Source organism: Streptomyces sp. NPDC107575, from assembly GCF_055657265.1.
Genome location: NZ_JBVKBG010000005.1, coordinates 395,058 through 452,728, shown reverse-complemented (window position 1 = coordinate 452,728; position 57,671 = coordinate 395,058). Strand labels below are relative to the sequence as shown.

General features: G+C 71.6%; 48 protein-coding genes (2 of these 48 cut by a window edge). 27 read left to right on the top strand and 21 right to left on the bottom strand.

Translation table 11 applies throughout. The features are described 5' to 3' along the window. Both ACZ7L4_RS26825 and ACZ7L4_RS26820 read right to left on the bottom strand, forming a co-directional pair. A protein-coding gene (locus ACZ7L4_RS26825) for a LacI family DNA-binding transcriptional regulator (RefSeq protein ID WP_472106386.1) crosses the window boundary here: on the bottom strand, positions 1-466 show its start. The gene continues 662 nt to the left of window position 1, outside the view; only the first 466 of its 1,128 coding nucleotides appear in the window; the start codon lies at positions 464-466; its stop codon lies beyond the left edge, outside the window. Between the two features lie 92 nt (positions 467-558). Next, positions 559-1,545, bottom strand: a complete 987-nt coding sequence (locus ACZ7L4_RS26820; protein ID WP_472107362.1) for a hydroxyacid dehydrogenase — start codon at positions 1,543-1,545, stop codon at positions 559-561. A 347-nt stretch (positions 1,546-1,892) separates the two neighbouring features. Here ACZ7L4_RS26820 and ACZ7L4_RS26815 point away from each other — a divergent pair, with 347 nt between their 5' ends. From ACZ7L4_RS26815 to ACZ7L4_RS26795, 5 genes are all read left to right on the top strand, one after another. Further along, complete coding sequence (locus tag ACZ7L4_RS26815; RefSeq protein WP_422471095.1) at positions 1,893-2,849, top strand: ABC transporter permease; 957 nt, start codon at positions 1,893-1,895, stop codon at positions 2,847-2,849. 94 nt (positions 2,850-2,943) lie between these two features. Further along, complete coding sequence (locus tag ACZ7L4_RS26810; RefSeq protein ID WP_472107360.1) at positions 2,944-3,804, top strand: carbohydrate ABC transporter permease; 861 nt, start codon at positions 2,944-2,946, stop codon at positions 3,802-3,804. 75 nt (positions 3,805-3,879) lie between these two features. Then, the gene (locus ACZ7L4_RS26805) at positions 3,880-5,565 is read left to right on the top strand and encodes a type 2 periplasmic-binding domain-containing protein (RefSeq protein WP_472106384.1); all 1,686 of its coding nucleotides are present in this window, start codon (positions 3,880-3,882) and stop codon (positions 5,563-5,565) included. Then, positions 5,562-7,001 carry a M1 family metallopeptidase gene (locus tag ACZ7L4_RS26800; RefSeq protein ID WP_472106382.1) on the top strand — a complete coding sequence of 480 codons (1,440 nt, stop codon included), beginning with the start codon at positions 5,562-5,564 and terminating at the stop codon, positions 6,999-7,001. The genes ACZ7L4_RS26805 and ACZ7L4_RS26800 overlap by 4 nt, the downstream gene beginning before the upstream one ends. Before the next feature lie 56 nt (positions 7,002-7,057). After that, positions 7,058-9,280 (top strand): galactose-binding domain-containing protein, encoded by a 2,223-nt coding sequence (locus ACZ7L4_RS26795; protein ID WP_472106380.1) that lies wholly within the window; start codon positions 7,058-7,060, stop codon positions 9,278-9,280. Here ACZ7L4_RS26795 and ACZ7L4_RS26790 read toward each other — a convergent pair. Then, positions 9,277-11,370 carry an ATP-binding protein gene (locus ACZ7L4_RS26790; RefSeq protein ID WP_472106378.1) on the bottom strand — a complete coding sequence of 698 codons (2,094 nt, stop codon included), beginning with the start codon at positions 11,368-11,370 and terminating at the stop codon, positions 9,277-9,279. The genes ACZ7L4_RS26795 and ACZ7L4_RS26790 overlap by 4 nt on opposite strands. A 345-nt stretch (positions 11,371-11,715) precedes the next feature. Between ACZ7L4_RS26790 and ACZ7L4_RS26785 the strand changes: the two genes are divergently transcribed. Next, entirely contained in the window at positions 11,716-11,940 is a 225-nt protein-coding gene (locus tag ACZ7L4_RS26785) for a hypothetical protein (RefSeq protein ID WP_450811216.1), read from the top strand. A 5-nt stretch (positions 11,941-11,945) separates the two neighbouring features. Here the strand turns inward: ACZ7L4_RS26785 and thpR are convergent, their stop codons facing one another. The 3 genes from thpR to ACZ7L4_RS26770 all read right to left on the bottom strand — a co-directional run bounded on the left by thpR (position 11,946) and on the right by ACZ7L4_RS26770 (position 16,276). Beyond that, positions 11,946-12,551, bottom strand: coding sequence for an RNA 2',3'-cyclic phosphodiesterase (gene thpR / locus ACZ7L4_RS26780; RefSeq protein ID WP_472106376.1), 606 nt, complete (start codon positions 12,549-12,551; stop codon positions 11,946-11,948). 67 nt (positions 12,552-12,618) lie between these two features. Further along, a complete protein-coding gene (gene rph, locus ACZ7L4_RS26775; protein ID WP_472106374.1) occupies positions 12,619-15,291 on the bottom strand; it encodes a rifamycin-inactivating phosphotransferase in 2,673 nt (890 codons plus the stop codon). A 91-nt stretch (positions 15,292-15,382) separates the two neighbouring features. Further along, positions 15,383-16,276 carry a LysR family transcriptional regulator gene (locus tag ACZ7L4_RS26770; RefSeq protein ID WP_472106372.1) on the bottom strand — a complete coding sequence of 298 codons (894 nt, stop codon included), beginning with the start codon at positions 16,274-16,276 and terminating at the stop codon, positions 15,383-15,385. Positions 16,277-16,374: 98 nt separating this feature from the next. Here ACZ7L4_RS26770 and ACZ7L4_RS26765 point away from each other — a divergent pair, with 98 nt between their 5' ends. Further along, complete coding sequence (locus tag ACZ7L4_RS26765; RefSeq protein WP_472106370.1) at positions 16,375-17,133, top strand: sulfite exporter TauE/SafE family protein; 759 nt, start codon at positions 16,375-16,377, stop codon at positions 17,131-17,133. Between the two features lie 77 nt (positions 17,134-17,210). Beyond that, a complete protein-coding gene (locus tag ACZ7L4_RS26760; RefSeq protein ID WP_472106369.1) occupies positions 17,211-18,107 on the top strand; it encodes an MBL fold metallo-hydrolase in 897 nt (298 codons plus the stop codon). Positions 18,108-18,148: 41 nt separating this feature from the next. On the opposite strand, the gene ACZ7L4_RS26755 is transcribed toward ACZ7L4_RS26760, so the two are convergent. Next, positions 18,149-18,595 carry an anthrone oxygenase family protein gene (locus ACZ7L4_RS26755; protein ID WP_472106368.1) on the bottom strand — a complete coding sequence of 149 codons (447 nt, stop codon included), beginning with the start codon at positions 18,593-18,595 and terminating at the stop codon, positions 18,149-18,151. Between the two features lie 95 nt (positions 18,596-18,690). Between ACZ7L4_RS26755 and ACZ7L4_RS26750 the strand changes: the two genes are divergently transcribed. Then, positions 18,691-19,269, top strand: coding sequence for a TetR/AcrR family transcriptional regulator (locus ACZ7L4_RS26750; RefSeq protein WP_472106367.1), 579 nt, complete (start codon positions 18,691-18,693; stop codon positions 19,267-19,269). Between the two features lie 24 nt (positions 19,270-19,293). Here ACZ7L4_RS26750 and ACZ7L4_RS26745 read toward each other — a convergent pair whose 3' ends face one another. Together ACZ7L4_RS26745 and ACZ7L4_RS26740 are read right to left on the bottom strand one after the other, a co-directional pair. Next, positions 19,294-20,403 (bottom strand): DmpA family aminopeptidase, encoded by a 1,110-nt coding sequence (locus ACZ7L4_RS26745; protein WP_472106365.1) that lies wholly within the window; start codon positions 20,401-20,403, stop codon positions 19,294-19,296. Continuing rightward, entirely contained in the window at positions 20,400-21,047 is a 648-nt protein-coding gene (locus ACZ7L4_RS26740) for a TetR/AcrR family transcriptional regulator (RefSeq protein WP_472106364.1), read from the bottom strand. The genes ACZ7L4_RS26745 and ACZ7L4_RS26740 overlap by 4 nt, the downstream gene beginning before the upstream one ends. A 130-nt stretch (positions 21,048-21,177) precedes the next feature. Between ACZ7L4_RS26740 and ACZ7L4_RS26735 the strand changes: the two genes are divergently transcribed. The 3 genes from ACZ7L4_RS26735 to ACZ7L4_RS26725 all read left to right on the top strand — a co-directional run bounded on the left by ACZ7L4_RS26735 (position 21,178) and on the right by ACZ7L4_RS26725 (position 24,327). Beyond that, the gene (locus ACZ7L4_RS26735; RefSeq protein ID WP_472106363.1) at positions 21,178-22,644 is read left to right on the top strand and encodes an APC family permease; all 1,467 of its coding nucleotides are present in this window, start codon (positions 21,178-21,180) and stop codon (positions 22,642-22,644) included. A 118-nt stretch (positions 22,645-22,762) separates the two neighbouring features. Continuing rightward, a complete protein-coding gene (locus ACZ7L4_RS26730) occupies positions 22,763-23,170 on the top strand; it encodes a YciI family protein (RefSeq protein WP_472106362.1) in 408 nt (135 codons plus the stop codon). Positions 23,171-23,187: 17 nt separating this feature from the next. Next, on the top strand, positions 23,188-24,327 hold the full coding sequence (locus ACZ7L4_RS26725; RefSeq protein WP_472107358.1) for an RNA polymerase sigma factor: 1,140 nt from the start codon (positions 23,188-23,190) through the stop codon (positions 24,325-24,327). 276 nt (positions 24,328-24,603) lie between these two features. On the opposite strand, the gene ACZ7L4_RS26720 is transcribed toward ACZ7L4_RS26725, so the two are convergent. After that, positions 24,604-25,047 (bottom strand): hypothetical protein, encoded by a 444-nt coding sequence (locus ACZ7L4_RS26720; protein WP_472107356.1) that lies wholly within the window; start codon positions 25,045-25,047, stop codon positions 24,604-24,606. Positions 25,048-25,367: 320 nt separating this feature from the next. On the opposite strand from ACZ7L4_RS26720, the gene gdhA reads away from it, so the two are divergent. Beyond that, positions 25,368-26,726, top strand: coding sequence for an NADP-specific glutamate dehydrogenase (gene gdhA / locus ACZ7L4_RS26715; protein WP_472106361.1), 1,359 nt, complete (start codon positions 25,368-25,370; stop codon positions 26,724-26,726). Positions 26,727-26,795: 69 nt separating this feature from the next. Here gdhA and ACZ7L4_RS26710 read toward each other — a convergent pair whose 3' ends face one another. Further along, entirely contained in the window at positions 26,796-28,049 is a 1,254-nt protein-coding gene (locus ACZ7L4_RS26710) for a PucR family transcriptional regulator (protein ID WP_472106360.1), read from the bottom strand. Between the two features lie 240 nt (positions 28,050-28,289). Between ACZ7L4_RS26710 and ACZ7L4_RS26705 the strand changes: the two genes are divergently transcribed. The 4 genes from ACZ7L4_RS26705 to ACZ7L4_RS26690 all read left to right on the top strand — a co-directional run bounded on the left by ACZ7L4_RS26705 (position 28,290) and on the right by ACZ7L4_RS26690 (position 33,612). Further along, positions 28,290-29,261, top strand: a complete 972-nt coding sequence (locus ACZ7L4_RS26705; RefSeq protein WP_472106359.1) for an alpha/beta hydrolase — start codon at positions 28,290-28,292, stop codon at positions 29,259-29,261. Between the two features lie 70 nt (positions 29,262-29,331). Continuing rightward, entirely contained in the window at positions 29,332-29,790 is a 459-nt protein-coding gene (locus ACZ7L4_RS26700; RefSeq protein ID WP_472106358.1) for a spore germination protein GerW family protein, read from the top strand. Beyond that, positions 29,787-31,130, top strand: a complete 1,344-nt coding sequence (locus ACZ7L4_RS26695) for a cytochrome P450 (RefSeq protein WP_472106357.1) — start codon at positions 29,787-29,789, stop codon at positions 31,128-31,130. Before ACZ7L4_RS26700 ends, ACZ7L4_RS26695 begins: the two co-directional genes overlap by 4 nt. 142 nt (positions 31,131-31,272) lie before the next feature. Then, entirely contained in the window at positions 31,273-33,612 is a 2,340-nt protein-coding gene (locus ACZ7L4_RS26690; protein ID WP_472106356.1) for an MFS transporter, read from the top strand. Here the strand turns inward: ACZ7L4_RS26690 and ACZ7L4_RS26685 are convergent. The 3 genes from ACZ7L4_RS26685 to ACZ7L4_RS26675 form a co-directional block, all read right to left on the bottom strand. Further along, complete coding sequence (locus ACZ7L4_RS26685) at positions 33,572-33,973, bottom strand: hypothetical protein (RefSeq protein ID WP_472106355.1); 402 nt, start codon at positions 33,971-33,973, stop codon at positions 33,572-33,574. The two genes, ACZ7L4_RS26690 and ACZ7L4_RS26685, sit on opposite strands and share 41 nt — an antisense overlap. Before the next feature lie 65 nt (positions 33,974-34,038). After that, positions 34,039-35,940, bottom strand: a complete 1,902-nt coding sequence (locus ACZ7L4_RS26680) for an ATP-binding protein (protein ID WP_472106354.1) — start codon at positions 35,938-35,940, stop codon at positions 34,039-34,041. Between the two features lie 217 nt (positions 35,941-36,157). After that, entirely contained in the window at positions 36,158-36,553 is a 396-nt protein-coding gene (locus ACZ7L4_RS26675) for a DoxX family protein (RefSeq protein WP_472106353.1), read from the bottom strand. A gap of 3 nt (positions 36,554-36,556) precedes the next feature. Here ACZ7L4_RS26675 and ACZ7L4_RS26670 point away from each other — a divergent pair, with 3 nt between their 5' ends. The 10 genes from ACZ7L4_RS26670 to ACZ7L4_RS26625 all read left to right on the top strand — a co-directional run bounded on the left by ACZ7L4_RS26670 (position 36,557) and on the right by ACZ7L4_RS26625 (position 49,070). Then, on the top strand, positions 36,557-37,336 hold the full coding sequence (locus ACZ7L4_RS26670; protein ID WP_472106352.1) for a helix-turn-helix domain-containing protein: 780 nt from the start codon (positions 36,557-36,559) through the stop codon (positions 37,334-37,336). 341 nt (positions 37,337-37,677) lie between these two features. Beyond that, positions 37,678-38,757, top strand: coding sequence for a LacI family DNA-binding transcriptional regulator (locus ACZ7L4_RS26665; protein WP_472106351.1), 1,080 nt, complete (start codon positions 37,678-37,680; stop codon positions 38,755-38,757). A 112-nt stretch (positions 38,758-38,869) separates the two neighbouring features. Beyond that, positions 38,870-40,534: an ABC transporter substrate-binding protein gene (locus ACZ7L4_RS26660; RefSeq protein ID WP_472106350.1), complete on the top strand. Its 1,665-nt coding sequence runs from the start codon at positions 38,870-38,872 to the stop codon at positions 40,532-40,534. Positions 40,535-40,539: 5 nt separating this feature from the next. Continuing rightward, the gene (locus ACZ7L4_RS26655; protein WP_472106349.1) at positions 40,540-41,613 is read left to right on the top strand and encodes an ABC transporter permease; all 1,074 of its coding nucleotides are present in this window, start codon (positions 40,540-40,542) and stop codon (positions 41,611-41,613) included. Continuing rightward, positions 41,610-42,581 carry an ABC transporter permease gene (locus ACZ7L4_RS26650; protein ID WP_472106348.1) on the top strand — a complete coding sequence of 324 codons (972 nt, stop codon included), beginning with the start codon at positions 41,610-41,612 and terminating at the stop codon, positions 42,579-42,581. Before ACZ7L4_RS26655 ends, ACZ7L4_RS26650 begins: the two co-directional genes overlap by 4 nt. After that, complete coding sequence (locus ACZ7L4_RS26645) at positions 42,578-43,606, top strand: ABC transporter ATP-binding protein (protein WP_472106346.1); 1,029 nt, start codon at positions 42,578-42,580, stop codon at positions 43,604-43,606. The genes ACZ7L4_RS26650 and ACZ7L4_RS26645 overlap by 4 nt, the downstream gene beginning before the upstream one ends. Continuing rightward, positions 43,593-44,636: an ABC transporter ATP-binding protein gene (locus ACZ7L4_RS26640; protein WP_472106344.1), complete on the top strand. Its 1,044-nt coding sequence runs from the start codon at positions 43,593-43,595 to the stop codon at positions 44,634-44,636. The genes ACZ7L4_RS26645 and ACZ7L4_RS26640 overlap by 14 nt, the downstream gene beginning before the upstream one ends. A gap of 33 nt (positions 44,637-44,669) precedes the next feature. Then, on the top strand, positions 44,670-45,935 hold the full coding sequence (locus tag ACZ7L4_RS26635) for an alpha-L-fucosidase (RefSeq protein WP_472106342.1): 1,266 nt from the start codon (positions 44,670-44,672) through the stop codon (positions 45,933-45,935). Then, on the top strand, positions 45,932-48,364 hold the full coding sequence (locus ACZ7L4_RS26630) for a glycoside hydrolase family 2 protein (RefSeq protein WP_472106340.1): 2,433 nt from the start codon (positions 45,932-45,934) through the stop codon (positions 48,362-48,364). The genes ACZ7L4_RS26635 and ACZ7L4_RS26630 overlap by 4 nt, the downstream gene beginning before the upstream one ends. A 46-nt stretch (positions 48,365-48,410) precedes the next feature. After that, positions 48,411-49,070, top strand: coding sequence for a TetR/AcrR family transcriptional regulator (locus ACZ7L4_RS26625; RefSeq protein WP_472106339.1), 660 nt, complete (start codon positions 48,411-48,413; stop codon positions 49,068-49,070). 10 nt (positions 49,071-49,080) lie between these two features. Here ACZ7L4_RS26625 and ACZ7L4_RS26620 read toward each other — a convergent pair whose 3' ends face one another. From ACZ7L4_RS26620 to ACZ7L4_RS26590, 7 genes are all read right to left on the bottom strand, one after another. Further along, on the bottom strand, positions 49,081-51,693 hold the full coding sequence (locus ACZ7L4_RS26620; RefSeq protein ID WP_472106337.1) for a flavin-containing monooxygenase: 2,613 nt from the start codon (positions 51,691-51,693) through the stop codon (positions 49,081-49,083). Positions 51,694-51,777: 84 nt separating this feature from the next. Then, the gene (locus tag ACZ7L4_RS26615; RefSeq protein WP_472106335.1) at positions 51,778-52,914 is read right to left on the bottom strand and encodes a helix-turn-helix domain-containing protein; all 1,137 of its coding nucleotides are present in this window, start codon (positions 52,912-52,914) and stop codon (positions 51,778-51,780) included. A gap of 10 nt (positions 52,915-52,924) precedes the next feature. Beyond that, positions 52,925-53,746 carry a carbohydrate ABC transporter permease gene (locus tag ACZ7L4_RS26610; RefSeq protein ID WP_472106333.1) on the bottom strand — a complete coding sequence of 274 codons (822 nt, stop codon included), beginning with the start codon at positions 53,744-53,746 and terminating at the stop codon, positions 52,925-52,927. Beyond that, positions 53,743-54,642 carry a carbohydrate ABC transporter permease gene (locus tag ACZ7L4_RS26605; protein WP_472106331.1) on the bottom strand — a complete coding sequence of 300 codons (900 nt, stop codon included), beginning with the start codon at positions 54,640-54,642 and terminating at the stop codon, positions 53,743-53,745. Before ACZ7L4_RS26605 ends, ACZ7L4_RS26610 begins: the two co-directional genes overlap by 4 nt. After that, entirely contained in the window at positions 54,639-56,051 is a 1,413-nt protein-coding gene (locus ACZ7L4_RS26600; protein ID WP_472106330.1) for an extracellular solute-binding protein, read from the bottom strand. Before ACZ7L4_RS26600 ends, ACZ7L4_RS26605 begins: the two co-directional genes overlap by 4 nt. Before the next feature lie 11 nt (positions 56,052-56,062). After that, positions 56,063-57,220: a carbohydrate kinase family protein gene (locus ACZ7L4_RS26595; protein ID WP_472106328.1), complete on the bottom strand. Its 1,158-nt coding sequence runs from the start codon at positions 57,218-57,220 to the stop codon at positions 56,063-56,065. Positions 57,221-57,350: 130 nt separating this feature from the next. After that, positions 57,351-57,671 carry the 3' portion of an NADH:flavin oxidoreductase gene (locus ACZ7L4_RS26590; protein WP_472106326.1) on the bottom strand. It continues 798 nt past the right edge of the window, so 321 of the gene's 1,119 nt are visible here — the last part of the coding sequence; its start codon lies beyond the right edge, outside the window — the gene reads right to left on this strand; its stop codon occupies positions 57,351-57,353.

Genomic DNA, 57,671 nt, shown 5'->3' with positions numbered 1-57,671 from the left:
TGCGCGAGAGTTCGGCCTGGTACTCGGGGTCGTCGACGCTGCCGCCGACCAGCACCACCGCGTCCGCCCGCCGCTCGTGCATCAGCTCGATGAAGGCCAGCTCGCGCTGCGGGTCCCCCTGTGTGCAGCACACCAGGCACAGCCGGTCGCCCGCGGTCGCCTCGCGTTCGACGCCGCGCGCGATGTACGCGTAGAACGGGTCGATCAGCTCGCTCACGATGATGCCGACCGTGCGCCCCGAACTGCCGGCGAGGGCGCGGGCATGCGCGTTGGCCACGTAGCCGAGCTCGCGCGCCGCGGCTTCGACGCGCTCGCGGGTGGCGGCGGCGACCGGGTAGTTGCGGTTCATCACGCGGGACACGGTGGCCGTGGAGACACCGGCGTGCCTGGCGACGTCGACCACCGTCGCGCGGCGCTGCTCCCGGTGGCCGGAGCCGTCGGCCGCCGTCGATCGTTGCCGGGCCATCCGGCCCACCCCCTGGTGTTCCTGCCGTGCATCCTGCCGTGCCGTTCCTGCTCCGCCCGCCCCAGAGCTTATGCCGTGCGGGGTGGGCCCGGTCACGCGATGTGCTCCAAGTCGTCGAGGCGTACCGGGTGGTCGAGCGGGGCGCCGTGCGCGTACCGGGTGAGCTCGTCGACGGCCAGCGCACCGAGCCGGCCCACCTCGTTGCCCTGGGCGCCCGCCATGTGCGGCGTGATGAGGACGTTGGGCAGGTCCCACAGCGGGTGGTCGGCGGGCAGTGGCTCCGGGTCCGTCACATCGAGCACCGCGTCGATCCGCCCGCTGACCAGATGCCCGACCAGGGCCTCGGTGTCCACGAGAGGGCCGCGCGCCGTGTTGACCAGCAGGGTGCCCGGCCGCAGCAGGTCCAGGCGACGGGCGTCGAGCAGCCGCCTGGTCTCCTCGGTGTCGGGCGCGTGCAGGGTGACCACGTCGCTCGCCGTGAGCAGGGTGTCCAGGTCGGCGCGGGTGACGCCGAGCAGGGCCGCCTCGGTGTCCTCGATGTACGGGTCGTACAGGAGGACCTCGACGTCGAGCGCGCGCAGCAGCCGCACCACGCGGCGGCCGACGTGCGAGGCGCCGACGACGCCGACGGTGAGGCCGCGGGTGCCGATCCAGTGGTGCCGGTCCAGGTCGGCGTCGGTGCGATGGGTGCGCCGGGTGCGGAAGAGATGGGCGAGCGGGAGGGCTCGCTTGGCGCCCATGATGATGGCCGCGAGGGTGAACTCGGCGACCGGCACGGCGTTGGCGGCGGCGGCCGACGACACGGCGATGCCGCGTTCGTAGGCCTCCCGCCCCAGGAAGGGCTTGACGGTGCCGGCCGCGTGGATCACGGCGCGCAGCCGCGGCGCGCCGTCGAGCACGGCGGTGTCGATGGGCGGGCAGCCCCAGCCGGTGAGCAGCACCTCGCACTCGGCGAGCGCGGCGCGCGCCTGCGGGCTGGTGAACTCGCGCAGGACGTGCGGCGGTCGGATGTCGGCGGCGTCCTCGAGCCGGACCCGCACGGCGGGCGGGAAGACGTCGTCGACGACCGAGGAGTGCATCGCCAGAACCGTACGGGGCCGCCGCGGGGGCGGTGTGGTGCCGGTCGCCGAGGCCTCGGCCCCGGTCGACACCTGGTCAGTGGTACGCACCCTGCCTCCGGACAGTAAACGTGTTCTATCAGGTGACCGAACGCTAAGGAGGCCTCCGGGCGATCGTCAACCCAAAGTCCGGCACGGATCTGAGAGTTGGCAGGTCATGCCGGTAAAACCCGGGCAGGTACGCTGTGTTGGAGTGGGTGTCTGCGATCAGGGCTTGCCCGAATCTATTGACGACAGGGTTAAACGCTTACTAACTTGCCGCCGCAGTAACGCAGTTCTTGCGTCACCCGGCCGAACAGGACCGCCCCATGACTGCTTCCGCGCCACCAGCCGTACCCCGCACCCTCCGCAGAACCCTGTGGCAGCGCGTCAAGCGCGACAAGGTGATGCTGCTGCTGTGCCTGCCCGGCTTTCTCTACTTCGTGGTGTTCCACTACGTGCCGCTGCTCGGCTACATGGTGGCCTTCCAGGACTACCAGCCCTATCTGGGCTACATGCACAGCGCCTGGACCGGCTTCGCCAACTTCGCGAGCGCCTTCGCCGACCCCGACTTCTGGTCGGCGACCGCGAACACGCTGGAGATCGCCCTGGTCCAGCTGGTCCTGTTCTTCCCCGTGCCGATCGGGCTCGCGCTGCTGCTCAGCAGCATCGTCAGCGACAAGCTGCGCCGCTTCGTGCAGAGCGTCGTCTATCTGCCGCACTTCATCGGCTGGGTCATCATCGTCTCGATCTTCCAGCAGATCCTCGGCGGCGCCGGGGTGGTCCCCGACCTGCTCGAAGCGGTGGGCCTGCCGCACTACGACATGATGACCGACCCGAACGCGTTCCCCTGGCTTCTCGCGCTGCAGGTCATGTGGAAGGACGCCGGCTGGGGCACCATCATCATCCTCGCCGCGCTGCTCAACATCGACCGCGGCCTGTACGAGGCGGCCGCCATGGACGGCGCCGCGCGCTGGCGCCGGTTCTGGCATGTCACGCTGCCGGGTCTCGCCCCGGTCCTCGTCCTCTTGCTGATCCTCAACCTCGGCAACATCCTCACCGTCGGGTTCGAGCAGATCCTGCTGCAGCGCGACGCCGTCGGCCCAGGCGCGGGCGAGGTGCTCGACACCTACGTCTATTTCCACGGCATCAAGGACAACCAGTGGGGCACCGCCGCCGCCGTCGGCCTGGTGAAGGCGGTCATCGGCACGGCCCTGGTGATCGGCGCCAACAAGTTCGCCCACCGGCTCGGACACGAAGGGGTGTACAGAGGTGCTGACCGCTGAGACGACCGCCGTGCGGACAGGCCGCAAGGCCGCACCCGCCGCCCAGAGCGCAGGACACGGCGAACTCCGCCCGTCGGGCGCCCGCCCGCCGTGGATGGAGCGGCCCACCCGGGCCGGCCTCGTCCTCAAGGGCCTCGCCCTGGCCGTCGTCGTGGGCCTCGTCGCGTACCCGCTGCTCGGTGTGATCGGGACGAGCTTCGCCTCGCAGACCGACATCATCCACGCCAACGGCCTGGTCCTGTGGCCCGACCACCCCAACCTCGACGCCTACCGCACCGCCTTCACCGGGGGCCGGGTCACCCGCGCTCTGTTCGTGAGCATCGCGGTCACCGTCGCGGGCACCGCCTGCAGCCTGCTCGCCACCATCGGCATGGCGTACGGCCTGTCCCGGCGCGGCATCGTCGGCGGCCGCTTCCTGCTGATGACGGCCCTGTTCACGATGCTGTTCAACGCGGGCGTCATCCCCAACTTCCTGCTGGTCAAGGAGCTCGGCCTCTACAACACGTTCGCCGCCCTGGTCCTGCCGACCATGGTCAGTGCCTTCAACCTCGTGGTGATGCGGGCGTTCTTCATGAACCTGCCGGAGGAGCTGTACGACGCCGCGAAGGTCGACGGCGCGGGCGACTTCCGCACCCTGATACAGGTCGTGCTGCCGCTGTCGAAGGCGGTCATCGCCGTCGTCGGACTCTTCTACGCGGTCGCCTACTGGAACGCGTACTTCAACGCCCTGCTCTACCTCGGCGACAACGACAAGTGGCCGCTGCCCATGGTGCTGCGCACCTTCATCCTCCAGGGACAGAACCTCGACACGGCCGCGGCGGGCGAGGCGATAGCCCCGCAGCAGGCCGTCCAGATGGCCGTGCTCGTGATCGCGGTCGTGCCGATCCTGCTCGTCTACCCGTTCCTCCAGCGCTACTTCACCAAGGGCGTCCTCACCGGCGCCGTCAAGGGCTGAGACGCCCCAGGGCCTCCGCACACCGGCCGCCACCCCCCGACTTCCGTGTGCCCCTTCACGTTGAGGAGACTTCGCATGCCCGGCACCACGACCATGAACCGCCGCACCATGCTCCGCTGGGGTGTGGGCGCCGGGCTCGGCGTCGCCGCCGCGCCCCTGCTCGCCGCGTGCGGCGACGGCGGCACGGCCGCCAAGGCGGAGGCCAAGAGCGGCAAATTGCTGCCGGCCACGGCCGTCCGCAACATCGGCATCGAGGCCGACCTGCCCGGCACCGCCGCGGGTGTGCCCGCCGCATTCCTGAAGTACCCCACCGAGATGGCCCGGGCCACCAAGGGCACCCCGCTCAAGGGCGCCAAGAAGATCACCGCGGTCACCGAGACCTTCGCGCCGCTGCCCCCGGAGCGCGGCAAGAACGCGGCTTGGCGAGAGATCGAGAAACTCCTTGGCGCCAAGGTCGACTTCACGGCCGTGCCCGCCGACGACTACCCGGCGAAGTTCTCCACGATGGTCGCCGGCGACCAGCTCCCCGACATCTTCATGTACCCGGAGACCGGCGGCGTCGACAACAAGGCGGCCTTCCTCGCCTCCACCTGCGCCGACCTCACCCCGTACCTCGCCGGGGACAAGGTCAAGAAGTACCCCAACCTGGCGGCGATCCCCGAGTACGCCTGGAAGGAGGCCATCTTCGGCGGCAAGCTCTACGGCATCCCGATCGCCCGGTCCGGCAGCGGCGGCGCCGGCTTCTACCGCGCCGACCTGTTCAAGCAGGCGGGCGTGGACAGCCTCGACCAGATCGACAGCCTGGAGCGGCTCGTCGAGCTGGCCAAGGAGCTGACGAACACCAAGAAGAAGCAGTACTTCTTCACGGGCGGCAGCATGAACCTGCTCGCCATGTCGGCAGGCGCCCAGCACTTCTGGACGCACGACACCAAGTCCGGCAAGTGGACGTACCAGCTGGAGGACGAGGCCTACCGGCACGCCGTCGAGACCGCCGCCACGCTCTACAAGGCGGGCTGCTTCTACCCCGGCACCGTACAGATGTCGGGCGCCCAGAAGGCCCAGTACACCGACCTGTTCAAGAACGGCAAGGCCGCGTACGTCTACGACGGCATGCCCGCCTATCTCACCACCGGCACCGGGTACGTCGACGCGATGAGCGCCATCGACAAGTCCTTCGACGTCCGCCCGATGGTGCCGGTCGGCAAGGACGCGGTCGCCTGGAGCGACAACACCTCCCTGGAGAACTGCCACATCACCAAGGCGGGCAGGAGCCGGGTCGAGGAGATCCTGCGGCTCGCCGACTTCGCCGCCTCACCCTTCGGTTCGCTCGAGTACACGCTGATGAACTACGGCGTCGAGGGCACCGACTACAAGCGCGACAAGCACGGCACCCCCGTCCTCACCAAGCAGGGCACACAGGACGTCACCGTGCCCTGGACCAAGCTGGCCTCGGCCGCCCCCGCGTTCTTCAGCGCGACACACCCCGAGGCGGCCCGCTACGCCCACGAGGCGTACACGAAGCTCATTCCGATGCTCGTCGAGGACCCCACGCTGGGCTACACCTCGCCCACCTGGGACTCCAAGGGCCTCGGCAGCCTCTACACGATCCACCTCGACGGCGTGAAGGACCTCGTCACCGGGCGCAAGCCCCTCTCGGCGTACGACGCCCTGGTCAAGAAGTGGCGCAACGCGGGCGGCGACACGTGCCGCGCCGAGTTCAAGCAGGCCGCCGAGCAGGGCGGGAAGAAGGGGGCCAAGTGAGCACCAGCAGACGCACGTTCCTCACCGCCGCGACCGGCGCGGCGGTCGCCGTCCCCCTGTTCGCCGCCCCGGCAAGCGCCGCGGGATTCGACCCCCGCCCCGGCTCCGACGGCGTCGGCGACCCGCTGTTCCCGACCCTCGGAAACGGCGGCTACCAGGTCGGCCACTACGACCTCACCTTCGACTTCACCCCGGGCACCTACGACTTCACGGCCTCGGTGACCCTGTACGCCCGGGCCACCCAGGACCTGTCGGCCTTCAACCTCGACACCGACGGACACACCATCGACTCCGTCACGGTCGAAGGACGGCAGGCACGCACCGCCCTCTCCCTCGGCAAGTCCGGCCAGGAACTGACCGTCACACCGGCCGCCCCGCTCCACAAGGGCACCCCGTTCACGACCACCGTCCGCTACCACGGCAACGGCAAGGCGCCACGCGCCGGACTCACCGGCTGGCGCTTCGGCACGGACGGCGGATTCGCCTCCGCCGTGCAGTCCTCGCGCGCGGACACCTTCCTGCCGTGCAACGACACCCCGTCCGACAAGGCGACCTGGGCCTTCCACATCACCGCGCCCAAGGGCTACGTCGCCGCGGCCAACGGCGAGTTGACGGGAAAGGACCGCCGCGCCGACGGCTCCACCGTGTGGCACTTCGCGCTGCGCGAGCGGATGCCCACCGAGCTCCTCGGTATCGCGGTCGTCAAGGGCACGTACCTGTACGGCAGTTCACACACCGGGCTGCCGCTGCGGCACGTCGTCCCGCAGGGCCGCGAGGACTTCTACGCGCCCATCGTCGCCCGCACTCCGGACCATCTCGCCTGGCTGGAGGCGAAGCTCGGCCCGTACCCGTTCTCCGTCTACGGCCTGCACATCTACGACGGGTACACCGACGCCCTCGAGAACACGACGCTCACCCTGATGGGGACCAACTGGTTCAAGAACGACGCGGCCGGCCACCCGACGTACGAGAACACCATGGTCCACGAGCTGACCCACCAGTGGTTCGGCGACAGCGTCACCCCGCACGACTGGCAGCAGGCCTGGCTCAACGAGGGGCCCGCCGTGTACTACGCCGCCCTCTACAGCGAGGAGCGCGGCTGGTCGCGGATGGCCGACAAGATGCGGGCCACGTACGAGAAGCTGGACGCGATCCGCGCGAGCGACGGCCCTCCGGGGCTGCCCAAGGCGCTCGGCGGCACCAACATCTACGACGGGGGCGCCCTCGTCCTGTACGCGCTCCGGCTCCACGTGGGCCAGAAGAAGTTCGACCGGGTGATGGGGCTGTGGCCCCGGCGCTTCAAGGACCGGACCGTCACCAGCGAGGACTTCATCCGGCACGCGGTGGAGGTGACGGGGGACCGGGGAGTCGATCCGTTCCTGCGGGACTGGTTGTTCGGGGCGAAGAACCCGCCGTTGCCGAGCAGCGGAACGTGACGCACGCCGCGCACGAGACCACCCGCAGCCCATCCGCCCGAGTGGAAGGCCCCCGAATGAGACCCGGTATCCGCACGGCCCGCACCGCCGCCACGGTGTTCATGTCCGCCGTCGCCCTCTCGCTCGCCCTCCTGCCCGCCGCCTCGGCGGCCGCCGGCACGGCCGTCCTGCACGCGGCGCCCCACGGCTCCGGCTCCGCGTGCACCCGCGCCGAACCCTGCTCGCTCGACGGAGCCCGCGACGCCGCGCGTGCCGTCAGCGGGAAGGGCGTCCGTGTGGAACTCGCGGACGGTACCTACGCGTTGAGCCGTCCGCTCGACCTCGGCCCCAAGGACTCCGGAGTCACCTGGGCCGCCGCGCCCGGCGCTCACCCCGTCCTCTCCGGAGGCCGCGCGGTCACCGGCTGGTCCGCGAACGACGACGGCACCTGGACGGCGAAGGTCCCGGAAGGTGTCACCCCGCGCCAGCTCTTCGTCGACGGCATACGCGCGGTCCGCGCACGCGGAGAGTCCTGCGCCGCCTCCGTGTGCGATGCCACCAAGACGGGCATGACCGGCGCCGAACGCACCGGCATCACCACGTGGGCGCGGCCCACCGACGCCGAGGCCGTCATCCGGGTGCGCTGGCGCAACTACCACTGCCGGATCGCCTCCGTCAGCGGTGACCTCATGACGTTCGCCCAGCCCTGCTGGACCAACGCCTCGTCGGGTACGAACCGGACGGGCCCCGCCTGGGACACCACCACCGTCGACTCCAGCCGCTACGCGAAGGTGTCGTTCTTCGAGAACGCCCGCGAACTCCTGGACAAGCCGGGCGAGTTCGTGTGGGACTCGGCCGCGCGCACGGTCACGTATCTGCCCCGCAAGGGCGAGAACCCGCGCCGCTTCCAGGCGGTCACCCCCGCCACGGAAGGGCTCGTGACCCTCGACGGCGCCCACGACGTCCGCCTCACCGGCATCGGCTTCGCGTACGGCGCCTACCGGCAGCCCGACACCGACGAGGGCTACGCGGGCACCCAGGCCGGGCTGACCCTCACCGGAGCCACCGGCCCCGTCGACCACGCCGGCCGCCACTACACCAAGCCCGCCGCCGCGCTCACCGTCCGCGGGGGCAGGGACGTGGTCGTCGACGACGCCACGTTCACCCGGCTCGGCGGCGCCGGAGTCGTCTTCGAGCGCGGCACCCAGGACTCGACGCTCACCCGCTCCCGCTTCACCGACCTGTCCTCCGGCGCCGCCTACATCGGAGACACGGAACCCCTGCCGACCGCCGAACTCACCGGCGCCCGCAACACCGTGTCGTACAACACCGTCCGGCACACCGGCGTCGAGTACACGGACGCCGTCGGCATCTGGGCGGGCTACGAGGCGGGCACCGCCATCGACCACAACACCCTCGACGACCTGCCGTACTCGGGCATCTCCGTCGGCTGGGGCTGGAACCAGCCCGAGGTCCAGAAGTCCGTCCTGCGCGACAACCGCATCACGAACAACCGGATCACCAACGCCATGCGCGTCGCGTACGACCAGCACGACGGCGGTGCCATCTACACCCAGGGCGCCCAGCCCGGCACCGTGATCTCAGGCAACTACCTCAACCGCAGCGCGTACGGGAACACCGAGCGCGACGGCAACGGCATCTACCTCGACGAACAGTCCAGCCACATCACCGTCACCCGCAACGTCCTGACCCGGCTCGGCTACAAGTGGGTCTCCAACTGGGCCGACTACGGCATCGACAACCACGCCACCGGCAACTGGACCGACACCGACGCCCCCGCCCTCGGCGGCACCGGATCGACCATGACCGACAACCACACCAAGCTCGACCGACTGCCCACGGCGGCGCTGAAGGTGGCAGGGTCGGCCGGCGCGGATCCCCACGGCAGCGTCGAACAGCTCCGCCGCGACCTCGCCCGCACCGGCACCGCCACCCAGTCCTCCACGGAGGGCACGGCGTCCGCGGCCCGCGCGACCGACGGCGACACCTCCACCGACACCCGCACCGAGTCGGAGCCGGGCGCCTGGTGGCAGGTCGACCTCGGCGCCGTCCGGCACATCGGCCAGGTCGAGGTCTGGAACGACGCGTCGACGACAACCGGCGACTTCGACGTGCAGCTCGCCAGGTCCGCCGACTTCTCGGACGCGACGACCGCACACATCACGGGCAAGGCCCTGCGCCCCACCCTCCTCGACACCAACGCGGAGGCACGCTACGTTCGCATCAAGCTGAACGGGACGGGCCGGGTGGGCCTGAGTCACGTACTGGTGCACCCCTAGAGAGGCGGCGCCGCAGCCGTGTTCAGGACCTGGCTGATGCCGGTGTTCCGGTCGGTGGTGCGGCCGGCTTCGAAGGTTTCCAGGTAGGCAGTCTCCCCGAGGGCCTCGCGGGTCCGGCGCTCGCAGGCTTCGTGGGCGGCCACCATCGGAGGGATGCCGGCCTGTGGCCGGCCGAGCGTCTCCCAGAGCTGTGCGGCCAGACCGAGCAGCCGGGCTGCGTCCCGGGGCCTGCCCGTGGCGATGGCGGAGCGGGCCAGGGATTCCAGGGCATGGGCGGTGCCCACGTCGTCGCCCAGCCGGAGTTTGGTCCGCAGCGCGGCCCGCGCGTGCGCGTCCGCCTCCTGGTGGCGCCCCAGGGCCAGCTCGGCCTGAGCGCGGACGAAGTCGCCCCAGGCGCGCATGCTGCGCTCGCCGACCCGGTCGCATGCGGCGCTCAACTCGTCCAGCCAGACGACGGCCTCCTCGAAACGGCCGGCGGAAACGAGCGAGTGGGTGCCGAGGACCAGCGCCGAGAGGGGATTCATGGTGAGCGGCTCTTCGCGCCAGTCCGTGGCGAGTTGAGCCTCGGCCCGTGTCACCGTCTGCTCCAGGTCGCCGCGCCCCGCCAGCATCCGTAGCTCGGTGGCAGCCGCGTAGGCGCGTTCAGTGACGCCGAGCCGTGCGGCCAGAGCGGTGCACTCGGCGGCCCGTTCCTCAAGGGAAGCCAGGTCGCCCAGGTACATCAGTACTTGACCGCACGCGTACAACGCCTTGACCCGTGCGGGGGAGGGCTCCGTGTCGGCTGCCAGGGCCTGGTCCAGGTAGTACCGGCCCTCCGTCACGAATCCGCAGCCCTGCCAGAAGAACCACAGTGCCCCCGTCATCTCCAACGCGTGGCGACCCCCGGGTTCGGTCAGGCAGTACTCGAGCGCGGCGCGGACGTTGTCGTGTTCGGCCGTCATCCGGTCGTACCAGGCGAACTGGCCGGGCCCGATCCAGGCGGCGTCGCCCGCCCGGGCGAGGGCCAGGTAGTGGTCGCGGTGGCGGCGGCGCAGCGCCTCCTCCTCGCCGAGGCCGCGCAGCCAGTGGGTCCCGAACTCCCGGATGGTGTCCAGCATTCGGTACCGCTCGCCGCCCCCGGTGGGCTGCCACGTCAGGATCGACTTCTCCCGCAGTGCGCCGAGTACGGCCGGGATGCGCGCGGCGGGGAGATGGTCGTCGGCGCACACCTGGCACGCCGTGTCGACGTCGAAGCTGCCGGCGAAGACCGACAGCCGCGCCCACAGCAGCCGTTCGGACGGAGTGCACAGTTGGTGGCTCCAGCCGATGGCGGTGCGCAGGGCCTGGTGCCACGGCGGAACGGCGTCGGCGGCGATGCTCTCCGTGTCGCCCAGGACGGCGAAGCGGTCGTCGAGCCGCGCGGTCAACTCCCGTACCGGCAGCTCACGCAAGCGGGCCGCGGCCAGTTCGATCGCGAGCGGCAGCCCGTCGAGACGCCGGCACAACCGCACCAGCTCCGAGTGATCGGCATCGGTGACCGTGAAGCCGGGCACCGCCTCCGTGGCGCGCAGGGCCAGCAGCGCCACCGCGTCCGCCGCGCCCACCCGTGCGTCGTCGGCCTCGGGCACGGGCAGCGGCTCGACCGTGACGACGCGCTCACCCGCCACGTTCAGGACGCGGCGGCTCGTGGCCAGGATGCGCAGACCGGGCGCGGCCTTCAGCAGGACCTCGGTGACGAGTGCGCAGTGTTCGGTGAGGTGCTCGCAGGTGTCGAGGACCAGCAGCAGCTCCCGGTCGACGAGGTACTCCGCCAGTACATCGATCATGGGCCGTGTGCTCTGGTCGGCCAACGGCAGGACCTCCGCGATGACATGCGCGAGCAGGGCACCCTGCTCGCGCAGCGGCGAGAGCTCCACCAGCCACGCGCCGTCGCGGAAGCGGGGTTCGAGCGCGGCGGCGGCGTTCAGTGCCACCCGGGTCTTGCCCACCCCGCCGACCCCGGTCAAGGTCACCAACCGCGTCGGCTCGTCGAGGGACGGGCTGAGGAAGATCCGCTCGATCTCCGCCATTTCCTCCCGGCGGTCGACCGTCCCGGTGCGCGGTTCGGCCACGTTCCCCACCCGCCGCCGCTCATGCGGCCTCCTGTCCCGCCGCTCCGCCGCCACAACGATGTCCCCTCGCCCGGCACCACGCCCGGCTGCGTGTGCTGAGGACAGAAGCCTGTACCAGCGCGCGACGCTGCGTGACCACCGGCGACAAACTGACCGTAAGCGCCGCCTGGAGGGCCGTGCCGGACCGCAAGTGGTCGCGCGCGCCCGGGTGGTGACCCCTTCTACGCGTGATCCGGACCATTTTCCCCTCCTCTCGTGGCGCGACTTCCGCGAAGGTGTCACCCCTGGAACCGGACCAGTTCTCCTGCGCCTCCCCGGCCCGGGGAGGCGTCCTACACTGGCCCGGTGACGGACAACACCTGCACCCACTGCGGCACCGGCGGCCTGGAAGAAGGATTCATCGAGGACGCGGGGGAGCACTCGCGTGGCTACGCCCGCTGGATCGAAGGCGCGCTGGAGCGGGGCATCTTCGGCGGCGCCAAGCGGCTCGGCAGGCCGCGCCGACGGATCGAGGCGCGGCGCTGCCCCAAGTGCGGGCACCTGGAACTGTTCGCCATCGACAAGGTGTAGCCCCTTCAGAGCTTCGGCGGCTCGGTGGCCCCGCCCGCCAGGTCCCATGCCGCGATGTCCCGATAGCGCCTCGGTGGGGGCGTGTTACCGGGAGTGCTGCCCACCAGGTGCAGGCGCAGCGAGCGCCAGTGGCGGCCGGTGAAGGCGTCGAGCGCCGCGGCCGCCTCCGGGACGGACGTCGTGTCGTGGCGGCGGGCGCGGGCCAGCGTCAGGTGGGGGCGGAGCGGGCGTTCGGGGAAGTCGACCCCGCAGGCTCTGACTTCCTTGCGGACCGCTTCGGACAGCAGGTGCAGGCCGTTCAGGTCGCCCACCAGCCCGCTCCACAACACGCGTTCGTCGAAGTGCCCGCCGCCGCGCAGCGCCAGCTCGGGGGAGGCGTGGGCGGCGGCCAGATCGGCGAGCGGCGACCGCAGCCGCCGGACCGCCTCCACCGACTGCTCGCCGAGGAACGCCAGCGTGATGTGCCAGTCCTCGATGCGGTTCTCCCGCAGCCGGGGATGGGCGGCGTAGACCGGTCGCAGCGCGTGTGCCAGTTCGTCCTTCGCGTCGTCGGGCGGGGCGAGTGCGACGAACGCGCGCTGGGTGGCGGCGGGTTCGGACGGGTCGGTCACGTGTGCCTTCGTGTCTGAAGCGGTGAGGTGAATCGGAAGTGGGGGTCCGTAGCGAGGGAGGCCCCCGTTACTCCAGGAGCTCGACGTACCCGTCCGCCCCGTGCACCCGGATCCGCTGCCCGTCCCGGATCAGGCGGGTCGCCCCGGCCACGCCCACGACCGCCGGCAGACCGTACTCCCGGGCGATCACCGCGCCGTGCGTCATCAGCCCGCCCACCTCAGTGACCAGGCCGGCGACCGCGACGAACAGCGGGGACCAACTGGGGTCCGTGTAGGCCGTGACGAGGATGTCGCCCGCCTCCAGATCGGCCTCCGCCATGTCGAGGACGACCCGTGCCCGCCCCTCGATCGTCCCGGCGGACACCGGCAGACCGACCAGCGCACCGTCCGGCACGTCCGCGCGCCGGTACGCTCCGCTGACGGCCTCGCCGTCCGAGGTGAGCACGCGCGGCGGGGTGAGCGACTGGAACGTACGGAAGTCGTCCTTGCGCCGCTGAACGAGCCCGGCGTCCGCCCCTTGCGTGCGGACGACGTCGTGGAGTTCCTGGAACGTGAGGTAGTGGATGTCCTCCGCTTCGGCGAGCACACCCGCACGGACCAGGCGCTCCGCCTCCGCCGCCAGGGCCTGCTTGTAGATGAAGTAGCGGCGGATGATGGCGTACTTGGGGTACTCGCGGTACCCGATGAACGTGCGGACCCGGTCGATCATCCGCCGGGTCTCCCCGGCCCTCGCCTCCCCGTCGACAGGCAGGGCGCGCAGGCGTGCCAGCACGTCCGCCTCCTTCCGGCGTGCCTTCTCGAGCCCCTCCTCGAACCTGCGCTCCGCGGCGCCCGGTGCGAAGTTCCGTACGTTGTCGAGGATCACCGGCACGAGCGTGGTGGGGCGTTCGCTCCAGCGCGGCCGCGTGATGTCGATCTCGCCGACGCAGCGCATGCCGTACCGGTCGAGGTAGGCCTCGATGGCGTCGCGTGCCTCGGGGCCGCCCGCCCGCTTGCTCAGCTCGTCCAGGAAGGTGTCGTCCGCGAGGTGCCCTGCGTCCTGGAGGAAGGCGAGCACCTCGGGAAGCGGGCGAATGACGTCGGCGACGTCGAGCAGGGCGAGGCCCATCTCCGAGGTGATGTTGCCGGGGGCGGACAGCGTGAGGGTGTCGGCGGCGTTCTTCTCGCCCAGCCACTCGTACAACTTGTCGTTGAGCCACCACGTGGCCTCCATGCCGGCCATGACCGCCTGCATGCTCAGCCGGTCGCCGAGGGCACGCTTGTGCTCCTCGAAGGCGTCGAGCAGGAAGTCGAACAGCGCGGGACCGGCCTTCGTCCGGATGTCGCGCTGCAGGGCGGCGACGGACTCCTGACTGCGCGCGATCAGCCCGGTGACGACGGCCGGGTCGGTCGCGAGGGGCGCGGGCGGGCCGCCGCCGGCCGGTGGCGTGGCGGGGGCCGGGTCGGGAAGCGTCGGGACGAAGTCGCCGCGGTCGAGGACGGTTTCGAGGGCGTCCCTGAACAGCGGGTCGCCTCTGCCCACGAGGTCGAGGAGGCCCGCGCGGCTCGTCGGGGAGGCCAGGCGCCGGGTGGCGTCGACGAACAGCCGCCCGCCGGCCTCGTGCATCGGTGCCATCGCCGTCAGCTGCCATACGGAGATGCCCAGCGGCCGCATCGCGTCGGTCATCATCTGCTGATGGCCGACGGAGAGGTAGACGTGGTTCTCCTCGTCGTCCCGCTCGGGGACCGGGAACAGGGTCGTGATCGGCCGGCTCTGCACGATCCGGAACCCGGCGTCGGTACGGGCGTCGGAACCGGCTTCGGCCCCGGCATCCGTCGTGGCGTCGCCGTCGGCCGCGGCCAGGCACCATTCGATGTCCTGCGGCCGGCCGAAGTGCGCCTCGATGCGCCGCCCGAGCTCCACAAGGCGTACGACCTGGGCGTCGGTCAGGGACGGCTGCTCCTGCCGCGCCACGTCGACGGTCACTTCCTCCGTGCCACCGCCCGGGAGCGCGTACACGGCACGCTGCTTGGCGGCGATGGTCCGCTCGACGACCGCGCCGTCGCGCACCCGGAACACGTCCGGGTTCACCAGACCGGAGACCAGGGCCTCGCCGAGACCGAAGCCGGCGTCCACGGTGGCGACCTTGCGGTTGCCCGTGACCGGGTCGGCCGTGAACAGGATGCCGGAGGCTTCGGGGCGCACCATCCGCTGGACGACCACGGCCATGTCGACCGTCCGGTGGTCGATGCCGGCCCGCTGACGGTACGTCACGGCCCGCTCGGAGAACAGCGAGGCCCAGCACCGGCTGATGTGCCGGAGGATCTCCTCGGGCCCGACGATGTTCAGGTACGTGTCCTGCTGGCCGGCGAACGAGGCCGTCGGCAGGTCCTCGGCGGTGGCACTGGAGCGGACGGCGCAGGCGGCCCGCTCACCCAGGTCCGAGAGCGCGCGCCCGATCTCCGCGGCGAGATCCTCCGGGACGCCGATGCCCTCGACGGTCCGGCGGATCTCCGCACTGAGCGTACGGATCGTCTCCCGGTCGTCGGGATCCGCGCGCTCCAGCCGGTCGAGCAGTTCCTCCAGCGACGGCGCGTGCGCCACGGCCCGCCGGAAGGCGCCCGTCGTCACACAGAACCCGTCCGGGACGAGGACACCGTCGATCCGTGCGAGGCCGCCCAGGTGAGCACCCTTGCCGCCGACGAGAGCGACGTCCGTCTCGTCGACCTCCCGCAGCCCCACCACGTACTGCTCGCTCACCGCGTCGCCTCCCGGGCGGCCGTCCGTCTCCGACGGCCCACTATGAATGACAGCTCACCATGCCACCTCACCGGGACCGATGTGTGCCGGATCATGACTCCAGGGCCGCTCGACGCAGGTGGTCGGCGAGCGCCTCGGCCGCCGGTGACGCGGCGTCGTCCTGGGCGCCCCAGGCCAGCAGATGGCGCCGGCGGGCCCACGGTTCCCGCAACTCGCACACGTCGAGCGGGCGGCGCGGGTCGATGGCGCGGCGCGGCACGACGGCGAGCCCGGCGCCCGCGGCGGCGAGGGAGACCAGGACGTTCAGGTCGGCGACGGTGGTGCGGTGGCGGACCACCGGGGCGTGCGGCCCGAGCCGCTTCTCGATCCAGCGGCGCAGCGAGGAGCCGGCGTCGAGGCCCACGAGCGGGTGCTCGGCGACCTCGTTGTACGTCAGCGAGGTCCGCCCGTCGAGGACGCCTCCGGCCTGGCCGATCACCACGAGGGAGTCGTCGCCCAGCGGCTCCGTGCGCAGGCCGCAGTCCTTGGCCTCGTCGTCGATGACGACCCCCAGGTCCGCCTCGCCGTCGGAGAGCCTGCGCACGGTCCGAGGTGTGCGGCTCTCGGACACGGTGACGTCGGTGTCCGGGTGGGCGCGCAGGAACGGGACGAGGGCGTGCGGCACGAGCCGGTGCAACGCGGATCCGCCGCACAGCAGGGTCAGCCGGGCGTTCGGGGACCGGGTGTAGCTCGCCACGGCGCTGTCGAGGCGCGCGGTCCGGTCCAGTACGTCGCGTGCGTGGCGGGCCAGCGTCGCCCCCGCGGGAGTGGGCCGCACGCCCCGGCGGCCGCGGATCAACAGCTCCACTCCTGCGTGGTGTTCGAGCGAGCGCACCCGGGCGCTGGCCGAGGGCAGGCTCAGGTGCATGCGGCGGGCGCCCGCCGTGATCGAGCCCTCCGAGACGATGTGGAGGAAGAGCCGCAGGTCGTCGAGGTCGTAGCGCACAGGCCCAGCCTAGGGCAGAGCCTTAGGCACAGGCTTAGGCTGGGGACGTCGATGGCGCATTGTGGTGTCGATCGTCGGCGGGTGATGCTCTGCGGGTGATGGAGCCCTTTCTTGTCCTGCTGGCCGGCGTCGCAGCCGGAGCCCTCAACGCCATCGGCGGTGGCGGAACCTTCGTGGCGCTGCCCGCGCTCGTCGCCGTCGGCCTGCCACCGGTGGTCGCGAACGCGGTGTCGCGCGTCGCCCTCGTGCCCGGCGCGGTCGCCAGCGCCTGGGTCTACCGGCGCGAACTCACACCCGTCGGAGCCACGTCCACGAAAGCGCTGACGGCGATCAGCGTGGTAGGCGGAGCCGTCGGCGCGGGACTGCTCCTGGTGCTCCCCGCGTCCTCCTTCGACGCCGCGGTGCCCTGGCTCCTCGCGTTCGCGACGGTGGTCCTGGCCTTCGGGCGGCACCTCTCCGGTGCACTGACCCGTGCGCTGGGCCGCCCGGTCCGGATGAGTGCGCGCGCCGTCCTGATCGGCCAGTTCTTCCTCGGTATGTACGGGGGATACTTCGGCGGAGCCGTAGGCATCCTGATGCTGGCCCTGTGGGGCATCGGCTTCGGTCTCGACGCAGCGGCCGGCAATCCGATGCGGGTCACCCAGCTCGCCGCCATGTACCTCAGCGCGACCGTGCTGTTCCTCCTCGCCTCGGACGCGCTGACCGCTCCGCTTCTCCTCATGGCCATGCTGGTCGGCGCCGTGGCGGGCGGCTACGTCGGCGCCCAGCTGGCCCGCCGCCTCTCCGCCCGGCTGCTGCGGGGAGTCCTGTTGACGACGGCGGTCACCACGACGGTGCTGTACTTCCTGCGCGGGTGACACGGCGGGCCGGCGGACCGGCGGGGCGGTGAGGGCCCCATGGCGGTCCCGACCCCACTCCGATAGAAACGGTGACCATGGAATCTCGTCCCACCGGATACATCCCCGAGGAGTACGGCGCGGTCAGCGTGCTCGTCGGTGCCCGCAACGGCGCCTACCCGTACGGGAATTCGCTGCTCGTGCGCGGCGCGGACGCCTCTCTGGTCGTCGACCCGTCGCTGTCGCTCGTCGACGACGCGCCGCCCGCGGACCTGGTTCTCGTGAGCCACGCGCACGAGGACCACATCGCTGGGCTCGGGCGCTACGAGGTGCCGGTGCATGTGCACCACGGTGACCTCGACGCGCTGCGGTCGCGCGCCGCGCTGATCGCCGCGCTCGGGCTGCCGCCGGACGCGGTCGAGGCCGTGGACGCGCAGATGCGGGACGAGTTCCATGTGACGGGGCGTCCGGACGCGCGGGCGTTCAAGGACGGCGCAGTCTTCGACCTGGGCGGGCGGACGGTGACGGTGGTGCATCTGCCCGGGCACACCGCGGGGCACAGCGGGTTCCTGGTCGAGCCCGACGGGTTCCTGTTCGTCGCGGACATCGACCTCACCTCGTTCGGTCCGTACTACGGGGACGTGGGCAGCAGCCTCGTCGACTTCGAGGCGTCGATGCGGCGGTGTGCGGAGATCGATGCCCGCTGGTACGGCACCGCCCACCAGAAGGGGGTGATCGAGGGGGCGGCGGAGTTCCGCCGCCGGCTCGACGCGTACGCGGGTGTGGTGGACAGGCGCGATGCCGAACTCCTCGCGTTCCTGGCCGAACCGCGGACCGTGGAGGAGATCGCCGACCACCGGCTGGTGTACCGGCCGCACGTCGAAGGTGCGCACATCCGGCCCGTGGAACTGCGCACTGCGCGGCGGCACTTGGAGCGCCTGATGGGGCAGGGCCGGGTCGAGGAAGTGGCGGCCGGCCGCTTCCGTGCCGCGTAGGGACGCGGCACACGCGGGGGAGTCCTCGGCGTCCCGCCTGCTCAGAGCAGGGCCGTGACCAGCACGGCGAACGAGGCGACGATGACGGCGACGCGGACGTAGTGGTAGCGGTCCCAGCGGTGCATCTGCTCCTTCCAGTCCGCGGGCCGGTTCTCGGCGGTCCACGTCTTGCCCTGGTTGTTGATCGGGACGAGCAGCAGGATCGACATGATGACGCTGACGAGCAGCAGCGCGCCCGCGACGACGAGGAGCCCCGCGCCCGCCTCGCCCCAGGCGGCGACGGCCCAGATCGCGATGAGGACGAGCGATCCGATGTACCAGAAGGGCATCACGGCGCCGAGCATCCGGCCCCCGTGAGAGCGGGCCTGCTGATTGGCGTCGTCGGGGAGCCCGCTGAAGATCGGGTTCATGACGAAGGCGACGGAGAACTCCACCCCCACCATCACTCCGAGAACCACGGTGGTGAAGACCTCAAGTGCGTTGAGCATGGTGCCCCCTCCTGAGAGATATCTAGCAGTGCTAGATGATGGGGCAACGCTAGCGCTACTGCCGCTCGGTTGTCTAGCGGTGCTAGGATCGGGTCATGTCGGTACAGGAACGCAAGGAGCGTGAACGCGCGAGCCGCGAGCGCCTCATCGTGGCGACGGCCCGTGAACTCGCCGAGGGGCAGGGCTGGGACGCGGTCACCACCCGCAAGCTGGCCGAGCGCATCGAGTACAGCCAGCCCGTCCTCTACAGCCACTTCCGGGGCAAGCGCGAGATCATCGGCGCCGTCGCCCTCGACGGCGCCGCCGAACTGGCCCAGGCGCTGCGGACCGCGACCGCCGCCGCGGACGGCCCGCGCGCCCGGGTCACCGCCCTCGCCCGTGCCTACCTCGGCTTCGCCGAGCGGAACCCGGCGGTCTACGACGCAGTGTTCCGGCTCGACGGCGGACTCGCGTTCGCGCAGGAGGACACCCCGGAGCCCCTGAAGGACGCCTTCGCGGCCCTGTTGGAGTGCCTCACCGAAGTGGCGGGGGATGACGTCCACCCGGCGCTCTTCACGGAGACGTTCTGGGCCGCCCTGCACGGCCTCGCGACCCTCGGCCGCGCGGGCCGGCTGCCGCCCGAGTACGCGGAACAGCGATTGGAGCTGCTGGTGGACCGGTTCGCCGTGCTCTGACGCCTTCGCGGCCCGGTCGGGGAGTCATGCGAGGAGTGCGCGGACCCGGTCGTGCGGGAGTGCCGGAGTGCGGTGCCCGTCCCGGCCGGTCATCTCCGCGTTCGCCACGAGAGCGTTGAGGACCGCCTCCTCGACCGCCTGGACCACGGCCTCGTAGAAGGGGTCGATGCGGCCCCAGGGGATGCTGCGCATGACGTCGTAGTCGTCGGCCGTCGGCTCGCCGGCCGGGAAGGCGCTCGTCAGCGCGCCGGCGTTGGCGGTCGACATGGCCAGGAAGACGTCCCCGGAGAAGTGGCTCGCGGTGGTGCCGGTGCGGCCCAGGCCGATGGGGACGCGGCGGGCCAGCGCCTTGCACTGGCCGGGCAGCAGCGGCGCGTCGGTGACGATCGCGACGATGACGGAGCCCGCGCCGCCCGGTGCGAACCAGTCGGTGTCCTCCAGGGGATTGTCGTCGAGCAGGTGACGGCCGACCGGGGTTCCGGCGATGGTGAGTTCGCGGCGGTCGCCGAAGTTCGCCTGGACGAGCGCGCCCACCGTGTACCGGTCGGGACCGTACGCGACGACGCGGGACGCGGTGCCCGAACCGCCCTTGAAGCCATAGCAGTTCATGCCGGTGCCACCCCCCACCGAGCCCTCCTCCAGCGGGCCGCGGGCGGCCGCCTCGATGGCGGTGGCGGCGTGCTCGGGGCGTACGTGGGGGCCGTTGATGTCATTGAGGTAGCCGTCCCACGTCTCGGTGACCACGGGCAGCAGCCACTGCCGGGCGAGCTCGGGACGGTGCTCGGTCGCCCAGTCGATGACACCGCGGTGCACGGTGCCGACCGCGTGGGTGTTGGTGATGCACACCGGGAGGGTCAGGGCGCCGGTCTCCTCGATCCATGTGGTGCCGGTCATCTCTCCATTGCCGTTGAGCGAGTACCAGCCCGCGGCGCAGGGCGTGCCCACGGCGTCCCGGCCCCGCGGCAGGAGCGCGGTGACGCCGGTGCGCACCGACTCGCCCTCGACGAGGGTGACATGGCCGACCTCGACGCCGGGCACATCGGTCACCGCGTTCCAGGGGCCGGGGGTGCCGTCGAAGGGAATGCCGAGCGCGCGGGCCCTGGGACGTCCCGAAGGTGTGGTGTCGGTGGTCATGACGCGGAGTCCTCCGGGGCGATGGCGGTGGGGCGGTCGGGGGCGAGGTCGGCGCAGCCGGTCGCGGTGCGGGCGTAGCCGAGGATCAGTTCCAGCGCGCGCCGGTTGGTGACGACGGAGCTGCTCGCGATGATGTGCAGCCCGTAGGCGTCCTCAAGGCCGACCAGGTTGGTGGCGATGTCGAGGGCGGGCTCGCTCAGATGGAAGTGCCCCTGCGCCACGCCCACCTCCAGGATGCCCATGTACAGCACGACTTGACGGTCGGTCAGGCCCTCGATGTGGGCCTGCTGGACCGGGTCGTCGGGCAGATCGGAGCTGAAGCGGTACAGCGCCCGCACCAGCTCGTCGTCCGGGCCGTGCGGAAGGCCGCAGTGGGCCGACGCCACCAGCTTGTCGCGGGCGTCGGACAGTGCCGAGACCCTGGCCATGCGCCGCGTGAAGAAGCGGTCGACGGCCTCCTTGTACACCTGGCGCAGCAGCTCGTCGAGGTCCTGGAAGTAGTAGTGCACGGAGCCCCGGGCCACGCCCGCGGCGTCGGCGATGTCGGCCACGCGGACGCGGGCCGGGCCGTGCTTGCTGACGGCGCGGGTCGCGGCGGCCACGAGCTGGGCCCGCCGAGCGGTCTGGTTCTTTGGTCTCGCCACCCCTCAATCTTTGGCGACTCGGCCAAGAAATTCAAGGGATGCCGAACTTTCCGTTGACAGCAGTGGGTTGCTGGAATTTGGTTGAGGTGCCAAAGAATCCAGTGCGGCATCCGGTACAGGGGAGAGACCGATGGACGAAGAGCTCACGGCGGGCAGCAGAACCCCCGCCGCACCGACCGGCGTCGCGGCCCCGGACGCGCCGGCACCCGGCACCGGCCCCAAGTACGCCCAGCAGCTGTCCCGTTCCCTGACCTTCAAGGAGAACGTGCTGATCACGCTCTCCTCCGTCACCCCCGCCTCGAGCGTGTTCATCATCGTGCCCTCGGTCGTCCAGGGCATCGGCGGTGCCTCCACGATCGCCTTCGCCATCGCCGCGCTGGCGGGCGTGTTCATGGCCTTCTGCTACGCCGAACTCTCCAGCCGCTACCCCGTCACCGGAGGCGAATACGCCTTCGCCGCCCGCACGTTGGGCCGCCCCACCGGCTTCGCGATGTTCGTGCTCGCGCTCGTCGGGGGCATCGGCATCCTGGCCGTCGTCGCCCTGGGCACCGGGGACTACCTCGGCGTCGTGTGGGGTTCCCTGCACGGCAAGGGGGTCGGCGTCGCCGTGGTGCTGATCGCCACGGTCGTCGCGCTGTTCAACATCCGTACCAACGCGTGGGTCACCGGTGTGTTCCTCTTCCTGGAACTGGCGGCCCTCGTGGTGCTCGCCGTGCTCGGCTTCCTCCACGTCGACCAGCCGGTCTCGACCCTGTGGACCGCGCAGATGCTCGGCCACTCCGGCGTGCTCGAAGGGGCCTCCTGGGGCCTGGTCGCGGCGGCCACGACCACCGCCATGTTCGCCTACAACGGCTACGGGACCGCGGTGTACTTCTCCGAGGAGACCCGCGAGGCCGGGGCGACGATCGGCCGCGCCATCCTGTGGTCCCTCGGTGTCACCGTGGCCGTCGAGATGATCCCGCTGATCGCGGTGCTGCTCGGGACCCCGAGCATGTCCGCCCTCATCGGGGCGGACTCGCCGATGAACTACTTCCTGCTGGCCCGGGGCAACGGGACGCTCAACACCGTCGTCAGCCTCGGCATCGCCCTGGCCGTCATCAACGCCGTCATCGCGATGATGCTCCAGATGGGCCGGCTGCTGTACTCCTCGGCGCGGGACGGCTCCTGGCCGGACGCCGTCGGCCGTCCGCTGGCCGCCGTACACCCCCGCCTGAAGACGCCGATCCCCGCGACACTGGCCGTCGGCGTGGCCACGGCGCTCGTGGCCTGGCTCGTCCCCTTCTCCACCCTGCTCCTGGCCACCGGCGCCAACCTGCTCGTGCTCTACGCCGTGGTGGCCCTGTCGGCCCTGGTCGGACGCCTCACCGGGCGCACCGCCGGGGCCGCGTACCGGATGCCGCTGGGCAGCACGGGGCCGATCGTGATCCTGGCGGTGATGGCCTACGTGGCGTGGGAGACGACGACCACCGACTGGGTGCCGATGGTGATCACCCTGGCCGTCTTCGCCGGCGGATACCTGTACTACTACGGCTATCTCCACGCCCGCCGCGACGAGCGCTGGACACTGCCCGAGCCGGCCGACGAGGAGACCGCCTGAGGATCCCGGAGGATTCCCGGGAAAAAAGTTCCGCGGGGATGTCGAGAACCGCGGACCGGCTCCGTCCCCGGTATGAACGCGACCACAATGGGTCGCACGATCACCGAGGAGAGCCACCATGGCCAAGTACCTGCTGCTGAAGCACTACCGGGGCGCGCCCGAGCCGGTCAACTGCGAGCCCATGGACCAGTGGACGCCCGAGGAGATCTCGGCCCACATGCGGTACATGCACGACTTCGCGGCCCGCCTGGAGAAGACCGGCGAGTTCGTCGACGGGCAGGCGCTGGCCCCCGAGGGCGCGTGGGTCCGCTACGACGGGGAGGGCCGCCCTCCGGTCACCGACGGCCCGTTCGCCGAGACCAAGGACCTGATCGCCGGCTGGATGGTGATCGACGTCGACACGTACGAGCGCGCCGTCGAGCTGGCCGGCGAGCTGTCGGCCGCACCCGGGGCGGGCGGCAAGCCGATCCACGAGTGGCTGGAGGTGCGCCCCTTCCTGGCCGCCCCGCCCACCATCTCGGAGTGACACACCCGGTGTCGGCCGTGGACGAGGTCCTGCTCAGGAGCCTCACGCCGAGCGTGCTCACCGTCCTCGTCCGCCGCGGAGCAGACTTCGCGGCGGCCGAGGACGCGGTGCAGGACGCCCTCGTCGAGGCGCTGCGGATCTGGCCGGACGAACCTCCGCGCGATGCGAAGGGCTGGCTGGTCACGGTGGCGTGGCGCAAGTTCCTCGACGCCGCCCGCGCCGACACGGCCCGCCGCCGGCGCGAGGACCGGGTCGAGGAGGAGCCTGCGCCCGGCCCGGCCCCCGGGCAGGACGACACGCTCCAGCTCTACTTCCTGTGCGCCCACCCCTCGCTCACCCCGGCCTCCGCGGTCGCCCTCACCCTGCGCGCCGTCGGCGGGCTGACCACACGGCAGATCGCCGAGGCGTACCTGGTGCCCGAGGCGACGATGGCGCAGCGAATCAGCCGGGCCAAGCGCACGGTCTCGGGTGTGCGCCTCGACCGGCCCGGCGACGTCGCCACCGTCCTGCGCGTCCTCTACCTCGTCTTCAACGAGGGCTACTCCGGCGACGTGGACCTGGCCGCGGAGGCCATCCGCCTCACCCGGCAGCTCGCGGCCCGCATCGACCATCCCGAGGTCGCCGGGCTGCTCGCCCTCATGCTGCTCCACCACGCCCGGCGCGCCGCACGGACCGCGCCCGACGGCGGCCTGGTGCCCCTCGCCGAGCAGGACCGCGGCCGCTGGGACACGCGGCTGATCGCCGAGGGCGTCGGGATCCTCCAGGCCGCACTGGCCCGCGACCGCCTGGGCGAGTTCCAGGCCCAGGCGGCCGTCGCCGCGCTGCACGCCGACGCGCCCACAGCCGCCGAGACCGACTGGGTGCAGATCGTCGAGTGGTACGACGAGCTGATCCGGCTGACCGACAGTCCGGTCGCCCGGCTCAACCGCGCGGTCGCCGTGGGGGAGGCCGACGGTCCCCGCGCGGGCCTCGCCGCGCTCGCCGAACTGGACGCCGCCCTGCCGCGCCACACCGCGGTGGCCGCCTACCTCCACGAACGGGACGGAGACCTCGCCAAGGCGGCCCGCCTGTACACCGATGCGGCCCGCAAGGCCCCCAACCTCGCCGAACGCGACCATCTGACCCGCCAGGCCGCCCGGCTCAACGCCCGCCGCTGACGCGGGTGTCCGGTGGGACAACAGCGCCCGACGCCCACACCAATTGCGTGCCCACCGTGTGAAGGCGGCCGGGGAGTCCCGTGCAATTCGTCAACCCGTTGCCGAATGGCAGAACATGGCGGATCGCGGCTCGTTACGTCCAGTGAGACCGGCTGCGGCACCTGTCGCGTGATGAGCGTACGGGGGAGTGCACACTCCGCGGCCGGCCTCTTCCCCTCGGCCCGGCCCCGCTTCCTCGAACCAGCGGGGTCGGGCCGACCGGGTCGAATACCGGGCTCAGCGGGTCAGCGGGTCGTCGCCCAGCGTCGTTCGCGGAGCCGGCGCCGGGGTGATCGTCCGGTACGCGGCCCGGGCGTGGGAGACGCGGGCCCACAGGGTGCCGACGAGGGTGGCGGTCAGCAGGCAGGTCAGCCACACCGTGTCCCGGTGGCCGATCCAGCTGAGGGTGCCCGCCGGCGGGATCGCGAAGCCGTTGAGGAACAGCCAGCACAGCACGGCCGTGCCCGGCGCCGCGGTGAACCGGGCGCAGAAGCCGAGGCCCGCGGCGAGCAGGGCGAGCGCGGTGAGCGCGAGCCAGGGGCGGCCAGGACCGAGGAGCGTGTTGATGAGCGCCACGAGCAGCAGGGCGGTGCCACCGGTCACGGCCCACACCAGCGGCGTGGCCACGGGCCGGGGGACGGGACGCGGTCCGGTGCTCTCGACGGACACCCACTTGATCACGCGCACGTTTCCCTCCGGCCGGCTTCGGACGCCAGGCTCGTATTCTCCCTCACCGCCTCCGGCGCCCGGAAGGCCCGGACCGAATGGTCGCAATGGTGCGATACATGCTGTTTGTGCAGGTCAAAGGTGCGTGCCGCAACCCCGTGGATGTCCTCCCGAGCCGTCCGGAATTCGGATGGCACTGGTCAAGCGGTTTACATGCGCGTAACACTTACCCCTGTCCCACGCACGGCAATGGCGCCGCGCGCTCATCGAACGACCGGACCCGAGCGAGCCGCACCCGCAGGGAGATGGCGACTGCCGAGCCCGAAAGGCTTTCAGTGACGACGCGATCCAACACGCAGGACATCCTCGGCAACCTCCTTGCCGAGATCGAAAAGCGCAACCCCGCGCAGCCCGAGTTCCACCAGGCCGTGCACGAGGTCCTCGAGACCCTCGCCCCGGTCCTCCAGGCCCGCCCCGAGTACGCCGACGCCGCCCTCGTGGAGCGGCTCGTCGAGCCCGAGCGCCAGGTCATGTTCCGGGTGCCGTGGCAGGACGACCGCGGCCGGGTGCACGTCAACCGCGGGTTCCGCGTCGAGTTCAACAGCGCGCTCGGCCCGTACAAGGGCGGCCTGCGCTTCCACTCGTCGGTCAACCTCGGCGTCATCAAGTTCCTCGGATTCGAGCAGATCTTCAAGAACGCGCTGACCGGGCTCGGCATCGGCGGCGGCAAGGGCGGCAGCGACTTCGACCCGCACGGGCGCAGCGACGCCGAGGTCATGCGGTTCTGCCAGTCGTTCATGACGGAGCTCTACCGGCACATCGGCGAGCACACCGACGTCCCCGCGGGCGACATCGGCGTGGGCGGCCGCGAGATCGGCTACCTGTTCGGCCAGTACCGGCGCATCACCAACCGCTGGGAGGCCGGTGTCCTCACCGGCAAGGGGCAGGGCTGGGGCGGCTCGCTGATCCGCCCGGAGGCCACCGGCTACGGCAACGTCCTGTTCGCCGAGGCCATGCTGCGCGAGCGCGGCGAGGACCTGGAGGGCCAGACCGCCGTCGTGTCCGGCTCCGGCAACGTCGCCATCTACAGCATCGAGAAGCTCCAGGCCCTCGGCGCCAACCCCGTCACCTGCTCCGACTCCTCCGGCTACGTCGTCGACGAGAAGGGCATCGACCTCGAACTGCTCAAGCAGATCAAGGAGGTCGAGCGGGGCCGCGTCGACTCCTACGCCGAACGCCGGGGCTCCTCCGCCCGGTTCGTGCCCGGCGGGCGGGTCTGGGACGTCGCCGGTGACGTCGCGCTGCCGTCCGCGACGCAGAACGAGCTGGACGAGAACGACGCCGCCACGCTGATCCGCAACGGCGTCAAGGCGGTCTCCGAGGGCGCCAACATGCCGACCACGCCCGAGGCCGTGCACCTGTTCCAGAAGGCGGGCGTCGCCTTCGGCCCCGGCAAGGCGGCCAACGCGGGCGGCGTCGCCGTCAGCGCGCTGGAGATGGCGCAGAACCACGCCCGTACGTCGTGGACCGGGCAGCGCGTCGAGGACGAGCTGGCGCACATCATGAAGGACATCCACGCCACCTGCCACGAGACCGCCGAGCGCTACGGCGCCCCCGGTGACTACGTGACGGGCGCGAACATCGCGGGCTTCGAGCGCGTCGCCGACGCGATGCTGGCGCAGGGCGTCATCTGAGGCCGGTTCGCGAAGGCGGACCCAGGGGCCACCGGTCGTGGCCGGTGGCCCCTGCCGCGGGGCATCCGACTACGGTGCCTCCGCCGCGTCGAGCGCGCTGAGCGCGGCCCGGACGCGCAGCGCGTCCGGGCCCGATGTGACGTCGAGGCCCGTGATCTCGGCGGCGCGGCGCAGCCGGTAGTCGACCGTGTTCGGGTGCACGCACAGTTCGTGTGCGGTACGGCGGCGGCTCAGCCCGCAGCGCAAGTACCCGCGCACCGTGGCCAGCAGTTCGGGCCGCCCCGCCAACGGCCGCATCAGCCGGGCCAGTTCGTCCCGCGCCGGGCCGGGGCGCATCAGCTGGTACTCGAGCAGTACGTCCGGGAGCCGGTACAGGCCCGGGGGCCGCTCCGAGGCCGCCGCCACCCGGCGCACCTCCCGCGCCAGCGTCACCGCCGCGGGGACGTCCGCCGGGGCGGCGGCCGCCGCGCCCGCCGTGATGTCGACCCCGGCGACGCGGCACATGTGGGAGACGGCGTCCGAAAGCCGCGCCCAGTCCCGGTGCGTGACCCGATCGGCCGCCGCCCGGCAGGGGATCAGGGCCAGACCGCCGTCGCCGGACAGCGCGGACAGCACCGTGCCGTCGACATGCCGGTCCAACTCCACCCGTAACCGGCGCAGCTTGCGCTTGCCCGCGATGACCGGGCTCACCCCGTCGAGCGCCTCGTCGGGGTGGGTGCCGATGGCCAGGTCGAGGACCAGGTAGCAGTCGGGGACGTCCAGGCCCCAGCGGGCCGCGGCGCCGCACACGTCCGTCCCCTCGACCAGCGCCGTCATCAGGTCCTGGCGTGCCGTCTGTTCCTCGCCGAGCACCGCCTGGCGCTCGGCCGAGTATCCCGCCACCACGGTGACCGTCATCCGCTCCAGGAACTCCAGGACCAGCTCGGTGGCGGCCCGCACATGGTCCAGGTCGTCCGCCGTCGCGTGCCGCAGCATCTGACCCAGGCACTCCTGCGCACCGACGTGGTACGCCCGCAGCACCGCCTCGACCGGCACCCCCTCCTCCGCCCGTTTGGCCGCCGACTGACGCAGCGCCAGAAAACGCCCCTCGACGGGGAGCCGACCCGTGCGGAGCATCGCGGCGAAGGAGGCGATGCACTGCTCGACCACGCCCTGGATCTCGCCACGGAGCTGTTCGCGGGGCATGGTGTCGTACACGGGCACCTGGTCGACGAGGCGGTCCAGGACGCGTGCGGTCAGCGGCGAGAGCGCATCGCTCAGGCGCTGGTGCAGGAGCACACCGTCGAAGCTCAGCGGCAGCGGCGGCGCGGCATCGCCGATCATGCTGCCTCCTTGCGGCGCCCGGGTTACCAACGCGTAGCGCCAGTAAAGGTCGCCGGTCGCGGCCGGGGTGTCAAGGGTGTGTCCGGGGCCGCGAACGGGTCTTCGCCGGGCGCGCCGTTTTGTGACGGCTCACAAAGAGCGGCGCCGATGTCTGGACGTCGGCCGGGGTGCAGGGAGGTCACCGCTGCCCCAGTCTTGCCTGGACGCCCCTTCCTCCGTGACGCACCCCAGGAGACACGTATGCCCGTGACCGATCCGTCCCCGCGGCGGCCGAGGTTCCGCAAGGTCCTGGCCGCCGCGGCCGTCTGCGCCTCCACGGTGCTCACGCTGTCGGCCGCGCCTCCCGCACACGCGGACGACGCGGAGAGACTTCCCGAGGGAGGTGTGGCGCAGGCGCTGGCCAACTATGTGAGCTCCCCGGGAGCCGTTCCCGGCGCCAACGACTGGTCGTGCAGGCCGAGCGCCGAGCACCCCGAGCCGGTCGTCCTGCTGCCGGGCACGTTCTTCAACATCGGCGCCAACTTCGTGAAGGCGGCGCCCCGTCTGAAGAACGCCGGCTACTGCGTCTACGCCATGAACTACGGCTTCACGTCGGTGTCCCTCGGGCGCGTCGGCGGCCTCGGCCCGAACCGTGAGTCGGCGGCACAGCTCGACGCGTTCGTGGACAAGACGCTCGCCTCGACGGGCGCGAAGAAGGTCAACATCGTCGGCCACTCGCTGGGCGGCAATGTTCCGATGTGGTGGATGAAGAAGATGGGCGGCGCCAAGAAGGTCGACAACTACGTCGGCTGGGCGCCGAGTTCGCACGGCACCGACCTCAACGGAATCGTCGGCCTCGGCGCCGCGCTGAACCTGATGGGCTTCGTGACACGGCTGTCGGACGTGGGGCAGTTCCCCGGCGTCATCGAGCAGACGAACACCTCCGAGTACACCCGGGAGATGTGGGCGGACGGCGACACCGTCCCGGACGGGCCGCACTACACCGTCGTCATGACGAAGTACGACACCGTCGTCACGCCGTACGCCACCCAGGCGCTCAAGGGCAAGGACGTCGACAACGTGCTCCTGCAGGACGCCTGCCCCGACGACCGGGCGGGGCACATGGGCCTGTTCAACGACGACCCGACGCTCCAGATCACGATGAACGCCCTCGCCGACGGACCGGCCGACTTCAAGCCCCGCTGCCGCGGCTACGGCCTCCAACTCCTTTGACCTGCTGGCGGATTGGTGGCCTCCGGCCTAGCGTGAAGGGCTCTGCCCCGGATTCGCCAGGAGGCACCGCATGACCAGTCAGGACGGGCAGGCCGTGGTTGTCCCGCCGGCCGAGCTCAGCACCGCCAACGCGTCCGCAGCGCTGCTGGAACGGCTGGCCGAGAAGCTCGGTGGCCGGGCATCCGTCGCCGCGGTCTTCGGCGAGCCGGTGTTCCGGGAGGGCATCACGGTCGTCCCGGTCGCCCAGGTCGGCTTCGGCTTCGGCGGCGGCGCCGGGCGCGAGAAGGCGGGGGAGAAGGACGGGGAGGGCGGCGGAGGCGGCGGCGGTGCGGGCGCCAAGCCGCTCGGCTTCATCGAGATCAAGGACGGCACCGCCACCTACAAGCCGATCCGCGATCCGTGGGTGGACGTCGCCCTGCCGCTCGCCACGCTGCTCGTCGGCGTCGCCGGGAGCAGGGTGATGCGGGCGGTGTCGAAGGCCCGCCTCGCGCGGCACGCCGCGTCGGTGAGCGGAGAGGTGACCGCATGACGGTCGAGGGGGTCGGGACGCGGGCCATTCCCGCCCAGCGGCGCGACGACCGCGGACTGCCCTGGATCGGGCAGCTCTTCGCGTACGCCAAGGACCCGGTCGCGTTCTACCGGCGCGGCTGGGAGCGGTACGGGCCGGTCGCCCCGTTCCACGTGCTGGGCAAGGACTCGGCGATGCTGCTCGGTCCCGACGCGTGCGGGGAGGCGCTGCTGAACAAGGACAAGGCGTTCGCCAACGAGCCCGCGTGGGCGCAGCTCGTCGGCCCCTTCTTCCACCGCGGGCTCATGCTCATCGACTTCGACGAGCACAAGGGGCACCGCCGGATCATGCAACAGGCCTTCACCCGCGAGCGGTTGGAGGCCTACATCCGGCGTCTGCACCCCGCCGTCGAGCACGGGATCGCGGGCTGGGAGGAGAGCGCGGAGTTCCCCTCGTACTGGAAGCTGAAGCAGCTCACGCTCGACATCGCCGCCGACCTCTTCATGGGCGGCGCGCAGGACACGGGTCAGGCCGGGATGGACCGGGTCAACAAGGCGTTCATCGCCTGCGTCCAGGCCGCCGCGGGCGTCGTGCGCGCCGATGTGCCGTTCACCCGCTGGGGCAGGGCGTATCGCGGACGCAAGGTGCTGGAGACGTTCCTGCGCCACTACCTTCCGGCGAAGCGCGCCGAGCGGACCGACGACATCTTCTCGGTGCTCTGCCACATCGAGACGGAGGACGGTGAGCGGTTCACCGACGACGACGTCGTCAACCACATGATCTTCCTCATGATGGCCGCGCACGACACCTCGACCGTCACCACCTCCACGATCCTGCAGCACCTCGGCCAGCACCCCGCCTGGCAGGAACGCTGCCGCGCGGAGGCGCTCGCGCTCGGACCCGCGCCGTCGATGGCCGAACTCGAGGGCCTGGAATCGATCGACCTGGTGATGCGCGAGGCGCTGCGACTGCGGGCACCGGTCCCGACGCTCGTCCGGTACGCGGTCAAGGACACCACCGTGCAGGGCGTGCGCATCCCCGCCGGCACGGACGTCCTCGTCGGCGTCCAGTTCAGCCATCTCATGGACGAGTACTGGACGAACCCCACGGCCTTCGACCCCGACCGCTTCGGCCCGGACCGCCGCGAGGACCGCTCGCACCGGTACGCCTGGGAGCCCTTCGGCGGCGGTGTGCACAAGTGCATCGGCCTGTACTTCGCGGGCCTGGAGATCAAGGCGATCATGCACCGCCTGCTGCGCTCCTACCGCTGGACGGTCGACCCCGCCTACGTCCCGCCGATGGACTACCACTCCCTGCCGTTCCCCAAGGACGGCCTGCCGATCGCACTGTCCAGGCGCTAACCCGGGCGACAGGTCCGGTTACTTCCCACTTGTCTGTAAAGTTCCTTTAGGGACTTTCGGTCCTTACGTAGGTCATACGCGATCCGCGACGCTTGTCCCTGGAGGACTACGCGGAAGGGGGAATCCCCAGGGAGGTCAGTACATGGTCGGCACCGGTGCGTCCGGATTCGCGACGGACGGCACACGGGGCTCGACACGCGTGGTCGGGCTGCTGCTCGCCGCCGTAGCGGCTCTGTACGTGATGGCTCCCGCGGTGCACTCCGCGGCTGTCCCCCTGGTCCACGCCGAGCTGGGTCTCGGCCCGGGCCACGAGGTGGTCGCCCGCGTCGTGGGCTCGTCCCTCGCACTGCTCACCCTGGTCGTCGCCGGACGCGCGGGCGATCTTCGAGGGCGGCGCGCCGTACTGAGCGTGTCGCTGGCGGTGCTCGCCGCGGGCTGCGCCCTGCACGCCGTCGCGTTCGACGGCTGGTCGTACGTGCTCGCGCGGATCGTCGTGGCCGTGGCCCTGGCCGCCGTGTTCGTCAGCTGCCTCGCGTTCCTGCCGACCGTGTTCCTGCCCGGCAGGATGCGCAAGGTGATGGGCGGCTGGCTGGCCGCGATGTCCGTCGGCTTCGTGCTCGCCGTGAACCTTGCGCCGCGGTCGGCGTCCACGACCGGGTGGCGCGTGGCCATGGCCGCGATGACCCTCGCGGCGGTCGCGGCCCTGTTACTGGTCCACCGCTACGTGCCCGAACCCTCCAGGACGACCCGCCGGCCGATGCCGGACCGGGCGCGCGCCGGCAGCCTGATCGCCTTCGGCGTGCTCGCCCCCGCGGCGCTGCAGCTCGCCCCCGTCTGGGGGTGGGCCGACCCGCGCGTGGGCCTGCTGCTGCTCGCCGCCACGGTCGCCCTCGTCGTCGCGCGGCTGCGCTGCCCCGGCCTGTCGGTGCTCTCCCGCGGCCGCCCGGCACTCATGCCGGACACAGTGCGCGCCGGTGCCCTGATCGCGGGGCTCGCGCTCGGCTTCACCCAGGTCGTGCTCGCCATGGCCCTCCCGACGCTCGCGGCCGAGAAGGGCACCGGACCGGAGTCCGCCGGATTCGTCCTGTCGGCCTTCGGCGTCGGCGGCGCCGCGAGCTGCCTGCTGGTACGGCGCCGGGCGATCGCCCCGGTGACCGGATCCTCGCTCGGCCTGCCCCTGGCCGCCCTCGGCCTGGTCCTGCTGCACGCCGGACTCGGTACGCGCGCCTACGGCGTGGCCGGCGCCTTCGCCGTCGTGGCGTTGATCGGCTTCGGTGTCATGCTGGCCGCCGCCCCGCACATGGCGCGCTACCTCGCCGCGATCCCGCGCACCCACCTCGGCACCAGCGCGGCCCTGCTGCCCGGCTCCATCCTGCTGGGCACCGCCGCCGCGCAGGCCCTGCCGTACACCTCCGCCGTCGACAGCGTCCCGGTGCCCGAGGAGGCGCGCCAGCTGCTGCGCATCGGCACCATCGTGCTCGCCGTGGCCGCCCTGCTGCTCGGCCGCGTCGCGGTCTCCGTGGCGGTGGCCTGCGCCGCGGGACTGCAGTACCTGCTGACGCGCACCGGCATCGGTGACGCGGGCACCCTGATCGTCGCGCTCGCCTTCGGCGCGGCGGCCGGCGCCCTCGTCTGGTCACGCCGCGAACAGCGCGACCGGCTGGCCCGGATCAGCCAGACCGCGAGCACCCTGCAGCACGCCGTGCTCCACCCGATACCCGAGGACCTCGGCCGGCTGCACCTCGCGAGCCTGTACCGGCCCGCCACCGCGGACACCGGCATCGGCGGCGACTTCATCGAGGCCCTGCACACCCCCTTCGGCACCCGCATCCTCATCGGCGACGTACGCGGAAAGGGCCTCCAGGCGGTGCAGACCGTCACCGACCTGCTGGGCTGCTTCCGCAGCCAGGCCCACGAGACGGAGGAGCTCGGAGAGCTCGCCGCGCGCCTGGACCGGCAGGTGCTGCGCGCGGCCGCCACCCGCCAGGACGAGGAGCTGTTCGCGACGGCGCTGCTGCTGCAGCACGACGGCCAGGAGCAGGAGGCGTGCGAGCTGCACGTCGTCAACTGCGGCCACCTCACCCCGCTGGAGGTCACCCCCGACGGCGTCACGGAGATGGACGTGCCGACCCTGCTGCCCCTCGGCTTCGGCACGCTCGGCTCCGGCGCGCCGCCCGCCCCGCACCTGGTCCGCCTGGGCGCCGGGGCGACGCTCGTGGCCCACACCGACGGCCTGAGCGAGGCCCGCAACTCGACCGGCGAGTTCTACCCGCTCACCGAGGGCCTGGTCCGGGCGCCGTACGGCACCCCCGAGCACCTCGTCGGCCACCTCGACGACGGCGTCCGCGACTGGACCCATCACCTGGCCGACGACATCGCGATCATCGCGCTGCGCCCGGCGGAGAGCCCGGTGGCCGCGGAGCCGCGCGTGCCCCGTGCGCTCAGCGGCCCCGCGGACCGCCGAGCCGCACGAAGCCGCTGAACCGCGGGGCGAACGCGAGGGCCGGCTCATCGCCGAGCGCCTCCCGGATGCCACGCACCACGTCCTCGTCGGGCTCGCCGAACACTTCGAAGTGCTCCACCTCGCAGTGCGCCATGACGTCCTGGATGTACGGATCGGACAGCTTCCAGTGCGCGCGGACGGCGTCCGAGTCCTGGTAGAGCTGGAAGCTGTGGGCGAGGAGCCGTTCCTCGTCGACGAAGACCTCCACCATGAGCTGGGGGCCGTGCCGCTCGACGAAGCCCACGGCCCGGTCGATCGCGCCCCGGAACTCCTCGAGGTGACCTTCGGTGATGCGCATCGTGTTGCGGAACAGGAGAAGACCGCTGTCTGGTGTGTTCATGGTGCGAGTCTCGGACCTCAACCACGCTTCAGATCAAGCCCGTTGGCCGGGCGGGTGTCGTCGGGTCATGCGGACAGCCCCGGAATCACCGGCGCCGGCGCGGCCTGCCCCGTGCGCAGCACCGTGAGCAGGGAGTGCAGTGCGGCGTGGGCCTGAGGGGCGCAGGTGGCCGAGTCGGCGTCGGACACCGCGCGGTGGGCGCGCGTCCAGGCCCTGGCGGCGCGGCCGTTGTGGTGGTCGACGAGGGCCAGGGCGTAGCGGGCGCGCACGCTGGACCACACATCGTCGCGGAGCCCGGGCTGGGCGAGGGCGGCCAGGGCCGCGCGGTGTGCGGCGCGCGGCTCGGTGTCGCGCCGGGCGAAGGCGAGGGCCGCGAGGTAGACGGCCCTGCCCGGTCCGCCGGCGGCGTGGTCCGGGGTGAGGACACAGGCCTGCTCGAAGAGGTCGGCGGCCTGGAGCGGGTCGCCGAGGGTGAGGGCGATGAGGCCGTGGACATGGGCGATGCGGGCCAGCAGCGTGTCGTCGCCGTCGAGCACGGCACCGGGCCAGATCCGGTCGAGCAGGGTGAGGGCCGTCTCGGGGTCGGTGCGGGCGGCGAGCCATGCCGCGAGCCAGGCCGCGGGGGCCGCCGACGGGTGGTCCTCGGGGCAGCGGGCGAGGAGCTGGAGGAGGTAGCGCAGCCCCGTCGCGGCATGGCCCGTGACCCACCAGAACCACAGACGGGTGGCGGTCTCCAGGGCGGCGACGGTGGCCTCGGGCCGGGGGTCGGTCAGCGCGTACCGCAGGATGGCGTTGAGGTTGTGCTGCTCGTCGGCCACGAGACGTACCGCCTGCGTCTGGTGGCCGTGCTCCCACAGGTGTTCCGCGAGGTGAACGATCCTGCGGCAGTGCCCGGCCCGGCGCTCGACGGCGATGTCCAGCTCGCCGGCCTCGGTGAGCCGGCGCTCGCCGAACTCCCGTACCGCCGGGGGCATCCGGTAGCGCGGCTCGCCGGGGCCGTGCGGGTCGTTCTCGTGCCGGAGCAGGCCGAGGGAGGCCAGTTGGGTCAGCAGGCCCGGCACCTGGTGCGGGGCGATCTCGCCGCCGGAGCACAGCAGCACGGCGGCCGCCTCCCCGAACGACCCGGCCAGAATGCTGGCGCGGCTCCACACCATCCGCATCCAGGGGGAGCACAGCGTGTGGACCGCGCCGACGGCCTCCTCGACGGAACGGTGCCGCCGAAGGCGCGGCCGGGGGCTGTGCAGCCAGGTCTGCCCGTGCTCCACGAGTTCGGCCAGATCGTGCAGGGAGTACGACCTCAGCTGGGCGGCGGCGAGTTCGATCGCCAGGGGCAGCCCTTCGAGGGTGTCGCAGACGGCCTGGACGCGTTCGAGGGTGGCCGGGTCGCGGCGCCGCAGCGCGCCACCGGCCGTGGTCAGGAACAGGCACGCGGCGGGCGACGGGGAGCCGTCGTCCGCGGGCTCCGTGGCCAGCGGGCCGAGCCGCAGCACCGCTTCGTCGCCGAGCCCGAGGGGGCGGCGTGCGGTGGCCAGGACCTGCAGCGACGGGTGGTGGAGCAGATGCCGCTGGACCACGCCGACGCACTCGTCGTGGACGGGGTCGATGTCGTCCAGGAACAGCAGGACCCGGGGCGCCGACCGCCGGCCGGTCGGCGCCCCGTCCGGCGAGAGCGGGGTGCCGAGCAGCGCCTGCCGCACGGCGTCCCGGAAGGCCCCCGGCCGGCCGGACACCTCGGGCCAGGACACCCGGACCACCTGGCGCCGGGACGGCCGGGGCCGCTGCACGGCGACATCGCTCAGCAGACTCTTGCCGACCCCGACGGGGCCGGTGACGGTGACCAGTCGGTGGCCCGCCAACAGGCTCCGCAGTTGGGTCAGTTCCGCCTCTCGCCCGATGAGGGAGTCGTCGGCCCTGGTGTCCGCGACGAGCCTGAGAAGCGTGCCGACCTCGCCGGCTTGCTTGCGCACCTTGTGTCCTTTGCTGCTTCGGTGAATGGAACGAACGGCGGTGAGCGAAGATCAGCAGAATCGTTACTGTCGGCAACTCCCGGCAGCTTCAACGCCGGTGATGCGCGCCGGTAGTGCGCGTGGGCGCAGGCGTACCCGCAGGGCAGACAATTTGGATGCACCTGATGACGGATTCCATGAAAAACACCCATCAGGGACACATTTCACACACGCGGCTTTAAGGGAAATGTGCCTGGTGCCCTGACCGGCCGCTCAGCGCGACCCGGACCGCCCAGCCGATGTAGCAGAGGTTGACGCACAGTCGGGCGATCGCTCCCGACGGGCGTTCGAGCAGCCGTGGGCGGTCCGCGCGCGCGTGCCGGAGGGCATCGAGGTGGGAGACGAGGTAACCGCTGATCAGGACGGCCGCGGCCCATCCGCCCACCGCCCGCGAATCCGGCACCAGCACCAGCGCACCCACCACGACCTCCGCGGCCCCGGACGCGGCGACCAGCAGCGCGGGGCGGGGGAGCCAGCGCGGCACCAGCGTGCGGAAGTAGCCGGGCAGCGCGAAGTGCGCCACCCCCACTGCCATCAGGAAGAATCCCAGAACGACTGCCGCGATACGGTCCATGGTGTGAGCGTCGTCCCCGACAGCGCCTGGGCGCTTGAACGAAACGATCGCAGGCTGATGTTCGCCTCGGGCCCCGACGGAACGCTGTTCGCGGAGACGGGCTCCTCCCGCGTCGCCGCCCACTGCCACCCGGTGTGGAAGGTCGTACTGTCGGCCGCCGACCGCGAGCAGGGGATCCGGTGGGACGGTCCCCGCGCGCCGGTCGCCTCGGCCGGAGTGCTCGTACCACCGGGGTTCCGGCACGGCGCCGCCGCCTCGTCCGCCTACACCGCCCTGTTCCTCGACCCCTGGACGCTCCCGCCGGGCGCCGCCGGTCCGACCCCGCTCGACCGTCGCACGGTCGACCGCGTCCTCGCCGCGCTGGGGCAGGGCCGCAGGGGTGCACCCGAAGATCCCCGCGACGCCGATCTCGCGGCCGCCCGCGCCGAATTGACGCGCCTGACCGGCACCCCGCCCCGCCTCGACCCGCGCGTCGCCCAGGTGTTCCGGGAGGTCACCCGCGCCGCCCCCGAGACCACGTCCATCGGCCCACTCGCCGCGGACGTGGGCCTGTCACCGGTACGGCTGCGCGCGCTGGTCCGCGACGCGGTGGGGGTGCCGCTGGTCCGGATACGGCAGTGGACGCGGCTCCGCGCGGCCGTCGCCGCCCTGCCCGAAGGGACGGTGGCCGCTGCCGCCGGCGCCGCGGGCTTCGCCGACCAGGCCCACCTGACGCGCACGGCCCGCGAGTTCCTCGGCCGGACACCCGCGTCCCTGGGGCGGGCCGGGGCTTCCGGCCGTTGAGCGGGCCCGGCACGAGACGCTCCGGAGGGTCCCGGTACCGGGCCACGGCGCGCAGAGGTCCCCCTCGGCGTCCTCATGTCTTTTGGTGTCTCGTCCCGCCATCCACCCGTATTCCCCGCACATCCACGCCAAATCACCTTTAGTGGCGGCCGGTGGAGCCGCTCCGCACCCCAAATACCCGCCGGTCGACGGCAATTGGCGCGCAACCTGTTGCCCCGACGGCTTTAGCGCTTTAGCGTTCTCGCACTCAACCGCTTGAGTTCAGGGCAGTTGGGCTCAGGCCGTCCCGTTCGGGGGCGGCTTGCCGGTATGCCGTGCCGGTCTGCGTGGCAGGAGAATCCATGCGCCGTACCCCCTCGAGACGCTCGACCCTGAAGGACATCGCCGAAGAGGCGCGCGTGTCCGAGTCCGCCGTGTCCCTGGCGCTCAACGGGCGGCCCGGTGTCTCGCCGTCCACCCGGCAGCGGGTGCGCGAGGTCGCCGACCGCCTCGGGTGGCAACCCAGCGCCGCGGCACGGGCGTTGAACGGCAACAGCACCGCCACGGTGGGCCTCGTCCTGGCCCGCCCCGCGCGCGCCCTCGGCGCGGAGTTCTTCTTCCTGCAACTGGTCTCCGGGATCCAGGAGGCGCTCGCCGGGCGGAGCATCGGCCTGCTCTTCCTGGTGGTCCCCGACCTGGACGCCGAGTGTGCCGCCTACCGCCGCTGGTGGGCCGAGCGCCGCGTCGACGGTGTGCTCGTCGTCGACCCGAGGGACGGCGACCCGCGTCCTGCGCTGCTTGACGAACTGGGCCTGCCCGCCGTGTTCGTCGGATCCGTGCCACGGGGCGAGAGCGGCTCGGCGCACCCCGGCATCTCCAGCGTGTGGGCCTCGGACACCCGGGCGATGGCCGGCATCGTCCAGCACCTGCACCGACTGGGCCACCGCCGCATTGTGCACATCGCGGGGCTGCCCCACCTCGCCCACACCCAGCAGCGGATCCGCTCCCTGCGCGACGAGGCGGAGCGGCTCGGCCTCGACCCCGCCGACGTGCGCAGCATCCCCACCGACTACTCGCGGCAGCAAGGTGTCGAAGCCACCCGCCAGGTGCTCGACATCTCGGCGCCGCGGCCCACCGCGATCGTGTACGACACCGATGTGATGGCCGTCGCCGGGCTCGGCGTCGCCGCCTCGCTCGGCATCGCGGTGCCGGGCGCACTGACCCTCGTCGCCTGGGACGAGTCCGTGCTCACCGGTTCCACCCACCCGCCGCTGTCCGCCCTTGTCCGTGACACCCCGGCCTTCGGGCGCCGCGCCGCCGAGGAACTGCTCGCGCTGATCGACGGAGGGCCCGCCCGCACCGTCGAGGACGAGACGCCGCGGCTCGTCCCGCGCGGCAGCAGCGGCCCCGCGCCCGCCCACCGAGCCCCCGGCCCCGGCTGATCCGCACTCCACGGCGCCCCACCGCCAGCCCCTGACAACGATGTCCAAGACCTTCCGCGTGCCCCCCCCCACACGTGCTGTCCCCCATCCCCAACACTCCTCGGGAGCCCCGATGAACCCGAAGTCCCCCTCTGCCCGCCGCACCGGCGCCCGTGTCGCCGCCGTCGGCGCCGCCGTGCTCTCGCTCGCGCTGTCCGGCTGTTCGGCGGCGCCCACCCCGGCGGGCGGCTCCGCCGGCGGCGGCGCGCTCACCACGAACCTCGGCTTCGCGGGCACCACCATCAACCGCAACTTCAACCCGTTCGCCCTCAAGCCGACGCAGGGCACCTTCGGGTTCCAGTACGAGGCGCTCTTCGACTTCAACATCCTTCAGGGCGGCAAGTTCACGCCCTGGCTCGGAAAGAAGTACGAGTGGGCCGACGGCGGCAAGAAGATCACGATCCACCTCGACGAGCGGGCCAACTGGAGCGACGGCTCCAAGCTCACCGCGCAGGACGTCGTGTTCACCCTGAACTACGTGAAGAAGCACGACCTGCCCCCGACCTGGGCCTTCGATTTCACCAAGGCCTCCGCGCCGGACGACCACACCGTCGAGATCACCTTCGACAAGCCTGCCTATTCCATGATCGACAAGATCGGCGGGACCACCCCGGTGCCCGAGAAGATCTGGAAGAAGAAGGACGGCGCGAAGGACACCAACCCGAACCCGGTCGGCTCGGGCCCGTACAAGCTCAAGCAGTACAGCCCGCAGCAGCTCACCTTCGAGGCCCGCGACGACTACTGGAAGCAGAAGGTCCCGGTCAAGACCGTCAAGGCGCCCATCATCACCCAGGCGTCCGAGGTGCCCAAGCTGCTCAGCGGGGAGCTCGACTGGAGCGGCGGCGTCGTGCCCGACGTCAAGAAGCAGTACATCGACAAGGACCCGAAGAACCACCACGCCTGGTACCCCACCTACGGCGGCCAGTTCCTGTTCTTCAACCACACCAAGAAGCCGTTCAACAACGTCCATGTCCGCAAGGGTCTCTCGCTGGCCGTCGACCGCAGCCAGCTCCTGAACGTCACCAACCCGGGCATGTTCAACACCCTCAACCTCACGGGCCTCGACTCGAAGACCCAGGGCAAGTGGATCGCCGACGAGTACAAGGACGCCGAGCAGCCCACGGCCGAACTCGCCAAGGCACTCGCCGAGTTCAAGAAGGCCGGCTACACGAAGAAGAACGGCAGGCTGGTCGACGGCAGCGGCAAGCAGCTCAGCTTCTCCATCATGGAGGTGCAGGAGTGGGGCGACGCCGTGCAGTTCGACAAGGTCGTCGCCTCGCAGCTGAAGAAGGCCGGCGTCGACGTCGACGTGAAGCCCATCGCGGCGGCGCAGATCGACGCCAAGCGCAAGACCGGTGACTTCGACGTCACGATCGGCGGCGGGGTCTACTACTCGACGCCGTACAGCTTCTTCAAGGACATGCTCTACAGCAAGAACGCCGGCATCTGGACCAACTACGGCCACTACAAGAGCAAGAAGGCCGACGCGCTGCTCAAGGAGATGGCGACCGCCAACGACACCGCGACCGTCAAGAAGTACTCGGCCGAGTTCGAGAAGATCATGGTCGACGAGGTGCCGGCCGCCCCGCTCATCACGATCGGCGTCTCCTCCGAGTACAACAGCAAGAACTGGACCGGCTGGCCGAGCGAGAAGAAGCCCTACGCCCAGCCCGCCCCGTGGGCCGGTGGCATCGACTCCATGAGCATCCTGCTCAACCTGCGCCCGGCGAAGGGCTGACCGCCATGGCCACCGCCCCCGCCCTCACCCCCGCCACCGCGGAGGCCCCGCCACCCGCCCGGCGCTCGGCGGCCGCCAGGTTCGGTGCCGCCCGCTATTTCCTGCGGCGCCTCGGCTTCTACATCGGTGCCGCCGCCGTCGCCGTCACCCTCAACTTCCTCATTCCGCGCGTGATGCCGGGCGACCCCGCCTCGGCGCTCATCTCGCAGATGCAGCAGAAGCAGAACCTGTCCGCCGAGCAGGTCACCAGCATCTACCGGCTGTTCGGCGCGCCCGGCGCGCCGCTGTGGGACCAGTACGTCACCTACCTCGGCCAGATCGCCCACTTCGACTTCGGGGCGTCGGTCGCCTACTACCCGACGCCCGTGTGGGAAGTGATCCGCTCCGGGCTTCCCTGGACCATCGGACTCGTCGGCCTGACCGCCGTGCTCGCGTTCGTCATCGGCACCGCGATGGGCGTCCTCGCCGGCTCCCGCGTCGGCTCGCGCTTCGACTCCTTCATCACGCCCGCCTCGATGTTCCTCGGCGCGCTGCCCTTCTTCTGGGTCGCCCTGCTGCTGGTCATGGCGTTCGGCGTGCAGCTGAACTGGCTGCCGATCAGCGGCGCGTACGACGGTGACATGGCGGTCGCCTTCAACGGCCCGTTCCTGATGAGCGTCCTGGAGCACGGCATCCTGCCCGCCGTGACGATGGTCGTCGCCTCGTTCGGCGGCTGGCTGGTCGGCATGCGGAACATGATGGTGACGACCGTGTCCGAGGACTACGTGCTCCTCGCCCGCGCCAAGGGCCTGTCCAAGGCCCGCGTGATGTTCCAGTACGCGGCCCGCAACGCGGTCCTGCCCAGCGTCGCCGGCTTCGCCCTCACCATCGGCTCCGCCGTCAGCGGCCAGATCCTCGTGGAGATCGTCTTCTCGTACCCGGGGGTGGGCTATCTGCTCTACCAGGCCGTCTCCAGCGTCGACTACCCGCTGATGCAGGCCCTGTTCCTGATCGTCTCGCTCACCGTGCTCGCCGCGAACTTCATCGCGGACTCGGTGTACGGACTGATCGACCCGCGCGCGAGGGAGACCCGCTCATGACGAAGTCGGTACGCGCCCGGCGGCGGCTGCCGAAGCTGCCCGGGAACCTCAAGGTCCGCGTCGGGATCGCCATCATCGTGTTCTTCGCCCTGCTCGCGGCCCTCGGCCCGTTCGTCGTGGAGAACCTGATGGGGCTCCAGCCCGGCGACGTCGACACCAGCGGCTCGATGCAGCCGCCCTCCGGTGCACATCTGCTGGGCACCACGGCCAACGGCGAGGACGTCTTCGCGCAGCTCGTCGTCGGCAGCCGCATCTCGCTGCTCGTCGGGCTCGTCGCGGGTGTCGTCACCACGGTGCTCTCGGTCCTGGTCGGCGTCGCGGGCGGCTATCTCGGCGGGCGGGCGGACTCGCTCCTGACCGTCGCCACCAACATCTTCCTCGTCATCCCCGGCATGCCGCTCCTCATCATCGTCGCGAGCTATGTGCAGGGGCGCGGCGGCTGGCTCACCGTCGCCCTCGTCATCGGCCTCACCGCATGGCCGTGGGCCGCGCGGCAGAAGCGGGCGCAGACCCTGTCCCTTCGCCACCGCGACTTCGTGGCCGCCGCCGAGATGACCGGCGAGAGCCGCTGGGGCGTCATCACCCGCGAACTCATCCCGTCCCTCGCCCCGCTGATCTCCGTCAGCTTCCTCGGCGCGGTCGTCGGCTCGATGTTCGCCGACGCCGGCCTGTCCTTCATGGGTCTCGGCAACATCAACATCACCAGCTGGGGATCGATGCTGTACTGGGCGCAGAACGGCTCCGCGCTCACCCGCGGCGCCTGGTGGTGGTTCGTCCCGCCGGGCGCGTGCATCGCCCTGGTCGGCGTCGCCGCCGGACTCATCAACTTCGGCATCGACGAGGTGTCCAACCCCCGCCTGCGCAAGCCCTCCAAGCAGGTACGGATGCGGGCCCGCGCCGCCCGCGTCGGCGCGGGCGACGCCACCGAGTCCCTCAAGGCCGCACCCGTCAAGGAGGTCACCTCGTGACCGGCGCCCCCCTTCTCACCGTCCGCGACCTGCACGTCGACTACTTCGACCAGGAGAACCCCGTGCACGCCGTGCGCGGCGTCGACCTCACGCTGCGCCGCGGCGAGACCCTCGGCATCGTCGGCGAGAGCGGCTGCGGAAAGTCCACCCTGGTCACCGCCATGACCCGCCTGGAACGACCGCCGGCCGTCACCACCGCGGGCTCGGTGATCCTGCACGGCCACGACGGCGCCGACAACGCCGACATCCTGCGCCTGACCGAGCGTCAACTGGCCGCCCTGCGCTGGGAGAAGATGGCGATCGTCTTCCAGAGCGCGATGAACGCCCTCAACCCCGTGCTCCGCCTCGGCACCCAGTTCGCCGACGTCCTGCGCAAACACCGCGGCCTGTCGAAGAAGGCCGCGTGGGAGCGGGCGGGGGAGCTGCTGGGCATGGTCGGGATCCCCGCCGACCGGCTGCGCTCCTACGCCCACGAGCTGTCCGGCGGCATGCGCCAGCGCGCCACCATCGCCCTCGCGCTCGCCTGCGAACCCGACCTCGTCGTCATGGACGAGCCGACGACCGCCGTCGACGTCGTCATGCAGCGCCAGATCCTGCGCCAAGTGGCACGCCTCAAGCGAGAGTTGGGTTTCTCGGTCGTCTTCATCACCCACGATCTGTCGCTGCTCATCGAGATCGCCGACCGGATCGCCGTCATGTACGCGGGCAAGATCGTGGAGACGGGGCCCCCGCGCCGCCTCTACGAAGACCCCCGACACCCGTACACCACCGCGCTGCGCGGCGCCTTCCCTCCGCTGCACGGCGAGCGCCGCGAGATCACCGGCATCCCCGGCTCGCCGCCGGGCCTGCGCACCCCGCCGCCGGGCTGCTCCTTCCACCCGCGCTGCGCCCAGCGCGTCGACGCCTGCGACCGCGAGGAACCCGTCCTGCTGCAGCTCGGCGACGACACCGGAGACGTCGCCTGCCATCTCCACCGGAACCCCGCCACCACCCCGGAAGCCGAGGACCGTCATGCCCGTACCTGAGACGCTCCCGGTCCTGGAGGCCCGCGAGGTCGTCAAGCGCTTCCCGATGCACGGGCCCGGCGGCCACGGCAAGGAGGTCAAGGCCGTCGAGCCGACCTCGCTCGCCCTGCACAAGGGCCGCATCACCGCGCTCGTCGGCGAGTCCGGCAGCGGAAAGTCCACGCTCGCCCGGATGCTCGCGCTCGCCTACCCGCCCACCGAGGGCGAGATCCGCCTCGACGGCGACGTCGTCAAGAAGGCGCGCACGGCGAAGGCGAAGCGCGCGTACTACCGCCAGGTCCAGATGATCTTCCAGGACCCGTTCTCCTCGCTCAGCCCCGTCCACAAGATCCGCTACATCCTCAGCCGCCCCCTCAAACTGCACGGCCTCACGTCCGGCGCCGAGGACACGGAACGCCAGATCCTCCAGCTCCTCGAACGCGTCAACCTCACACCGGCCGACCAGTTCATCGACAAGTTCCCCTACGAGCTCTCCGGCGGCCAGCGCCAGCGCATCGCCATCGCCCGCGCTCTCGCGGCCCGCCCGAAGGTCCTGCTCGGCGACGAACCGATCTCCATGCTGGACGTCTCGATCCGCCTCGACATCCTCAACCTGCTCGGCAGACTCCGCGACGACGAGGGCCTGGCGATCCTCTACATCACCCACGACATCGCCAGCGCCCGCTACTTCGCCGACGAGATCAAGGTCCTGTACGCGGGTCAGCTCGTCGAGTCCGGACCCGGCGACGAACTCGTGGCCAACCCCCAACACCCGTACACCAAGCTCCTGTTGGAGTCGGCGCCCGACCCGGACCGCGGCGGCTTCCTCGACGAACCGGATGTCGCCGACGACGAGGAGACCCTCGGCGAACCACCGAGCCTCGTCGACCCGCCCTCCGGCTGCCGCTTCCGCACCCGCTGCCCCCTGGCCAAGCCGATCTGTGCCACGGCCTTCCCGGCCAGGACCCATGTCGACGACAGCCACTGGGTGCACTGCTGGGCGCAGGACGAGCAGTACGCCCGAGAGCCGGGCCTCGACACAAGGCTCTGAGGCCGACCCGTACCACCCCCGAAAGGACCCGCGTTGCGATCCGACGCCCCCCTCGTACCGACACCGCACCAACTCGCCTGGCAGCGCGCCGGCACGGGAGCCTTCTTCCACTTCGGCATCAACACCTTCCACGGCCAGGAGTGGAGCGACGGCACCCTCCCGGCCTCGTCCTTCGACCCCACCGACCTCGACGCCGAACAGTGGGTCGCCACCGCCCGCGCGGCCGGGGCCCGCTACGCGATCATCACCGCGAAGCACCACGACGGCTTCTGCCTGTGGCCCACGAAGACCACCGACTACTCCGTCGCCTCCTCGCCGTGGAAGGACGGGAAGGGCGATGTCGTCGGCGAACTGGCGGAGGCCTGCCGGGCGGCCGGGCTCGGCTTCGGCGTGTACCTCTCCCCGTGGGACCGGCACGCGCCCGAGTACGCCGACCCGGCCGCGTACACCAAGCTCTACACCGAGCAGATCCGCGAGCTGTGCACCTCGTACGGGCCGCTGATGGAGCTGTGGTTCGACGGCGCGGGCTCGGACGGCTACGAGTACGACTGGACCGCCATCATGGCCGTCGCCCGCAAGCACCAGCCGGACGCCATGGTGTTCAACATGGGCGACCCGACGATCCGCTGGGTGGGCAACGAGGACGGGCTCGCGGCCGACCCCGTCGAGTACGTCGTCGACCACACCCAGATGAGCAACTACACCGTCGTCACAGCCGAGTTCGCGGAGTCGCTCTACCTGCCGCCGGAGTGCGACGTGTCGATCCGGCGCGGCTGGTTCTGGCACCCGGACGACGAACCCAAGTCCCTCGAGCACCTCCTCGCCATCCACTACCGCTCCGTGGGCCTCGGCGCGAACCTCCTGCTCAACCTGCCGCCCGACACACGCGGCCGGATCCCGGACGCCGATGCGGCGCGGGCGGCGGAGTTCGGTGCGGAGGTGGCACGCCGCTTCGGTACGCCGACCGCCACCGCCGAGCCGACCCGCGGCGACACCTGGACGGCTGCCTTCGGTGAACCGGTCACCTTCGACCACGTCCGGCTGCGCGAGGACCTCACCGGCGGGCAGCGCGTCGTACGCCATGTGGTGCGGGCGGGCGACCGTGTCCTCGCCGAGGGACTGACCGTGGGCTCCGGACGCATCCACCTCACCGGGCGGGTGACGGCCGCCGAGCTGAGTGTCGAAGTCGACGGCGAGGGTGCGATGTTGGAGTCCGTCGAGGTCTTCGACACGGGGGTGCGGGAGCTGCCGCGGGTCCCCGAGGGCTATCGGGCGCCCACGGATCGGCCGGACGCATGAGAGGGCAGGGGATCGTGGAACTGACGGGTGAGGGCTGGACGCTGCGTTCCGCCGGCGGCAGCGGTGACATCGAGGTCCCGGCGGTCGTACCGGGATGCGCACACACCGACCTGATGCGGGCCGGGGTCATCCCCGACCCGTTCCTCGGCACGAACGAGGCGGAGCTGCAGTGGGTCGGGCTCGCGGACTGGGAGTACAGCAGAGAGTTCGACCTGGACGCCCGGCCCGACGGCTCGCGCGTGCACCTCGTCCTCGACGGGCTCCAGACGATCGCGACGGTCCTCGTGAACGGCACGGAGGTCGGCAACACCCGTAACATGCACCGCCGTTACCGCTTCGACGTGACCGACGCCGTACGGCCTGGTACGAACGAGCTGACCGTGCGCTTCGCCTCGTCCGCGCGGGCCATGCAGGAGTCGGCGGGCGACGACCCGCTGCCGTACGACTGGTCGTACCCGTACAACGAACTGCGCACGATGGCCTGCGAGGGCGGCTGGGACTGGGGGCCGACGCTCGTCACCGCCGGGATCTGGCGGGACGTACGCCTCGACATGTGGGAGGCGGCCCGCGCGGACGTCGATGTCACCACCACCCTGGACGAGGACCTGCGGCGCGGAAGCCTCGTCGTCGGGCTCGACGTGGAGGGCGGCCCGTGCGAGGCCGAGATCACGGTCGCGGGGCGCACGGAACGCTTCGCGATCGACGCAACAGGGCGCCGCACGCTGGCCGTTGACGTCCCGAGCCCCGAACCCTGGTGGCCGCGCGGCTACGGCGCGCCCACGCGGTACGACGCGACGGTGCGCCTGCTGGGGGAGGGGAGCAAGGTCCTCCAGGAGACACACCACCGTGTCGGCTTCCGGCACATCGCCGTCGACACGACGGCCGACGAGCACGGTCGCGCGTTCACGCTGCGGGTCAACGGCCGCCCGGTGTTCTGCAAGGGCGCCAACTGGATCCCCGACGACCTCTTCGTCTCCCGTATCACCCCCGCCCGCTACGAGACCCGCGTCGACCAGGCCTGCGCCGCCAACATGAACACCCTGCGCGTCTGGGGCGGCGGCATTTACGAGGACGGGGCCTTCTACGCGGCGTGCGACGAGCGCGGCGTCCTGATCTGGCAGGACTTCGCGTTCGCGTGCGCCGCCTACCCCGAGGAGGAGCCACTGCGCTCGGAGGTCGCGGCCGAGGCCGACGACGTCGTGCGGCGCCTCGCGGCCCACCCGAGCGTCGTCGTCTGGAACGGCGCCAACGAGTGCCTGCTCGGACACGAGGACTGGGGCTGGCGCGCCCAGATCAGGGACCGCACCTGGGGCGAGGGCTACTACCGCGAACTGCTCCCGGCCGCCGTCCGGGCGCACGCGCCCGGCGCCGTGTACGTCGCGAACAGCCCCGTGGCGAGCGAGCCCGGCGTCCACCCGCAGGTGCCCGGCGACGGCCCGACCCACCTCTGGGACACCTGGAACCTCCTCGACTACGCGCACTACCGCGACCAGATCCCGCGTTTCGCCGCCGAGTTCGGCTGGCAGGCCCCGGCCACCCGGGCGACGCTGACCGAGGCACTCGGCACACTGCCCGCGCGCCCCGACGACCCGGCCCTCCTGGCACACCAGAAACAGCCCGGCGGCGAGCGCCACCTCGTGGACCGCTTGAAGGCCCGCTTCCCCGACCCGGCCGCCATCGCCACGGACACCGACCGCTGGCACCTGGCCACCAGCCTCAACCAGGCACACGCCCTGCGCACCGCCGTGGAACACTTCCGCTCCTGGTGGCCGCGCACGGCCGGGGCGCTGATCTGGCAGCTCAACGACGTGTGGCCCGCCCTGTCCTGGTCCCTGATCGACCACGGCGGCCGCCCCAAGCCCGCCTGGTACGCGGTGCGCGGCGCCTTCGCCGACCGCCTCGTGACGCTCCAGCCGAGGGAAGCGGGCCTGAGCGCCGTCCTCGTCAACGACACCGACGAGCCGTGGACGGGCGACCTCGCACTGCGGCGCGTGCACGTCCAGGACGGAGAAGTGGCCCGAACAGAAAGGGAGTTCACGGTCCCGGCCCGCTCGGTCCTCACCCTCCCCGCCGGCCCCCTCATCACCCAGGCGGGCCGACGCCGCGAGGAACTGGTGGTCGCGGACACCGCGGGAGCCGACCGCGCCGTCCACGTCTTCGTGCGCGACGACGGCGTCCGCTGGCCCGCCCCCGACGTCAAGTACTCCGTCGAGCGGAAGGAGGACCACGCGCTCGTGCACCTCACCGCGGGAGCCGCGATCGGCGACCTGATCGTCGAGGCCCCCGGCATGCGCGCGGACACGGCGCTGCTCACGCTGCTGCCGGGGGAGAGTGGCACGGTGGTGCTGCGACCGGAGCGCGAGGGAACGCCGCTGCCCGAGTTGGAGGCGGTCACCCTTCTCACCCGGAACAGCTTCTTCGCGACGTGACACCAACTGGAGGAGGTGTCTCCGGCTGGCTCGCTACAGTGGGCACATGAGTCGCCGTGCCACCTCCTCCGGAAGCACCCCCGCCCGCCCCTTGCGGGCCGACGCCGAACGCAATCGGCAGCGCATCCTCGCCTCCGCCCGTGAGGTGTTCGCCGAGCGGGGCGTGGAGGTCACGCTGGACGACATCGCGCGGCACGCGGGCGTCGGTGTCGGCACCGTCTACCGGCGCTTCGCCGATCGCGAGGAGCTCATCGAGGCGGTCTTCGAGGACCAGGTGGAGCGGCTGGTCGAGGCGGCCGAGGAGGCGGCGCGGTGCGAGGACCCCTGGACGGGCCTCGAGCAGCTCCTGCTGGTCGCCGGACAGTACTTCGCCGACAACCGGGGGCTGCGCACCGTCCTGCTGGAGGGCGGCCCCGACAGGCGACGCGTGGTCAACATGCGGGAGCGGCTCACTCCCGCCGTGACCGCGGTCCTCACCCGCGCCCAACAGGCCGGCCGCCTGCGCGACGACGTCGAGGCGACCGACGTCCCGCTCATCCACATCATGCTGATGGCCGCCGCCGAACAGGGCCGCGCCGTCACCCCGGACCTCTGGAAGCGCTACCTCACCCTGCTCCTGGACGGCCTCCGCCACGACCGGGACCGGCCGACTCCGCTGCCCCAACGGGCTCTGGATCAGGCGGAGTTCGACCGCGCCATGAAGTGACCTGACTCGGTCACCCGTTCACGTGCCGCCCCAGCGCCCCGATGAAGTCACGGAAGTACGCCTGGGTCACGCGCGCGTCCGGCACCATGTCGTACGCGTGGTACGCCCCCGGATACACGTGCAGTTCGGTCGGCACCCCGGCGCGGACCAGGCGCGTGGCGTACGCGACGTCCTCCTCCAGGAACAGGTCGAGCGCGCCGACGCTGAGGTAGGTGGGCGGGAGACCCGTGACCGACTCGACGCGGGCCGCGGCGGCATACGGCGAGACATCGCTCCCGCCCGGCTCGTGACCGAGCAGGGACGCCCAGCCGAAGCGGTTGTCGGCCGGCGTCCAGATGAACTCGCCGGCGTGCGGGTGGGCGTCGACCGTGCTGGAGGTGCGGTCGTCGAGCATCGGATAGATGAGGAGCTGGAACGAGACGGGTATCTCGTCCCGGTCGCGAGCCAGGAGCGTGAGCGCCGCGGCGAGCCCGCCGCCCGCGCTCGCGCCGCCGATCACGATCCGTTCGCGGTCGACGCCGAGGTCGGCGGCGTGGGCGTGCACCCAGCGCAGCGCGGCGTAGCAGTCGTGCACCTGCCCGGGTGCCCGGGTCTCCGGGGCGAGCCGGTAGTCGACCGAGACGATCTGGACGCCGGTCTCCGTGGCGATGCGACGGCAAAGGATCTCGTCGGCGTCGGCCGAGCCGAGCACGTAGCCGCCGCCGTGGATCCACACGAGTGCGGCGGTGTCGGCGGACGCGGGGCGGTCCTTGGGCTCGTAGTGGAGGACGCGCACCTCGGGGTCGCCGTCCTCGAAGCCCGGTATCCACCGCTCGGTCGTGGTGATGTCCGGGTGGAGCGCCTGCGGGTCGGGCGCGTCCGGCACGGGGGCCCGCGTGGCCTCACGGGCCAGGGGCAGGGTGTCCGGGCCGAGGCCGAGCGGTGGGAAGACGTCCAGGAGCGGCGCGATCTCGGGGTCGACCAGGTGGCGGGTGCCGGTTGTCCGGGCCGCGGTGCGGGTGAGGGCGAAGCCGCGGTAGCCGTCCTCGGCGACCTCGTCGCAGATGTCCCGGTACGGGCCGACACCGCCGACGTACGGCATGAAGATCCGGGGCTTTCCGGGGATGTTGGCGCCCATGTACCAGGAGGCGGCCCGCGGATAGAGGGTCTCCTCGGCCGCCCCGTTGACGTGGTCGACCCACTTGTCCTGGGCGTCGCGCTCGGCCTCGAACCGGACGACGCCGGTGCGTCGCGCGTGGTCGATCGCGGCGGTGATCCAGTCCACGTGCTGCTCGATGGAGACGATCATGTTGCTGAGGACGGACGGGCTGCCCGGCGCGGTGATCATGAACAGGTTCGGGAAGCCGGCCGAGGCGACCCCGAGATACGTGCGCGGCCCGGCGGCCCACTCCTCGCGCAGCGCGGCACCGTCGAGGCCGCGGATGTCGATCCCGTCGAGCGGCCCGGTCATGGCGTCGTACCCCGTGGCGAAGACGATGGCGTCCACGGTGTGGTCGACGCCGCCGACCCGCAGTCCGTGGGGTGTGATGCGCTCGATCGGGTTGTCGCGCAGGTCGATCAAGGTCACGTTGTCGCGGTTGTACGTGGCGTAGTACCCGGTGTCGACGCAGATGCGCTTGGTGCCGATGGGGTGGTCGGTCGGGCAGAGGAGTTCGGCGACGGACGGGTCCTCGACGACGGCGCGGATCCGGTCCCGTACGTAGTCGGCCGAGACCTGGTTGGCCGACGCGTCGATCGCGGTGTCCTCGAAGGCGCCCATGAAGGTGGTGCCGCCGAAGGCCCAGCGCTGGTCCAGCTCGGCGGTGCGGCGGGCCTCGTCGAGGTCGAGCGCGTTGCCGAGCGGCGGCGGGACGACGACTCCGGAGGCCGAGGCGCGGGCCTCGGCGCGCAGCTCGCGGTAACCGGCCTTCACACGGCGCTGCTCGTCGGGTGCGAGCGGCCTGTTGTTGGCCGGGACGGAGAAGTTCGGGGTGCGCTGGAAGACGGTGACGTGCGCGGCCTGCTCGGCGATCACGGGGATGGCCTGGATGCCGGAGGACCCGGTGCCGATGACGGCGACGTGCCGCCCGCTGAAGTCGACGCCCTCGTGCGGCCAGCGGCCGGTGTGGAACGTGGGCCCGGTGAAGGAGTCGAGCCCGTCGAAGTCCGGCACGCGGGAGGCGGACAGACAGCCGACGGCCGTGACCAGGTACGACGCGCTCGCGCGGCGCCCGTCCTCCAGTGTCACGGTCCAGTTGTCGGCCTCCGCGTCGTAAGCGGCGCCCCGCACCGAGGTGTTGAACTCGATGTCCCCGCGCAGCGCGAAGCGGTCGGCGACATGGTCGGCGTAGCGGAGGATCTCGGGCTGGGACGGGTAGCGCTCGGTCCACTCCCACTCCTGCTCCAGTTCCTCGGAGAAGGAGTACGAGTAGAACATCGACTCGACGTCGCACCGGGCGCCGGGATACCGGTTCCAGTACCAGGTGCCGCCCACGCCGCCACCGCGCTCATAGACCCGCACCCGCAGGCCGAGGTCGTCGCGCAGCCGGTGCAGGAGATACATGCCGGCGAATCCGGCACCGATGACGATGGCGTCGTACTGGTCGGTCTCGGGGGCCTGAGGAGTCTGCTCGGTCTGCGGCATGGGCGTCACCACTTCCTCCCCGGCGGCACTGCCGGGCTCGGTTGGGCTGATCACAAGCAGGATCGGCAGAACGTGTGACGCACGTCATTGGGCAGGTGGCTCGGTTGACGAGCCATCTGTCCCGCCCGCCGTGCCGCCCGCCTGGAAGAGGTCGCCGGACTCCTGGAGCCGTCGCAGCACCAGGGCGAGGAAGAGCCGGGTGCGCCCGTACGGTTCGGTGAAGCTGAACCCGAGGTAGCGCTGGGCGCGTTCCACCCGGTACGCGACCGAGTTGTGGTGCCGGTGCAGGAGGCGGGCGGCCTTGCGCACGGAGTCGGTGGCGGCGACCGCTTCGAGGCAGACCAGCATGTCGTCCCCGTGGTCGTCGACGAGGCGGCCGAGCTGCCGCACATCGGGCACGGGGGCGATCTGCTCGGCGCTCAAGGTCTCCGCGAGCAGCGCGTACCCGCCGAGCCCGGCCGAGTCGACGAGCATCGCCTCCTCGACGGCGTACGGTCCACGCGCCCGCGTGCTGGGGCGGGCGAACCGCAGCGCGGTCCGTGCCAGCTGCCAGGCCCGCGGCGCGTCCGCGGCGGGACAGGGCCCGGCGAACGCCGCGCGGGCCCCGACCGGCACACCGGGAACGTCATCGGGGTCGGCCTCCTTCGCGACCACCAGCTCGACGTTGCCGATGGGTGCGTGCAGCACGACGGGCGCCACGCCCCGCAGCCCGTCGACGAACTCCCTGGCCGCCCCCGGCCGTCCCGCCAGCGCGAACACGGTGACGACCGAGGCCCCGCCCAGCCCGAACCGGACCCACGTACGGGCCCGCTCCGCCGCGTCGACGCCGGCATCGACGACGGACCGCAGCGCGGCGCCGTCCGCGACGGGATGAGCCGACGGCACACGCCGCAGCAGAGCGACCTTCACGCCGATCCCGAGCCGGCGCAGCAGCAGCGCGGTGTCGGCTTCGGTGAGCGGGAGGCCGGTGGCGTCGATCCATACCTGACCGGTGCCGGGCAGCTCGCGCGCCGCCGCCCGGCCAGGAGCGACCTGCTCGGCATCGTCGGTCGGACGGCCGTCGGGAGCAGCTGTCCAGACCTCGCCGCGCACGGTACGGACCCCGACGACGCGGCCGAGGGCCCCGGCGGTGCGGTCCAGGAGAACTCTCACGTCCGCGTCGCACTCGACCAGTTCGTCGATGAGTCGCAGGACCGCTTCCAGGTCGAGCGTGTGCGACACGGCGCCCTCCTTACTCCTTCACCGCCCCGCTCAACATCCCCTCGATGAACTTCCGCTGCAAGGCTACGTACACGACCACCACCGGCAACGCGATCAGCACCGACGCCGCCGCGAGCAGTGTCGTGTCCGCGCTCTGCTGGCCCTGGAAGAAGGCCAGGCCCAGGGGGACCGTGCGGAGCGACTCGTCGCTGATCATGACCAGGGCCATCAGGAACTCGTTCCACGTCCACATGAACGTGATCACGACGAGCGTGGTGATGGCGGGGCGGCCCATCGGGACGAGGATGCGCCACAGGGTGGTCCAGGAACCCGCGCCGTCGACGCGCGCCGCCTCGATGACCGAGCGGGTGCTGTTCCTGAAGTACGTGCGCATCCAGAACACGCCGAATGCCAGGGACTGCGCGGTCTGGGGCAGGATCAGCGCCCAGTAGGTGTCCGTGAGGTGGAAGTACCGCAGGTCGAAGTAGAGCGGGACGACCAGGGCCTCCTGGGGGAGCGTGAGGCCCAGGACGAACAGGTAGAAGAGGAGCGTCGAGCCGGGGAACCGCATCGTGCCGAAGGCGTACGCGGCCAGGACGGACAACACCGTCGCTGCCGTCACCACGGCCACCGTCACCAGCGCCGAGTTGCCGAGGTACGTGCCGAAGTGACCGCGGTGCCAGGCCTGTTGGAAGTTCGACCAGTGGAAGGTGTCCGGGAGGGCGAAGCCGCCGCCCACCGCGTCGGGGGAGGAGAGGGCCGTGGAGAGGATGCCGATCACGGGGGTCAGGGCCAGGACCGCGAAGAGCGCCAGGATCGCGTACGTGGCCGTGCGTTCGAGGCGGGAGGTCATGCGCGGCGCCCTTCGACGAGACGGGAGACCGTGACGGTCAGGGCGAAGATGAGGACGGTGAGCGCCACGCCGATGGCGGCCGCGGAGCCGACCTCGTTCAGTTCGAAGGCGCGGTGGTACACCTCGTAGGCGGGTACGGAGGTCGCGTTGCCGGGGCCGCCGCCCGTGGTGATGTAGATCAGGTCGAAGTTGCGCAGGCCCGCGATGATCGTGAGCGTCAGGGCGACCGAGATCTCGCCGCGCAGACCGGGGAGCGTCACCGCGAAGAACTCGCGTACGGCGCCCGCTCCGTCGAGCCGCGCCGCCTCGTACAGTTCGCGCGGGATGCGCTGGGCCCCGGCCAGGAAGAGGACCATGCACAGGCCCGTCATGACCCAGGTGCCGACGACGCCCACGGCGGGCAGCGCCCATGTGTCGTCGCCGAGCCACGGACGGGCCAGGCTGTCGAGGCCGACGCCGCGCAGCACGTCGTTGAGCAGGCCGTCGGGCGCCAGGATCGAGCGCCAGGCCACACCGACGACGACCATCGCGAGGACCTGCGGCAGGAACAGCACCGTACGGAAGAAGGTCAGGCCGCGCACCCGGATGCGGGACATCGTCGCCGCGAGCAGCAGGCCGATGGCCACCGGCAGCGCCGCGTAGAACAGCAGCAGCATCAGCGCGTGGGCGAAGGGGGCGCGCAGGCTCGGGTCCGTGAAGAGGGCCGTGTAGTTGTCCAGGCCGGCCGACGTGGCGCGGGTCAGGCCGTCCCAGTGGAGGAACGACAGGCCCACTGTCTGGCCGAACGGGTACAGGAGGAACAGTCCGTAGACCGCCAGCGCGGGCAGCACGTACAGGTAGCCGATGGCGCGGGGCTCGCCCGGCGCTCGGCCCGATGTGTGAGAACTCTTGGTCACGAGCCCGACGCTCCCGAACCGCCCTTGCCCTGCTGCTTCTTGATGAACGGGGCGTAGTCGGACTGGAGCTTGCGGGCGAAGTCCCGAGGCGAGGTCTTGCCCGCGATGAGGTCCTGGAGGGCCGCGGAACTCGTGTCGTAGAACGTGGGTGTCGCGTAGTCCAGGTACGGGACCAGGCCGTCCGCCGACGTCAACCGGCGCCAACCGTCGACCATTTGGCCGTCGGGGGATTTCGGGTCGAGGGCGTCCGCCGCTTTTCCGGGGACCGCCGGCAGCACGCCGTTCCGCGTCATCACGTCCGCCGCGTGCTCGCTGGTGATGAAGTCGAGGTACGCCGCCGCGACGTCGGGGTGCGCGGAGCGGGAGGTGACCGACCAGGCCAGGCCCTGGCCGCCGGTGGTGACCGGCTTGCCGCTCGCCGTGGGCGGCGGCGGAGGCATGATCCCGAGGTCGTCGCCGAGCTGCTTCTTCAGGTCGGCCTGCATCCAGATGCCGGTGATGGTGTATGCGCCCTGCCCGGCCATGAACTTCTTGTTGGCGTCGTCGTAGCCGAGGCCGTTGGCGTCCTTGGGGAGGTAGCCGCGATCCATCCAGTCGGTCAGCGTGGTGGCCGCCTTCGTCGTACGGTCGGTGGCGAAGCCGTCGCCGCTGCCGAGGACGGTGGCGCGGGCCTGCTCGGCGCCCTGCTGGTCCTGGAGCATGCCGAAGGTGTGGATCGCGGGCCACTTGTCGAGGTTGCCGAACTGGATCGGCAGCTCACCGGCCTTCTTGAGCTTCGCGAGGCTGTCGATGAACTCCGCCCAGGTGCGCGGGGGTTGGACGTCCGCCTGCTTCAGGACCTTCTTGTTGTAGTAGAGGCCGACGAACTCGCCGGTCTGCGAGATCCCGTACAGGCGGCCGGTCCCGAAGCGGCGGGAGGCGCCCGGCTCGGCGAGCGAGACCCGGTTGAGGTTGAGGAGCGTGGCCGGGTAGCGGGTGTTCCACTCGTAGAGGCCCGCGTAGTTGTCGAGCGGTGTGAGCAGGCCGGCCTCGACGAACGCCACCATGTCCGGGTAGCCCTGGTTGGCCTGGACGACATCGGGCGGGTTGTTGCCGGACAGGGCCAGCTTGAGCGTCGTCTTGAGGTCGGCGAAGCTCCGCGAGACCCGCTTGATGGTGACGTTCGGGTACTTGTGCTGGAACTCCTTGTTGAGCTGCTCGATCTCGGCGTTGGTGCCGCCGCGGACCTCCTGGTCCCACACATGCAGTGTCACGTTCCCGGCCTTCGCGGGGTCGGGAACGCCGTTGCCGCCGCCCGGCGCGGTGTCACCCGTCGCGGCGCCCGAACCGTCGGTACCCGGGGTGCAGCTCGCGGCGCCGGCGGCGAGCGCGGCCGCGAGCACCGACCTCCGCGTGAATCTTGAGCTCATGATGATGTCTCCTACGCGGCGCGGAAGCCGAGGGTCGGTGTGGCGCGGCGGCGGGCCACCTCGTGCAGGCGGGCCGGGACGAGGTCGTGCAGGAAGCCGTAGCGGCGTGCCAGCTCCGTGGCCGCGGCGTCGCCTGCCTTGGCCCGTGCGGTCAACTCGCCCCACCAGGCGGCCACTTCCACCCACCCGGGAGCGGACAGCGAACCGCCGAAGTGCTGCACGGACAGGGCGGCCGTGAGGTTGGCGAAGGCCAGGCGGTCGGCGAGCGGCCACCCCGCGAGGGTGCCCGTCACGAACCCGGCCATGAACACGTCCCCGGCACCGGTCGGATCCAGCGCCTCCACGCGCAGGCCCGGGACATCGGCGTGCTCCCCGGTCAGCGAGTCGACGGCGACCGCGCCGTCGGGGCCCTTGGTGACCACGGCGATCGGCACCAGCTCGGCCAGCCTCGCCACCGCGTCCTGCGGGGTGTCGGTGCGCGTGTAGTGCAGCGCCTCCGTGGCGTTGGGCAGGAAGGCGTGGGCGTACGGGAGTCCGGTCAGCGTCGCGGTGTCCCAGCGGCCCGACTCGTCCCAGCCGACATCGGCGAAGATCCGGGCGCCCTGCTCGTGCGCCTGCCGCAGCCAGGCGTCCTCGCGGTCGGGTTCGAGCGAGGCCACGCCGGCGCGGGCGCGCGGCACGGTGTGCTCCAGCGGGGGCGCCGGGTGCTCGTGCGTCACCATGGTGCGCTCGCCGTCGTACGCCATGGAGACCGTCAGCGGCGAGTGCCAGCCGGGCAGCCGCTGCGAGTGCGTGAGGTCGACGCGCTCGACGTCGGCGAGGGACTCCCAGCAGTAGTCGCCGTACAGATCGGTGCCGAACGTGGCCGCCAGCGTGGTGCGCAGGCCCAGGCGGGAGAGCGCGGTGGCCATGTTGGCGATGCCGCCGGGGCTGGAACCCATGCCGCGGGCCCAGTTCTCGGTGCCGATGCGCGGGGCGCCGTCGAGCCCGGTGAAGACCAGGTCCATGAAGACGGTCCCCGTCAGGAACACGTCGTGTTCGGGATCGCCGGTGGCACGTACCCCCGCCAGCGGATCGATGCAGTCGCACACCGCCCTGCTCGGACTCACCGTCGTACCCTCCCTGTTCGCGAACGTCGGCCGATTCGGCGCGACGATGATCGATACCATGCACTTCCGGCCAGGCAGTTGCAAGAAGTTGCTCACCTTTGCGCGGGCTCGCCCTTGTGTGCATGACGAAGGGGCGCCCGCCCTCCGGCCGGGTGGCAGGAGGGCGGACGCCCCTTGTTGACGCCTCGGCCTAGCTCAGCGTCTTGAGCGCAGCCGCGTCGTACGGCTTCAGCTCGTCGAAGCGGCCCGCGAGGACCTTCGCCGCCCACTGCGGGTCCTGGAGCAGGGCGCGGCCGATGGCGACCATGTCGAACTCGTCGCGCTCCATGCTGTCGAGGAGGTCGTCGATGCCCTTGACGGGCGAGCCCTCGCCCGCGAAACCGCGGATGAAGTCGCCGTCGAGACCGACCGAGCCGACGGTGATGGTCGGCCTGCCGGTGAGCTTCTTCGTCCAGCCCGCCAGGTTCATGTCCGAGCCGTCGAACTCCGGACGCCAGTAACGGCGGGTGGA

What these genes read in the sequence shown, in the direction of transcription:
- ACZ7L4_RS26820 (WP_472107362.1), bottom strand. Translation starts at nt 1,545, where the DNA reads ATGCACTCCTCGGTCGTCGACGACGTCTTCCCGCCCGCCGTGCGGGTC.
- ACZ7L4_RS26815 (WP_422471095.1), top strand. Translation starts at nt 1,893, where the DNA reads ATGACTGCTTCCGCGCCACCAGCCGTACCCCGCACCCTCCGCAGAACC.
- ACZ7L4_RS26810 (WP_472107360.1), top strand. Translation starts at nt 2,944, where the DNA reads ATGGAGCGGCCCACCCGGGCCGGCCTCGTCCTCAAGGGCCTCGCCCTG.
- ACZ7L4_RS26805 (WP_472106384.1), top strand. Translation starts at nt 3,880, where the DNA reads ATGCCCGGCACCACGACCATGAACCGCCGCACCATGCTCCGCTGGGGT.
- ACZ7L4_RS26795 (WP_472106380.1), top strand. Translation starts at nt 7,058, where the DNA reads ATGAGACCCGGTATCCGCACGGCCCGCACCGCCGCCACGGTGTTCATG.
- ACZ7L4_RS26765 (WP_472106370.1), top strand. Translation starts at nt 16,375, where the DNA reads ATGGAGCCCTTTCTTGTCCTGCTGGCCGGCGTCGCAGCCGGAGCCCTC.
- ACZ7L4_RS26760 (WP_472106369.1), top strand. Translation starts at nt 17,211, where the DNA reads ATGGAATCTCGTCCCACCGGATACATCCCCGAGGAGTACGGCGCGGTC.
- ACZ7L4_RS26755 (WP_472106368.1), bottom strand. Translation starts at nt 18,595, where the DNA reads ATGCTCAACGCACTTGAGGTCTTCACCACCGTGGTTCTCGGAGTGATG.
- ACZ7L4_RS26750 (WP_472106367.1), top strand. Translation starts at nt 18,691, where the DNA reads ATGTCGGTACAGGAACGCAAGGAGCGTGAACGCGCGAGCCGCGAGCGC.
- ACZ7L4_RS26745 (WP_472106365.1), bottom strand. Translation starts at nt 20,403, where the DNA reads ATGACCACCGACACCACACCTTCGGGACGTCCCAGGGCCCGCGCGCTC.
- ACZ7L4_RS26735 (WP_472106363.1), top strand. Translation starts at nt 21,178, where the DNA reads ATGGACGAAGAGCTCACGGCGGGCAGCAGAACCCCCGCCGCACCGACC.
- ACZ7L4_RS26730 (WP_472106362.1), top strand. Translation starts at nt 22,763, where the DNA reads ATGGCCAAGTACCTGCTGCTGAAGCACTACCGGGGCGCGCCCGAGCCG.
- ACZ7L4_RS26710 (WP_472106360.1), bottom strand. Translation starts at nt 28,049, where the DNA reads ATGATCGGCGATGCCGCGCCGCCGCTGCCGCTGAGCTTCGACGGTGTG.
- ACZ7L4_RS26705 (WP_472106359.1), top strand. Translation starts at nt 28,290, where the DNA reads ATGCCCGTGACCGATCCGTCCCCGCGGCGGCCGAGGTTCCGCAAGGTC.
- ACZ7L4_RS26700 (WP_472106358.1), top strand. Translation starts at nt 29,332, where the DNA reads ATGACCAGTCAGGACGGGCAGGCCGTGGTTGTCCCGCCGGCCGAGCTC.
- ACZ7L4_RS26695 (WP_472106357.1), top strand. Translation starts at nt 29,787, where the DNA reads ATGACGGTCGAGGGGGTCGGGACGCGGGCCATTCCCGCCCAGCGGCGC.
- ACZ7L4_RS26690 (WP_472106356.1), top strand. Translation starts at nt 31,273, where the DNA reads ATGGTCGGCACCGGTGCGTCCGGATTCGCGACGGACGGCACACGGGGC.
- ACZ7L4_RS26685 (WP_472106355.1), bottom strand. Translation starts at nt 33,973, where the DNA reads ATGAACACACCAGACAGCGGTCTTCTCCTGTTCCGCAACACGATGCGC.
- ACZ7L4_RS26675 (WP_472106353.1), bottom strand. Translation starts at nt 36,553, where the DNA reads ATGGACCGTATCGCGGCAGTCGTTCTGGGATTCTTCCTGATGGCAGTG.
- ACZ7L4_RS26665 (WP_472106351.1), top strand. Translation starts at nt 37,678, where the DNA reads ATGCGCCGTACCCCCTCGAGACGCTCGACCCTGAAGGACATCGCCGAA.
- ACZ7L4_RS26660 (WP_472106350.1), top strand. Translation starts at nt 38,870, where the DNA reads ATGAACCCGAAGTCCCCCTCTGCCCGCCGCACCGGCGCCCGTGTCGCC.
- ACZ7L4_RS26655 (WP_472106349.1), top strand. Translation starts at nt 40,540, where the DNA reads ATGGCCACCGCCCCCGCCCTCACCCCCGCCACCGCGGAGGCCCCGCCA.
- ACZ7L4_RS26650 (WP_472106348.1), top strand. Translation starts at nt 41,610, where the DNA reads ATGACGAAGTCGGTACGCGCCCGGCGGCGGCTGCCGAAGCTGCCCGGG.
- ACZ7L4_RS26640 (WP_472106344.1), top strand. Translation starts at nt 43,593, where the DNA reads ATGCCCGTACCTGAGACGCTCCCGGTCCTGGAGGCCCGCGAGGTCGTC.
- ACZ7L4_RS26630 (WP_472106340.1), top strand. Translation starts at nt 45,932, where the DNA reads ATGAGAGGGCAGGGGATCGTGGAACTGACGGGTGAGGGCTGGACGCTG.
- ACZ7L4_RS26625 (WP_472106339.1), top strand. Translation starts at nt 48,411, where the DNA reads ATGAGTCGCCGTGCCACCTCCTCCGGAAGCACCCCCGCCCGCCCCTTG.
- ACZ7L4_RS26620 (WP_472106337.1), bottom strand. Translation starts at nt 51,693, where the DNA reads ATGCCGCAGACCGAGCAGACTCCTCAGGCCCCCGAGACCGACCAGTAC.
- ACZ7L4_RS26610 (WP_472106333.1), bottom strand. Translation starts at nt 53,746, where the DNA reads ATGACCTCCCGCCTCGAACGCACGGCCACGTACGCGATCCTGGCGCTC.
- ACZ7L4_RS26600 (WP_472106330.1), bottom strand. Translation starts at nt 56,051, where the DNA reads ATGAGCTCAAGATTCACGCGGAGGTCGGTGCTCGCGGCCGCGCTCGCC.
- ACZ7L4_RS26595 (WP_472106328.1), bottom strand. Translation starts at nt 57,220, where the DNA reads ATGGTATCGATCATCGTCGCGCCGAATCGGCCGACGTTCGCGAACAGG.